Source organism: Embleya scabrispora DSM 41855, from assembly GCF_000372745.1.
Taxonomy (GTDB): Bacteria; Actinomycetota; Actinomycetes; order Streptomycetales; family Streptomycetaceae; genus Embleya; species Embleya scabrispora.
The window spans coordinates 115,124-172,794 of the sequence record NZ_KB889662.1; the positions used below are offsets into that span (position 1 = coordinate 115,124).

A 57,671-nucleotide genomic window follows, 5' to 3' on the forward strand; every position below is an offset into this window, starting at 1 on the left:
GGCCACCCCGCCCGGGAGTCGCCCGCCGAGGACCGCGCGCAGCAGACCCGCCATCAGCGTCCGCGGGTCGAGCGCGCGACCGACCATGTGCGCGGACCACGAGGCTCCCGAGGGCCCGTCGAAGGCACCGAACCGCCCGACCGCCTCACGCGCCAACCGGCGCAGGGCGATGTCGTCCTCACCGAGCAGGAGTTCCCGCAACCGATCGCGGAAGACCTCGGCGTCGGCGGCGTCCGCACTCGCCCCGCCCTCGGCCGCGCCGTCCGGCCGCTCGCCGGTCGCCGCTCCGACCGGGTCGGCGTCGGCCCGCGCCGCCGCGCCCACCGGGAACCACAGCTCGAACAGCGTGTCAAAGACCGCCCGGTGAGTGTGCCGCTTGCACAGCGACGCCGCGTAGGCGGCCCGCAGTGTCTCCCGGTCCGTGAGGTCGAGCACGGTCAACGCACGGGCCGCGTCCAGTCCTTCGGCGAGCGACACCGGCAATCCGCCGTGTCGCAGCGCCCGGACGAAGCCGACGTGGCGGTCGAGGAGGGACATCGGCGTCAGCCGCCGATACCGGGCAGGCCGAGTTCCTTCGCGGCCCGCGTGTGGTCGGAGGCGTGCTTGAGCACGACACCGAGCGTGCTCGCTATCGTTTCCTCGTCCAACTCCTCGGCCGCCAGCGCGATCAGCGTCCGGGCCCAGTCCAGGGTCTCGGCGATCGAGGGCGCCTTCTTGAGCTCCAGGGCCCGCAGCGACGCGACGGTGCGCACCACCTGCTCGGCGAGCTGCTCGCGGATTCCCGGTACCCGGGTGAGCACGATGTCCCGCTCACGCTCCGGCGTCGGATAGTCGATGTACAGGTACAGACAGCGCCGCTTCAGCGCCTCGCTCAGTTCGCGCGTCGCATTCGAGGTGAGCACCACGAACGGGCGCCGCGAGGCGGTGATCGTGCCCAACTCGGGGATGGTGACCTGGAAGTCGGAGAGCACCTCCAGCAGCAACCCCTCGACCTCGACATCCGCCTTGTCCGTCTCGTCGATCAGCAGCACGGTCGGCTCGTCGCGGCGGATCGCGGTGAGCAACGGCCGGGCCAACAGGAACTCCTCGGCGAAGATCCCGGCCCGCGCCTCGTCCCACCCGTCCACGCCCGCCTGGATGCGCAGCAGTTGCTTGCGGTAGTCCCACTCGTACAGCGCGCGCGACTCGTCCAGGCCCTCGTAGCACTGCAACCGGATCAGCTCGGCGGACGCGGCCGCCGCGACCGCCTTGGCCAGCTCGGTCTTGCCGACTCCCGCCGGGCCCTCGATCAACAGCGGCTTGCCCAGCGCGTCGGCCAGGAAGACGGCGGTCGCGATGCCGGGATCGGTCAGGTAGTCGACGGCTCCGAGCCGGGTGCGGGCGTCCTCGGGCGAGGCGAACATCGTCATGGTGGTGCACTCCTCGCGGGGCGATCTGCGGCGGGGCGGCGCGCCGGGTTGCCGCCGGCCGCCTCTCAAGCTAGCAAGAGGCGCGCGTGGCGTATGCAACGGCGTGGCTGCCCCGGCGCTGGTAAAACCCCGGCAAGATGAGGGGTTTCCACCCTCCGGCGACCGGCCTCGCGCTGCTAGCTTCCCGATCGTGGCGACCTTTGTGATGCATGGCACGCGAGTTCTCGCGGTGGGCATGAACGGAGAGGCGGTCAAGGCCCGAAACGGGACGATGATCGCCTATGACGGACGGATGTCCTTCAAACGACTGTCCGGCGGGGGTGAGGGGCTGCGCGGAATGGTGACCCGCCGGCTCACGGGTGAGGGCATGACCCTCATGGAGGTGAGCGGTGAGGGCACCTGCTGGTTCGCCGACCGGGCCACCGAGATCAATCTCGTCCAGCTGACCGGCGAGACGCTGCACGTGGAGTCGAGCAACCTGCTCGCCGTCGACCAGAGTCTGCGCACCGGCACCGAGTTCACCGGCCTGAGCGGCGCGACCAGCGGCCAGGGCCTGTTCACCACGACCGTATCGGGCCAGGGCACGGTCGCGGTCACCTCCGACGGGCCGGCCATCGTGCTGCGGGTGTCGCAGGGCGAGCCACTGTCGGTGGACCCGGGGGCGTATGTCGCGCACACCGGGCAGCTGCGCAAGGAGTTCGTCAAGGACGTCAATTGGCGCACCTTCATCGGCGAGGGGTCCGGCGAGAGCGTGCAGTTGCGCTTCCAGGGCGACGGGCTGGTCTACGTACAGCCCACCGAGCGGCAGACCATCGGGGGGCAGACGTGACGTTCGACCAGGTCAACTCCAAGATGATCGAGGCCACCGTACGACCGGGGCAGACGCTGTACTGCCTGCGCGGGGCGATGCTGGCCTACCGCGGCGAGGTGTCCTTCACCCCGACCACCACGGGGGCGCAGGGCGTCGGCGGGATGATCGGGCGGCGGCTGGCGGGCGAGTCGGTGCCGCTGATGAAGGCCGAGGGTGACGGCACGGTGATGTTCGGTCACGCGGGCCGACACGTGCACCTGATCCAGATCACCGGCGACACGCTGCACGTCGAGGCGGACCGGCTGCTCGTGTTCGAGGACTCGTTGCAGCAGGGCACCATGTTCATGGGCGCACAGGGCGGCGTCCGCGGGATGATCCGCGGCCAGGTGACCGGCCAGGGACTGTTCACCACGACGCTGACCGGCCACGGCTGGTGCGGGGTGCTCGCGCACGGCGGCGTGATCGAGCTGCCGGTCCAGCCGGGTCGCTCGATCCACGTCGACCCGCAGGCGTACGTGGCGCATCGGGGCCACATCGAAAACCGGATCGGCGCCAACGTGGGTTGGCGCGACGTGATCGGGCGCGGTTCCGGCGAGGCGTTCCAGCTGGAGCTGTCCGGCACCGGCACGGTCTACGTCCAGGCGAGCGAGGAGAAGCTGTGACCGCCCCCGGTTCCGGCCCTGCGGTGTTCGACGCGCGAACGCTGCCGCAGGACGACAACGTCAATCCGTACACCTTCTGTGTGGCCCTCGACGGCGAGTGGTTCGTGCAGAAGGGCAAGATGATCGCCTACTACGGGCGGATCAAGTTCGAGGCGCTGGGCGTGGGCGCGCTCGACCGGCTGGTCACCGCGAACTTCAACTCGCCGCTGTACATCCAGGACTGGATCGTCGCCCAGGGCAAGGGGCAGTTGCTGCTCGCCGACCGCGGCTTCGACGTCAACTCGTTCGACCTGGAGCAGGGCAACCTGACCATCCGGGCCGCCAATCTGCTCGCCTTCCAGCCCGGCCTGGACCTGAAGCAGTCGATCGTTCCCGGGTTCGTCACGCTGATCGGCACCGGCAAGTTCGTCGCCGCCTCCAACGGCGCGGTGCACTTCGTCGAGCCGCCGATCCGGGTGGACCCCGAGGCGCTGCTCGGCTGGGCGGACTGTCCGACGCCGTGCCACCACTTCGACACCAAGTACATGCGCGGCGCGCTGGGCATGGCGCGCCGGCTGACCGGCCTCGGCGGCGCGTCCGGCGAGGAGCACCAGTACGACTTCGTCGGGGCCGGCACGGTGCTGATGCAGTCCTCGGAGATCTCGATCGACCCGAACCTGATCCCGGCCCAGGCCGCGGCGGCCAACCAGCCGCCCGGTGGGCAGCAGGGCGTGCCGGGGATTCCCGGACTGCCGAACATCCCGGGTCGGTTGGGACGTCTGCTGCAATAGACCGGCGCGGCGGGAACCGGCGACAAGGTCGTGCCGTTGACGTGGGGAGGCCCTTCACCGGGGACGGTGAGGGGCCTCGCCAATGCTTCGGATGAGCGGGCGTGAGTCGCCGGGCGGGTCGGGCGCGGGACGCCGTGCCGGCCCGGCGGGGGTCGCGTCGAGCGCTGCGGCCGGGCGGGCGGCCCGGGCACACCGGGTCGCTCGGGTCGACGCGGTGGGCCTACCGGCTCACAACTGGTCGGCCAAGTCACTGTCCGCCGCCACCTCGCGCAGCAGTTGGACCAGCACGCCGACCCCCTCGTGCTCCTGGTCGGCTCGCCAGAACGCGGTCACCGCGACGTCCGGTGCTCCCGTCAGCGGCACCTGGACGACCCCGCGGACCGGGCGCTGCCGGGCCCATCCGCGCGGCGACAGCCCCACCCCTTGGCGGTCCACCACCCGCGCGATCACGTCGTCCACGCTGCCGTACGCCTCGACGATCTCGGTCGCGCCCGAGCGCCGCAGCGCCTCGGTGACGCGCGAGTACAGCCTGGGGTGCGGCTGGCGCGGCCACACCACGATCGGCTCGCCGCACCCGACCAGTTCGGGCAGGTTCACCGACAGCCGCCCGGCGAGCGCGTGCTCCTGCGGGAGCAGCGCGACGAACGCGAACGTACCGACCCGGGCGGACTCGAAGCCCGGGCCCAGATCCGGCAGCCAGCCCAGTCCCGCGTCCAGGACGCCCTCGCGCACATCGGCCACCTGACGGGCCGTCGGCTCGCTGGTCCACTGCACACGCAGCGCCGGGTGGCGGATGTGCAGCGCGGAGATCGCGGCCGACACGAGCGAGGGGCCCAGGCCCGAGGTATACCCCACGCGCACCTGTCCGGCGTCCCAGGTGGCCCGCCGACGCACCTCCGCGCACGCGTCGTCGAGCACCCGCAGCGACTCGTCGAGCCGACTGCGGAACACCTCGCCGAGCGGCGTGAGCGCCACCGGCAGCGAGGATCGGTCCACCAGCCGGGCCCCGAGCTGCTGCTCCAGGCGGCGCACCGCCTTGCTGACCATCGGTTGGGACAGATACAGCCGTGCTGCGGCGCGGCCGAAGTGCCGTTCCTCGGCGACGGCCAGGAAACATCTCAGGTCACGCAGTTCCATGGAAACCCACCTATGCCGTGTCGGCATAACGTTAGCAACAACAGGGGCTTGGCTGACGACCCGTCAGCGGGTTTCCTGGGTAGCGCAGGGTCCACGCGTCGCAAGCGGGGCCACCGCCGCCGGGCCCACGCAGACGCGACGAGTCGCGTCGAGTCGCAAAGAGTCGCAAAGAGTCGCAATAAGGAGCAGGCCATGACGCTCGAGATCCCGCGCATCATCTCCGTGGACGACCACGTGGTGGAGCCCCCGGACCTGTGGACCTCGCGACTGCCCGCCAAGTACAAGGACCGCGGCCCGCGCGTGGTGCGCGACAAGGCGAAGTTCAACTTCATCGGCGGCGTGTTCTCCTACGAGCGCGGCGTCGAGGACGGCGAGTGGTGCGACTGGTGGCTGTACGACGACCTGGTCTACCCGTTCCCCAAGCTCTCGGCCGCGGTCGGCTTCGACACGCTGGACGTGACGCCGGTCACCTTCGACGACATCCGGCCGGGTGCGTGGATCCAGTCCGAGCGGCTCAAGGACATGGACGCCAACCACGTCGACGCGTCGCTGTGCTTCCCGAACATCCTGCCGCGTTTCTGTGGCCAGGCGTTCTACGAGCGTGAGGACAAGGAACTCGCGCTGCTGTGCGTCCAGGCGTACAACGACTGGATGATCGACGAGTGGTGCGCGGGCGACGGCAAGGGCCGCCTGCTGCCGATGACGATCATCCCGCTGTGGGACGCGAACCTGGCCGCCGCGGAGGTGCGCCGGTGCGCGGCGAAGGGTTCGTTCGCGGTCGCCTTCTCGGAGAACCCGGTCCCGCTGGGCCTGCCGTCGGTGCACGACAAGGACCGCTTCTGGGACCCGTTCTTCCGGGCGTGCGAGGAGACGAACACGATCGTCTGCATGCACATCGGGTCGTCCTCGAAGATGCCGTCCACGTCGCCGGACGCGCCGTTCATCGTCTCCTCGGTGCTGACCTTCCAAAACGCCATGGGCTCGATGGTCGACTACATCTTCTCCGGCGTCTTCGACCGCTTCCCGAAGATGAAGATCGCCTACGCCGAGGGCCAGGTCGGCTGGATGCCGTACGTGATGGAGCGCGCGGACAAGCTGTGGGAGGAGCGCGACGACAACGCGTTCGGCTCGTCGCTGACCCAAAAGCCCAGCTCGTACATCCAGGACCGGATCTACGGCTGCATCTTCGACGACGAGATCGGCCTGCGCAACCGGGACGTGATCGGCATCGACCAGATCTGCTTCGAGGTCGACTACCCGCACGCGGACTCGACCTTCCCGAACACCCACAAGGTCGCCTTCGACATCGCCACGAAGGCGGGCCTGACCCAGGCCGAGTGCGACAAGCTCTTCCGCACCAACGCCATCAAGGCCTTCGGCCTGGAACGCTTCGGAATCACGAAGTAACCCGCCCCCGCCGGCCGCGCCCCCTCCCCCGGGCACGGCCGGCGGTGTCATGTCCCGGGCTACTTGCGGACGCCGCTCATGTCGGCGTTGCCGGCCGCCTTGGCGACCAGGTCGGGGATGACGTCGGTGAGTTCGGCGGGGGTCCAGCGGGCGCCCTTGTCGACCGTGGGGCCGTTGACCCAGCCCTCGGCGACGCTGATCGAGCTGCCGGTGACGGAGAAGACCCGGCCCGTGACGCCGGCGGAGGCGGGGCTGCCGAGCCAGACCACGAGCGGCGAGATGTGCTCGGGGGCGAGTTGTTCGGCGAGCTGCGCGGCGGCGGCCTCGTCGGCGAAGCCGGCCAGGTCCTCGGTCAGCCGGGTCAGGGCGGTGGGGGCGATCGCGTTGACCGTGACGCCGTAGCGGCCCAGTTCCTGCGCCGCGATGATGGTGAAGCCCGCGATGCCGGCCTTGGCCGCGCCGTAGTTGGTCTGGCCGATGTTGCCGAAGATGCCGGACGGCGAACTGGTGTTGATGATTCGGGCGTCCACCTGCTCGCCCGCCTTGGCCAGGCCGCGCCAGTACGCCGCCGCGTGGTGCGCGGGCGCGAAGGTGCCCTTGAGGTGGACCTTGATCACCGCGTCCCACTCGGCCTCGGACATGTTCGTCAACATCCGGTCGCGCAGGATGCCCGCGTTGTTGACCAGGACGTCGAGCCGGCCGTACGTCTCGATCGCCTGCGCGATCAGCGCCTCGGCGCCGGCGAAGTCGGAGATGTCGGAGGTGTTGGCCACCGCCTCGCCGCCCACCGCGACGATCTCCGCCACCACGGCCTGGGCCGGACCCGCCGACGCGCCGGTGCCGTCGCGCGCGCCGCCGAGGTCGTTCACCACGACCTTGGCCCCCTCGGCCGCGAACGCCAGTGCGTGCGCCCGGCCGATGCCGTTGCCCGCACCGGTCACGACGACGACGCGTCCCTCGCAGATCCCGCTCATGTGGCCCCTCCCAAGGCTTGTCGATCGCTTCCGACGACCGCTACGGAGGTCACAGTATGTTGAGACCGTTGTCGCGTACATCCTTTGTTCCACCACGCTGCGGAACGACGCGCGCACGGCGCGCGGGTCGCGAAGGGCCGTTGTCACGTGGGGACATACCGAGTCGGCGGTCGACAGCGGGTGGACAAGGGATCGGCCCCCGATCTCCTGGCGGATCGGGGGCCGATCGGGTCGGCCGGCGGCTACGCGCGGCCACGACCACGCGCGCGGTGGACATACCGCAACATCGCCCCGAGGCCGATGGCGAGCGCACCGCCACCGAGCGATATCGCGGCGTTGCCCGTCATGCCGCTGTGGGCCAGACGCGATCCGCCGGATCCGCCGATGCCTCCACCGTTGCCACCGCCCGCAGCACCACCCCGGCTGCCCGGGCCGCCGGCACCGCCGCCGTGCGGCTCGGTGTGCGTACCGAAGGACGCCGCCGATCGACTGGCGGCGGGCGAGGGCGAGTCGGACCGGTACGCCGAGTACGAGGCCGGATGCGAGCCGGACCGAGACACCTCGTACGAGGCCGAGCGCGAGATCGATTGCGAGGCCGAGCGCAAGGCCGGCGGGCCGGCGGAAGGACTCGCCGAAAGCGAAGCCGACGTGGGCCCGCCGCAATCCGGCAGGTCACCGTCGAACGGGTACCGGTGGAACCCGGACCCGGACGTCGACTCGTGGATCAGCGAACCGGCCGTGAAGAACCGCCCGTTCATCCCCGGAACGGACACGGTCGTGGTGCTCGCCGGATTGCCCACCAGCACACTGCCCTGGAACTGGGCGTTGCCCTTGATGGTCACCGACGCGGCCTCCGCGAAGTTCCACAGCAGGCGCTCGCGCAGCCCGGCGGGGATGTCCGCGCTGCCGATGAAGGCGCTGACCACCCGGGTCGGCCCGGTCAGGTTGACCAGCACGGTGGCGCCCGGGGGGATCCTGACGAACGAGATGCCCTGATCCGCGCCGCCCGCGGGATCGGCGATGTCGAAGTCGACGTTGAACACCTGGAGTTGGGACGTACCGTCGCCGGTGAACAGCGTCTCGAAGCCCACGTTCGTAGCGGTGCCGGTGGCCGCGCGCGGGCGGCCGTCCGGGAACGCGTAGCAACTCGACGAGTCGGTCGACCGGGGACGCAGACCGGCGTACGGAGCCGCGGCGGACCCGTCCTTGACCGGGGCGGGCGTCACGGTGTCGCCGGTAAGGGTGCCCGCGTAGCGCACCACGCCGTTGACGGTCCCCTCCTCGGCGCTCAGCGTCTGCCCGGTCGCGACCGTGAGGTTGCCGCCGACGGTGAGGAAGTCCGTGCCGTCGTCGGGGGGCACCCGGGTGCCGGCACCCACGATGCCCACGTTGTAGCTGCCGGACCCCGAGGTCTTGTTCATGTCGAAGTCGCCGAGGGCGACGAGCTTGCCCTCGGCCCCCGCAGAGGATCCGCGTACGGACCAGTCGTTGCCGACGAACATGTTGATGCCGTTGTCGCGACCTGCGATCGGGCCGTTGTTGGGTTCTTCATTCGTGGCCGGACAACGGCCGGGAATGCAGGGGCCGAGTCCGTCGGGCAGCGGCTCGGCGAAGCCCATGGCGGCGAAAACGCCGACGAGGATCACACCGCCGAGGGTGACGACTCCGGACAGCGCGAGGCCCGTCGCGCGGATCCGGGCGTTCGGTTTCCTGTGCATTCCCGAAGAATCAGACATAAATCTACAAATCATGACAAGGCACGCAGAGGATTCCCTCGAATGCCTCCGTCGACGCGGCATGTCGTGCGTCGTCAACCGAGATGCGTACGGTCCGAGTACGCCGCAGGTATGGGATGTGATCCACGGGCCCGAATCGGAAACCGGCTGCGGAACACGATCGTTGGCGAGGCGAGACGAGGCGGGGAGGGTTTCGCGGTCGGTCCGAACCGGGCCGGCGCGGGCCGGCCGGCGCAAGGCTCGTGCGTACGATCCGCGCGGGGCCGGCAGGGTGTCCGTAGCCGCCCTCGCGGCATATCCGAGATCTTGGTGAATGGGAGTCTTCTGTGATCGTCGGTCTGGTCACCGCTGTCGCGGCCTCCGCGTGTTACGGCGTGGGGTCGGTGCTGCAAGCGGTCGGGTCGCGGCGATCCGCGCGCGAGGAGGAGGCCAAACGGGCCGAGCAGGGCGGCGGCAGCGCTCAGGTGACCGGGTACGGCGGCCCGAGCCTGTCCTCCACCGCCAAGGCCGCGGTCACGTGGGAGTTCATCGTCGGCACCCTGCTCGACTTCGTCGGCTTCGCGCTCGGCGCGTTGGCGGCACGGCTGCTGCCGCTGTTCCTGTCGCAGACCATCATCAGCGCGAACCTGGTGATCACCGCCGTACTCGGGATCAAGCTGCTCAAGATCAAGCTGTATCGGGCCGACTGGACCTCGATCGGCGTGGTCTGCGGAGCGCTCGTCCTGCTGGGTGTCGCGGCCGGTCCCGAGGGCGACGGGCACAGTCCGCGCGCCACGCACTGGTGGGTGCTGATCGTCACGTTCGTGGTGATCGTCGGTGGCACCGTGCTGGTCCGCTTCCTGGGCGCCAACGGTGCGATCGTCGCGGGTCTGCTCTCCGGCCTCGGCTTCGGCGGACTCGGCATCGGCGTACGGATCCTGGACGGCGTCGACCCGTTCGACCTGGCCGAGCTGGCCGCCGACCCGGCGCTGTACGCGGTGCTGATCGGTGGCATCGGGGGGATGTACCTGCACACCATCGCGCTGCAGATCGGCTCGGTGAACGGCGCGACCGCGGCGCTCGTGGTCGGCGAGACGGTGGTGCCGGGTGCGGTGGGCGTGTTGTGGCTCGGCGACACCTCCCGGGACGGGCTGGCCTGGATGGCCGTCATGGGCTTCGTCCTCGCGGTGTCCGGCGCGGTGGCCGTCGCGTACTTCGGCAAGCACGAACCGCAGGAACCTTCCTCCGGATCGGATTCCGGCTCGGGCTCGGGCTCGGGCTCGGGCTCGGCATCGGAGGCCAATCCGGCTGCCGGCGCCGGGGCCGCCGCGCGGGGTTGATCGGCCGCCGGGCTCGGGTTCCTCGCGTGCGGCGCACGGCGCGTACGGCCCCGCGGCCCCGAGCCGCTCAGCACTCCCGCGCCGCCAGCTCCGCGCCCACCGCGCGCAGCGTGGTCAGCAGCGGCGACGGACCGTAGCCTCGACGGACCGCCGCCATCAGGTGCCGGCGCGGTGCGGGCGCCGCGATCGGGCGCAGCACCACGCCGGACGGCAGCGCCGGCTGGGCCAGCCGGGGAATGATCGTCACGCCCAGACCGGCCGCCACCAGCGCCAGTTGGGCGCCGAAGTCGGTCGACGTGTGCACCAGACGGGGCTGGAATCCGGCCTGATGACAGGCCGTCAGGAGCAGCCCGTGGCATGCCGTCCCCGGTGCGGTGATGATCCAGTCGGCGTCCGCGAGGTCGGTCGCCAGGGAGACCTCGGCCCGCTCGGCGAGCGGGTGGCCGACCGGCAGCGCGATCTCGAACGGCTCGTCCAACAGCGGGTGCAACTCGATCCGCGGATGGTCGGGCGCGGGCATGTCGGGGTGCGTCATCACGACCGCCACGTCCAACTCCCGGGCGGGCAGCAGCGGAAGCGCCTCCTCGGTCTCGTACTGGACCACCTCGAACCGCCACCCCGGATGGCTCACCTTGAGCCGGGCCAGCGCCGGCCCGACCAGGCCCGAGATGCCGGACGGGAATCCGGAGATCCGGGCCCGGCCGATCCGCCCGTCGCGCTGCGCCGCGAGGTCGGCACGGGCCTGCTCCAGGCGGGTCGCGATCGCGTCGGCATGGCCGAGCAGCACATGCGCCGCGGCGGTCAGCCGCACCCCGCGGCCGTGCTTCTCCAGCAACGCCGCGTCCGCCTCACGGGCGAGTACGGCGAGCTGTTGCGACACGGCGGACGGGGTCAGATGCAGCGACTGCGCGGCGGCGGCGACGGTGCCGTGCTGGTCGAGCGCGCGCAGGATGTTCAGTCGCTTGAGCTCCATGCAGGAAAACTACCGATTGAGGTCCGGAAAATGTAGATGGACCTGATGGATGGCCGAGCCACACACTTTCGCTCATGACCCGTACCGATTCCCTGTGTGCCGCGCTCGTCAGCGTGATCTGGGGAGTGAACTTCGTGGCGATCGACGCGAGCCTCGACGACTTCCCGCCCTTTCTGTTGGCCGCGCTGCGCTTCGCCCTCGTCGCGTTTCCGGCGGTGCTGTTCATCAAGCGGCCGCGGACGAGTTGGCGGCTGATCATCGGGGTCGGGCTCACCGTCAACGTGGGCCAGTTCGCGTTCTTGTTCAGCGCGATGCACGCGGGGATGCCGGCCGGGCTGTCCTCGGTGGTGATTCAGTGCCAGGCCATGTTCACCGTGCTGTTCGCGGTCCTGATGCTGCGCGAGATCCCGGGGCGTACCCGGCTGGTCTCGCTCGCGGTGGCCGCGGTCGGGATGGGCGTGATCGCGTTCGGCCGGGGGCAGGGCGCGTCCCTGTGGCCGTTCGTACCGGTGATCGGCGCGGGTGCGTCGTGGGGCTTCGGCAACATGCTCACCCGGAAGGCGGGCATCCCGGGCGGCGCGGGTCTGGTGGTGTGGTCCGCGCTCGTCGCGCCACTGCCGCTGCTGGCGCTGTCGCTGGCCGTCGAGGGGCCCGGGCAGGACCTGGACGCACTCACCTCGGCCTCGTGGAGCGGCGTGGGCGGCCTGGCCTTCACCGTCGTGCTGTCCTCCTGGCTCGGCTACGGCCTGTGGTTCGCCCTGCTCGGCCGTCGCTCCGCCTCCGCGGTCGCGCCGTACGGCCTGCTCGTCCCGATCGTCGGCATCCTCGCCGCATGGGCCGTCCTCGGCGAACGCCCGAGCTGGATCGAGGCATGCGGCGCCGCCATCGTCCTCACCGGCATCGCCCTGTCCGGCATACAACGCCGCGCACCTCCCCCGACGCCCCCGCTGCCGTCCCTCACCTCCCCGGAGGCATCCCTCCCGATCCCGACGGCCGGCCCGCGCCCATGACCCGTCACCGCCGGGTCGTGCTCGGGCTCCGCGCTCGTTCGCCGGGACGATCAGCGGCGCCGCAGTGACGGGTCGAGCAGTGCGGGTGGGGTGTCGTTCTTCTCGTGCGGGGCGAGGTCGGTGCCGGGGGCGACGATCGCGTCGATCGCGTCGAGGACGTCGGCGGAGAGAGTGGTGTCCGCGGCGGCGAGCTGCGAGTGCAGATGTTCCGGCGTGCGGGGGCCGATCAGTGCGCTGGTCACGCCGGGGTGCGCGGTCACGAAGCCGAGTGCGAGCCGGATCATCGTCAGGCCGGCCTCGTCGGCGACCTTGGCCAATTGCTCGACGGCGTCGAGCCTGGCCCGGTTGGCGGGGATGGTGGTGTCGAAGCGCTGCGGCATGAACGTCGAGCGGCTGGTGGTGATCTCCCGGCCCCGGCGGATCGCACCCGAGAGCCAGCCGGAGGCCAGCGGGCTCCACACCATCACTCCGAGCCCGTACTGCTCGGTCACCGGCAGGACGTGGGTTTCGATACCGCGCTGCAGGATCGAGTAGCTGGGCTGTTCGGTGACGTAGCGGCTCAGGTGGTGCTCGCGGGCGGCCCACTGGGCTTGCACGATGCGGTGGGCCGGAAAGGTCGAGGAGCCGAAGTGGCGGATCTTTCCCGCGCGCTGTAGGTCGGTCAACGCCGACAGGGTCTCCTCGTCGCTGGTGTTCGGATCCCACCGGTGAATCTGGTAGAGGTCGACGTGGTCGACGCCGAGCCGACGCAGGCTGTCCTCCAGCGCGGTGACCAGCCAGCGGCGCGAGCTGCCCCGGCGATTGCGCTCGTCACCCATGGGCATGGTCGCCTTCGTGGCCAGCACGAGGTCGTCGCGGCGACCCGCGATGGCCTTGCCGACCATTTCCTCCGACTCGCCGCCGCTGTAGACGTCGGCGGTGTCGATCAGGTTGATCCCCCCTTCCAGGGCGGCGTCGACGATGGCGGTGACCTCGTCCTGGGTGGTGCGCCCGATCTTTCCGAAGTTCATCGCGCCGAGCGCGAGAGTGCCGACCTGCACACCGGTGCGGCCCAAGGTGCGGTACTGCATATTCGTGTCTCCTCATCGCGGGTGGCGCGTGGTGCGTGGCATGGCTTGGTTACCGGTCCCCGCCCTGGCATCATAAACAAAGCGGAACCACGTTCCGGAACAATACGGAACAGGGTTCCGCTTTGGCAAGCGGCGGGCGGAAGGAGCGGTGTGGTGAACGAGGGCAACGAGGGCGCGGGGCAGGCGGTCCCGTCCAAACGCAAGGACGCCCGGCGCAACAAGGAGACCCTGCTCGATGCGGCCGCGGCGGTCTTCGTCAGGTCGGGCGTGGACGCGCCGGTACGCGACATCGCGGCCGAGGCCGGCGTCGGGCTGGGCACGATCTACCGGCACTTCCCGACGCGAGCGGACCTCATCATCGCCGTCTACCGGCACCAGGTCGACGCCTGCGCCGATGCCGGGCCGACCCTGCAGGCGGCCGGTTCTTCCCCGCACGCCGCACTGGGGCAGTGGATCGACCTCTTCGTCGATTTCCTGGTGACCAAACACGGACTCGCCGCCGTGCTGCAGGCGGACAACGCGGGCTTCGAGGCACTGCATGCCTACTTCCTCGACCGCCTCGTACCCGTCTGCGCCGAACTGCTCGAAGCCGCGGCCGGCGCCGGCGAGATCCGACCCGACCTCGATGCGTACGAACTCATGCGCGCCGTCGGCAACCTCTGCATCGGCGCCGACAGCGACCCCCGCTACGACGCACGCCGCGTGGTGGAAGTCCTCATCGCAGGGCTGCGCCGACCCCACCACTGACCTCGACCCCCTCGTCCTGTGCGTATCCATCGCCGGCGGGCGGTGGAATCGGTAGCGTTGAGGGGTGGTTTCCGGTGGACCCGAGCGTGGTGTCGTGGGGCTGGAGCGGGCCCTGCAGGGTGTCGTGGAGAACGGGACCGGGGCGGCCGATGTCGTCGGTGCCGCGGCCGCGCGGTTGTTGAAGGTGGTGCCGGCCGACATCTGGTGCGCCGTGCTGCTGGATCCCTCGACGCTGCTCGACACCGGTGGCGTGCACGAGTCGGGGTTTCCGGAGCACGTCATGCCGAGGTTGTTCGAGATCGAGCATGTGGAACAGGACGGGGTCGACAACCTTCGGGCATTGACCCGACGTACGGCGCCGGTGAGTTCGCTGAAGGCGTCCACCGCCGGCGCGATCGAGTCCAGCACGTACTACCGGGACATCCTGCAACCGCTGGGCATGGCCGACGAGTTGCGCATCCTGCTGCGCGAACGCGGGCGTACCTGGGGCCTGGTGGTGCTGTGCCGGTCCACCGACAGTGCGCCGTTCGGCGGCCGGGACCTGGCCACCGCACGGGCGTTCGCGGCGCCCACCACGCGCGCGGTGCGCCGTTCACTCGTGGTCACCGGTACCGACGAGGGATCGGCGCCGGACGGGTCCGGCTTCGTCGTGCTCGACGCCGGCCGGCGCGTGGTCGAGTGCAGTCCCAGCGCCGAGCGGCTGATGGCCCGGCTCGAGGAGGGCGGTGCGGCCGGCCGGCCGAAGTCCTGCCCGTACGCCGTGCACGCGGTGGCTTCGGCGGCGCACGCCGGGCAGGCGGGCGGCACCGCCCGGTCCCAGGTCCGCACCCGCGACGGGCACTGGTTGGCGCTGCACGCCTGGCGGTTGCTCACCGCGCCGGAGCCGCTGACCATGGTCGCGATCGGCCCGGCGGAGCCCGGCATGCTGATCGCGCTGGTACTGGCGGCGTACGGACTCAGCGACCGGCAGCGGCGGATCGCCCAACTCGTCCTGCACGGCCGGTCCAGCGACGAGGTGCTCGCCGAGTTGCACATCACCCGGAACACGCTGAACGACCACCTGGAAAAGATCTTCGACAAGGTCGGCGTACGCAGCCGCCGCGAACTGACCGCCGCGGTGTTCTCCCGCCACTACCTGCCCCGCCTGGGCCTCGGTCCACTCGCCCTGGACGGCCGACTGACCGCCCCGCCGCCCGCCGCTTGAGCACCCCACACCTGTGGGGTATTCGCGGCCGGCGACGCGGGGTTAATGTCCGAGTCGTGGGGCGCGCCGACGGGTGACCGGCGCGCACGGGGAACCGGACACATGCCGAGGCTCGGGGGGAACCGACATGGCACGACGAGGACGGCAATCGATGGCCGCGGCCGCGCTCTCGGTCGGATTGGTTCTCGGCGGGTGTTCGTCGGGTTCGTCCGGGACGCCCGACGCGTCCCGGACGAACGCGAGCACCGAACGCGGCGACACCGGCTCGACCGCGACCGGTGCGAGCAGCCCGACCCCGTCGGGCAGCGGCACGCCATCGGCCGAACGCACCGGCGACGCCCACACGTCGAGTTCGCCCGCGCCGGCCCGAACCACCTCCGCGCCGCGCCCGACCACCACCACCGGCGGCGGCACCTCCGGGCAGGGCGGCCCGAATCGCGGGACGTACACCGTCACCATCTCCGGGCAGGTCGGATCGAACACCTTCCGGCGCACCGGCACCGTGCGGGTACGCGACACCGTCGCCCGGGTGGGCACCACCAACGGCGTCAACGCGGTCGACGTCTGCCTGATCTCCGGCTCGCCCGCCGCTCGGCCCGAGGTCGGCGCGATCTGGCTGGGCAGCAACTCCGCGTGCAACCCCGGCGCGAACGCGGCGAATATGGACATGGGCTACGTGACCGTGGCCGGCTCGAAGGTGACCTTCCAACCGGACCAGCGCATGTCCGCCACTTCGGCCAACCACTTCACCGCCAACGCGGGCCTGACCGCCTGCCCGTACGTCCCGGTCTCCGGCGAGCTGACGGTGAGCGTCGGCAGCACGGGCAGCCTGTCCGGTTCGGTCCGGATCACCGGCTACGGCGGAGCCATGTGCGGCCAGGTCCCCTATCAGGCGACGATCACCGGCGGTTCCGCATAACGAGTGCCCGCATCGCGGCCGTCACCGGGCAGGCCCAGTGGTACGGCTCCGCGACCGGTACGCAGCCCCGAGCCCGGAAAGCGGTCCCGGGCCGGTGCCGCCTCGCTCGTGCCTGCCGTCGCGCCGGCGGAACGTGCGACGACCCCGCGGCCGGTCGTCCCGGCGCGGGGTCGTCACGCGTGCGCGGCGGGCCTCGACGCCCGCCCGCCCACCGCTACTTGCGCTTGTTGATCTCCGCCTCCAGCTGCGGCATCACCTTGAACAGGTCGCCGACCACGCCGTAGTCGACCAGGTCGAAGATCGGCGCGTCCTCGTCCTTGTTGATCGCGACGATGGTCTTCGAGGTCTGCATGCCCGCGCGGTGCTGGATCGCGCCGGAGATGCCCACCGCGATGTAGAGCTGCGGCGAGACCTGGGTGCCGGTCTGGCCGACCTGGTGGCTGTGCGGGTACCAACCGGCGTCGACCGCCGCGCGGGAGGCGCCCACGGCCGCGCCGAGCGCGTCCGCGACCGACTCGATCACGTGGAAGTTCTCCGCGCCGTTGACGCCGCGGCCACCCGAGACCACGATGTCGGCCTCGGTCAGCTCGGGGCGGTCGGACTTCTCGCGCGGGGCGCGCGAGACGACCCTGGTGCCGGTGGCCAGAGCGGTGAAGTCCACCGTCACGGCCTCCACGGCGGGGGTGGCCGGGGACTCCTCCGGAGTGGCGGCGTTGGGCTTGACCGTGATGATCGGGGTGCCCTTGGTGACGTGCGCCTTGACCTGGTAGGTCGCGGCGAACACCGACTGCTCGGTGACGGGGCCGTCGGCGCCGGCCTCGATGTCCACCGCGTCGGTGATCAGGCCAGACTCCAGGCGCACCGCGACGCGCGCCGCGATCTCGCGGCCCTCGGCGGAGGAGGCGACCAGGATCGCGCCCGGCTCGCTGCTCCCGGCGATTTGGGTCAGCGCGTCGACGGCCGGGGCGACGAGGTAGTCGTCGACCTCGGGGGCGTCCACGACGTAGACCTTCTGCGCGCCGTACTTGCCCAGCGTCTCGGTGGCGCCCTCGGCGCCCTTGCCCAGGAAGACCGCGGACGGCTCACCGAGGCGGCGGGCCAGGGTCAGCAGCTCCAGGGTCGGCTTGCGGACCGCGCCGTCGGCGTGGTCGACGAGAACGAGAATCTCGGCCATGTGGGGTTCTCTCCTTGTCCGGTCAGCCCGGATTTCTCCGGCCGGGTTGCGATGCCCGGTCGCCCCGAGGAGCGACCGCAAACGTGTCGAAACAGTCCGGTGCTGCCGACCGACTCAGATGAACTTCTTGGCGGCGAGGAACCCGGCCAGCTGCACGCCGCCCTCGCCCTCGTCCTCGACGACCTCGCCCTTGGCGCGCGGCGGGCGCTTGGTCGCGGTGTCCACGATCGACCATGCCGCGGACAGGCCGACCTGGTCCGACTCGATGCCCAGGTCGTCCAGGTCCAGCGCTTCCACGTTCTTCTTCTTGGCCGCCATGATGCCCTTGAAGGACGGGTAGCGGGCCTCGCCGGTGCGGTCGGTGACCGACACGACGGCGGGCAGTGCGGCCTCGATCAGCTCGGTGGCCACGTCGCCCTCGCGACGGCCCTTGACGGTGCCGCCGCCCTTGACGGTGGTGCCTTCGACCGTGACCTCGTCCAGGTAGGTGACCTGCGGGACGCCCAGACGCTCGGCCAGCATGGCCGGTACGACGCCCATCGAGGCGTCGGTGGAGGCCATGCCGCAGATGACCAGATCGAAGCCGGCGCGCTCGATGGCCTTGGCCAGGATCAGCGAGGTACCCAGCGCGTCGGTGCCCGCGATGTCGTCGTCGTTGACGTGGATGGCGTTGTCGCCGCCCATCGCCAGCGCCTTGCGCAGCGCGTCCTTCGCGTCGTCCGGACCGACCGTCAGGTACGTGATCTCGGCCTCGACGCCGGACTCCACGATCTTGAGCGCCTGCTCGATCGCGTACTCGTCCAGCTCCGACAGCAGGGAGTCGACCGACTCGCGATCGGTGGTGCCATCGTCGTTGAAGCCCCGGTCCCCGGTCGCGTCGGGTACGTACTTCACGCAGACAACGATTTTCACAACAGTTCTCCTGTGGTCGTCCGGTCACCCAGGTGCCGGTCCGAGGGTGTCATGCCCGTCGACGGGGGCGGCGACAGGCCCACGGTTCCGGCCCCGAGATCCATCAATCTCCGCGCCACGATGCCACGCCCGCGCGAGGGCGCACGCGTGACACAGGGCACATTCAGTTCTGACGGTCCGTCAACTTCTGCTTCGAGAGTACGCGGTCCCGGTAAAGCCGCTGACCACCGACCCGGCCTCGATCCCTCGACACCTCGCGAAGCACCTCCCGGAGCGCCCTTCGGACGGCTATGTTACCGGAGAGTAATAGGAGCCTAGTGCCGGCCGCTCACACTTGTCACCGGTGCGGGGACCGAACGAGAGCAAGGTCACCGGGGCGCCCAGCTCGGCGGCGACGAATTCCGGCCACTGCGCCGGCGCGGGCGCAGCCCGCAGTACCGGCCGCGCGGCGAACATGTGCCCGGTCAGCCGCTCGGCACGCGCGAGGTCGGGCACCGGGCCCACCGAAGGTTCCACGCCCTCGTACGACCCGGCCACGGCCACGCCCGCGCGCCCGAGGACATCCGCGTGGGTGAGCGCCAAGCCGTGCACTCCCCCGCACACCGCGACCGCGTACCGATGCGCCGGCACGTCGAAGTGGCCGACCCGGAAGGCGCCCTGCCACCGCCCGGTCCCGTTGTGCGGGTCCGGCAGCGCGGCGGTCAGCGCCGCGTCCTCGGTGGGCAGCGGCCCCGCGCCGTGCCGCGTCGTGTAGGTGCGCAGCACGCCGAGCCGGTACAGCGCCTCGCCCGCCTCGGCGGCCAGTGTCTCGGCGTTCGCGAAGGTCGTGGTCGACCACGTCGTGTACGGATGGAACCCGTGCCACTCGTCCAGCAGCACACCCTGCGCGCCCTCGAAGACCACCGGGCCGCCGCGCAGCAGCTCGCGCGCGTACGCGCGATCCACCATCCGCACCGCCCGCCCGAAGCCCAGGAAGGCCGCCACGCACGCCGACACGTCCGGACCCAGGGGTGTCCCGAATTCGGCGCTCAGCGCGTCCCGTACGGCCGTCAACCGGCGGCGCAGCAGCCCCGGCGAGGCGCAGTCCCCCACCCGCGGCGCGTCCTGCGGGTGGGCCAGCGCGAACGCCGCCGTCTCGCCCACCCCCATCCCGCACGACCCGTGCCGGTGCGCCCCGCGCGCCAGCTCCCGGGCCCGGTTGGCCGCCGCGTGGTACGGCGTGGTCAACAGCGCCTCCCGGTCCGCGGTCAGCAGCGCGAGCGGCTCGGGCACGCCGAGCGCGCGCAGGTGCTCGGCCTCGGCGGCCAGCGCGAGCGGGTCCACCAGCATGAACCGGGACAGATGGGTGCGGGTGCCCGGGGTGAAGGTGCCGGAGCCGAACTGGGCGAACGTGTGGTGCCGGCCGTCGTCGGTGACCACGTTGTGCGCGGCCTGCGCACCGCCGTTGAAGCGCACCACGGCGTGCACCGGCTGCCCCTCCTCGCGCGCTCGCGCGCACAACCGGTCCACCGTGGTGCCCTTGCCCGCGTCGCCGAACCCCAGGTCGACGACCGCGATATGACGTGGTGTCACAGACGCGGGGTGCCCGCGTCGCCGGTGCCGTCCAGCCCGGGCAGCGAGCCGGAGACGGCCACCCCGCCGCCGGTGCGGGCGTAGGAGGCCAGCGCCTTGGAGACGTTGGCGACCTGCGCCGTGGCGCCCACCTCGCGCAGGTGCTCCAAGCCCTCGTCCAGGTCGATCGCGTCCTCGGCGAGGCCGATGGTCAGCGCGATCGTCTCGCAGACGCCGTCCGGGTCGTCGAGTTCGATCACGTTCTGCCGCAGCAGGCCCTTCCACTCGCCGAGCACCTCGGCGTCGCCCACGTAGGACGAACCGGCCGGGAGGATGTAGTAGACCTCGTACACGCGCTGCAATTCGGCCAGGATCCGCTCGATCGGTATGTCCTCGGCGAGGTCGTCGCCGATGAATTCCTTCACCTCGGCGCGGCGCACCTTGCGGTAGGGCATCTCGTCGCCGATCACGAACAGGTAGCCGCGCTTGCCGCGCTTGTCGTGGCAGTCGATCGAGGTGTGCCGGGCCATGAAGTACAGGGCCAGTTCGTACGATTCGCGCTTTTGCCCGCCGCCGCCGCCCTCCAGAAGGATGTTGCCGAGCTGGTCGTCCATCCGGTTGTCCGACTCGAACTGACCGATCTGCAACGGAACCCGATCGCAGGTCGCGTCGCCGATCGCGCCGAACATGATCTGCGGGTCCTGCACGTAGCCCTTGCGCAGCAGCAGGCCGAACAGCTCGGGCAGCTTGGTCTGCAGGGTCTGCGGAACCCGCAACATCGAACCGGTCACGTCGAAGAGCACCGAGATGGCCAGCGACGTGGGGTGCTCGTCGCTGTCCCGGCTCTCGCGCGTGCCCGCCTGCCCCGGGTCCAGGTCGTCGTGCGCCTTCCAGGCGCTGTGCGGCGTGCTCCGCTTGGTGACGTGGTCGTAGTGGAACGCACTGCGGCCGGCGGCCGCGTTGTAGCTCTGTGCCGCGTCGTAGACGTTGGTGGACCAGTTGCCACTGCCCATGGTGCTCACTCCCCGATCAAGGCGTTGGGATCTGTACGCGGGGTCGGCCGTGCGGGCCGACCCGGCGCTATACGGAATCGACCGGCTTGGCGCCGGTGCGGGCGGTGCCGGCGCCGGCTGCCGGGCCCTTGGACTCGCGGCGCGTGGGCATCGCGAACGGCCGGAAGCGGCGCGGGCCGTAGAGCTTGCCGAGCAGTTCGTCCAGTTCGCCGAGCAGCTTCCACGCGTCGTGCGGGCGACGGGCGGGAGCGGGCAGCGAGCAGCCTCGGGCGAAGCGCAGCAGCGGCTTGGGCGCGTCCGCGGCGAGCAGGCCGGTCATGCACCGGGTCGCCATGTACACGTCGGCGGCGGTCTCCGGCGGCTGCTTGCCGGGGATCTCCGGCGGATACAGGTCCGCGTGCCGATCGATCATCGCGGGCACGTGCTCGACCGCCTTGGCGCGCAGGATCGCCTCCGGCCGGTCGGCGTCGCCCGGGCCGTCGAGCAGCACCGAGTAGCACCAGTCGACCAGGACCAGTCCGTGCTCGCGCGGGTGGATCAGCACGTGGTCGGGGGTGATCGCGCCGTGCACGACGCCGGCCCGGTGCGCGTATCCGATCGCGACCAGCAGGCGGCGCCACATCCAGGCCACGTCGCGCGCGTCCAGGCCGTCCGGGTACGCCTCGCGCACCTCGGTCAACGAGCGGAAGCCACGCACCCGTTCGAGTACGTTGGCGCGCCGCTCGACGCCGCTCTTGGCGTCCCGGTGCCGGAAGGTCTCGATCAGCCGGGGCACGTAGTTCGCGTACTGGGGGTCACCCTCGCGGGCGATCCGCTCCAGCGCGGTGGCCTCGCGCTCCATCAGGTCGTTGTCGCTCACCGATCGCGGCAGCTTGAGCAACGCCCGTGCCTCGCCGTCGTCCTCGGCCCGGTAGCCGACCTTGTACAGCGTGGCGATGTCGCCGCTCGCGCGCTCCTCGCCGACCGAGTAGACCCGGCGCTTGGTGGTGATCACCACCTGACGACCGGTCACGCCGGTGATGTCCTGCTGATAGCGGTTCCACAGCTCGCCCAGGTCGGTGAACGCGCGGGCGGCCTCGGCTCGTCGATCGGTGGGCGCGGTGTCCGGGTGGAGCAGGCGGGCGAGTTGGCGGTAGGTGCGGTTGCCGGCTCGCAGGCATGCCTCCGGTGTGCCGTCGTAGGGCCCGAAGACGCCCTGCGGATCCGGCGCGCCGCTCAGCAGGTCGAGCGCGGCCGCGAAGGTCGTGGGGGTGGTCGAGGTGGTGCCGGGCGTCCTTGTCATCGGGAGTCCTCCTCCGGGGACGGGCGCAGCAGCGCCGGGTGCAGCAGACGTGCGGGGCCCGCGCGGTACAGCCGGGCGCGGCGACCGCCGCGAGCCCCGCCGCGCGCGGTGGTGGCGCCGGTGTCCTCGACGAAGCCGGGCACCGACAGCACCTTGCGATGGAAGTTGCCGGCGTGCATGGGCTGTCCCCACACCGCCTGGTAGACCTCGCGCAGTTCGGTGATGGTGAACTCCTCACCCGCGAACGCGGTGGCCAGTGGTGAGTATTCGAGCTTGGCGCGGGCGCGCTCCAGGCCGTCGGCGAGGATGCGCGCGTGGTCGAAGGCCAGCGTGTTCGGATCGACCTCGGCGACCGGCACCCACGACGCGTGTGCGGCGTCGCCGCCGGCGGTCGGGTCGGGCAGGTCCGGCGCGAAGGCCAGGTGCGCGACCGAGACCACGCGCATCCTCGGATCGCGCCCGGGCGCGCCGTAGGTGCCCAGTTGTTCGAGGTGGACCCGGTCGAGCCGGGCACCGGCGGCGAGCCCGGTCTCCTCGGCCAGTTCGCGCTCGGCGGCCTCGCCGAGGTCCTCCTCGTGCCGGGTGCCGTCCGCCCCGTCCACCGGCCGCACGAAGCCGCCGGGCAGCGCGAGTCGGCCCGCGAAGGGCATCTCGCCGCGCCGCACGAGCAGCACGTGCAGTGCCTTGGGCGGATCCTCGCCGGTGCCGTCCGGGTCGGTGTCCGCCCGGCCGGCGCCGCCGAGTCGGCGAATCGTCAGCGCGACGATGTCGACGGTCACCGCGATCGGGTCCCAGGCTCTGGGATCGTAGGACGCGAGCCAGTCGCGTTCGGTGGTGGCGGTGTCGGCCATGTCGCACTTCCCTCCGATGTGCCTACTGCGATGCACGTCCGACGCGGCCCCGGCGGTTCACGTTCCCGACACCGACTCGACGGTTGTTCTCCGAATGAGATGTTCTTAGGTTGAGAACAACATACACCGCGACCCGAACACCGGCGAGGGGGTTATCCCTCGAAGAGTCGCCTCCCTCTGGTAGGCATGGGCGATCCATTCGCCGCCCGCGTGCGGGCCACCGGCGGCGGCCCCGAACACCCGAGCAGATGCGGAGAAGGTGGCATGTCCGATATGACCGGTCCCGACATGAACGCCGTCGTGGGCGAGCAGGACCTACTGCTCGTCACGCTCGACGCGCTGCGCTACGACGTGGCCGTCGAACTCGCCGCGGCCGGCCGGCTGCCCAACCTCTCCCGGGTCCTGCCCGAGGGCGGCTGGCAGCGCCGGTACACCCCGGCCAGCCTCGCCTTCGCCGCGCACACCGCGTTCCTGGCGGGCTACCTGCCCACCCCGGCGGAGCCCGGCCCGCATCCGCGCCTGTTCGCCGCCCGGCTCGGCGACACCGAGTCCACGAACGCGCACACGTGGCTGTTCGACACCCCGGACCTGCCCAGCGCGCTGACCAAGGCCGGCTACCACACCGCCTGCATCGGCGGCGTCGGCTGCTTCGACAAGCAGGGCGCGCACGACTCGGTGCTGCCCGGCATGTTCGCCGAGAGCCACTGGGACCCCGAACTCGGCGTCACCTCACCGATCTCGTTCGAAGCCCAGGTCGCCCGCGCCGAACTGGTGGTCGGCGGCCTCGACCCGGATCGCCGGCTCTTCCTGCTCGTCGACGTCGCCGCCATCGCCCAACCGAACTGGTTCCACACCCCCGGCGCCACCGCCGCCGACGGCGACAACCGCGACACCCACGCCGCCGCGCTGGAGTACGTGGACCGGCACATCGGCCGGCTGTTTCGCGCGATGAGCTGCCGCAGGCCCTGCTTCGCGATCGTCACCGGCGACCACGGCACCGCCTACGACGAGCGCGCGGAGGCCGGCCGCGAGGTGGTGTGGACCGTCCCCTACGCACACTTCACGATGAGCCCCGGCGAGTGGTGAGCGCCGGTCGGCGAAGGCGCCTTGGACCCGCTCGTGGATCAAGTTGGCGAACCGAACGCGGATCCGGTAAGTTTTCGCCGCGCAGGCCCCAATAGCTCAGTCGGTAGAGCGTCTCCATGGTAAGGAGAAGGTCTACGGTTCGATTCCGTATTGGGGCTCCAGGCAAGCGAGAGGCCCCCCGGTCCGCCGGGGGGCCTCTCGTGTTTCGCCGGTCCATCCCGGGGTGGACCGGGGTGAACGGGACCGGATCTTTCGCCGACCTTTCACCGGCGCGCGGCGCCGAACGGCGCCGACCGGCACGGCTCAGCCGAACCGGGCCGTCAATCGGGCGTCCAGCCCGGCGAGATGGTCCCGCCCGTACGGCCCGTTCTCCAACCCCGCCAGCAGCGCGGGCGGCAGGTCCTGGGCGTACTCCGCCGAGCAACTCGCCGCCGCCAGCGCGATGGTGGCCACCGTGTCCACGTCGCCGGTGTACGCCACGCACGCCTGCAACAACGCGGCCGTGCCGGTGTGTGCGGCCAGCGCGGTGATCGCCGCGCGGGTGCTGTCCATACCCGGCGAGCCGACCTTGCCGCGCCACGGCCGCGCCCACACGGCCGGGTCCGTCGAGGCCGGCAACGTCGCCGCCAGCCACGTCGGCAACTCGGCGACCGGGCCCAGGTCGTACCGGCAGTAGTGCACCGCCAGCGCCGCCGCGGTCGCCGAGGTCATCCCGCCGAGTGTGCGGTGGGTGATCCGGGCCTGCAGCGCGGCCGTGCGGCGCACGTCGGCGAGATCCGGCAGCAGGCCCAGCACACCGGCGCGCATCGCCGCGCCGCTCTTGTCGCTTTCCGGCCGCAACACCTCCAGCAGCTCCGTGCCGTCGGCGACTTCCTCCAAAACACCCCGAAATCCCCGCGCGTATCCGGCGCGCGCGTCGCGCTTGTACGCCCGCACGAAAAGGTCCGCGAGCGCCGGTATCCCGTGATCGTCGCCGAGCAACCATTCGGCGACCGCGATACTCATCTGCGTGTCGTCGGTGTATCGGCCGGGCAGCACGTCACGATGACGAGGATGCTGCACATAACCGGCGAGTGTGTTGCCTCGCACGACGAACGGTCGATCCGCGTATTCGAACCCGGCTCCGTACGCGTCTCCGACCGCGAGTTCCACCAACATCGGGACCACACCCTCCACTGCGGCGGTCCGCCGTCCATCCGTGGCGACGGCGCCCCACCTCGCCGACTCGAGCCGGTAGAGCGTACCGTTGCCCGGGGGCGGCAACCTGATGGTCCGTCAGTCGTCGCGTGGGGAGCCCTGCGTGCGCCGGAGTGCGAGGGCGTACGCCACAATTCGGTACGGACCCGCGCGCACCACCTGTCCCTCTCCGGAGTGATGCTCCTCGCGCCGCGTCCAACTGCAAGACGTTTCCGCGCCGCGGCGGATACCGTCAACGATGATCACGCGATCGTCGGGACATACCGGAGGTACCAACCGGCTCGTCCGAACGGGTGATAACGGGTGATGTGGCTCGTTCACACGGCCGCTGGGGATTGTGGCCGGCTCGTCCGAGCGGCGACCGCACCGACATTGCACGGTGACGGATCGCCCCCGAGGAGGAAAGGTGGGGCGGTGGATCGACCATCGTGGGCGCCGGGCACAGCGTGCGTGCAGACGTGCCGGGGGACCGGCACGTGCGCCCGGACCACCGTGGGGAGCGCAGGGTGAACGGCGGTACGGACGACGCGCGGGCCGACGGGGCCGGAGCGTCGCTGAGCCGATTCGCCCGCGACTGGGCCCGCACCATCGAGGGCACCAGCTTCGTCCCGTTGAGCGGTGCCGAGATCGAGCAATACCTGCGCGAGCAGGCCCTGCGCCTGGCGCAGGCGCTGCGCACCGAGCCGTTCGACCCGGCCGGCGCGCGCGAGGTGGGCGCGTCCCTCGTCGGCGAACACTTCACCGGCAGCGGCACGCTGGAGCGCACACTGGGCCTGGTCGGCCCGTGGTGGCCCATCCTGCGCCGCGAGGCGGTCGGCCGCGGCCGGGACCCCGACGCGTACCTGGAGCGGATCGCCGGGCTGATGGGCGCCCTCGCGGCGGGTTACGCGGAGGCGCTGCGCCGGCGAACCCTGGACGAGCAGGAAGCCATCCACGCCGCCGTCCTGGTCGCGCGGGACAGCGCCGAGCACGCATTGCACACGAGTGAAGCGCGCTTTCGGGCGGTTTTCGACCAGGCCGCGATCGGCATCGGGATCGGCGACGTCGACGGCAACGTGATCGACGTCAACCAGGCGATGACCACGATGTTCGCGGCCAGCGTCGAGGAGATGTGCAAGCGGCAGGTCCGCGACTTCATGCACGACGGCGACACCGACCACATGTGGAAGCTCTACGACGAGTTGATCACCGGCGAACGCGACCACTTCGCCCTGGAGAAGCAGTTCGAGAAGGCCGACGGCGAGACGCTGTGGACCCATCTGTCGTTGTCCCTGGTCCGCGACTCCAAGGGCAACCCCGAGTACCAGGTCTGCATGCTGGAGGACGTCACCGACCGGCATCGCCTGCACACCCGGCTGCGCCACCAGGCGATGCACGACCAGCTCACCGGACTGCCCAACCGCGCGCTGTTCGTCGAGCGACTGACCGCGGCCTTCGAGCACCCGGGCCCCGGTGATCGGGTCGGCCTGTGCTACCTGGACCTGGACGGGTTCAAGGTGGTCAACGACAGCCTCGGGCACGACGTGGGCGACCAGTTGCTGGTCGCGGTCGCCCGACGGCTGAGCCGGTACGCGGGCCAGGCCGGGCACCTGATGGCGCGGATGGGCGGCGACGAGTTCGTCATCCTGGTCGAGCACTCCACCGGCACCGGGCAGGTGGTGGCGCTGGCCGACGGCGTGTTCGCCGCGCTGCGCGAACCGTTCCGGATCCGCGGCCACGACCTGACCGTCACCGCGAGCATCGGCATCGTCGAACGGCCGGTGGCCGGCACCAGCCCGGCGGACACGCTGCGCGCCGCCGACATAACGCTCTACTGGGCCAAGTCCGACGGGCGCGGGCGCTGGACGGTGTTCGACACCGACCGCAACGACCGCGAGGTGGCCCGCTACACGCTGTCCGCGGAGATGCCCGCCGCGCTGCACCACGGCGAGTTCTACGTCGACTACCAGCCGCTCGTCTCCCTGGCCGACGGCGGCGTGCTCGGCGTCGAGGCGCTGGTGCGCTGGCGCCATCCGCGCAACGGCCTGGTCGGCCCGGACCGCTTCATCGGGCTGGCCGAGGAGACCGGGCTGATCGTGCCGCTGGGCATGCACGTGCTGGAGCAGGCCTGCCGCGAGGCGCGCCGCTGGCAGGACCTGGAACCGGACGGCGCGCCCTTCATCAGCGTCAACCTCGCCGAACGCCAGTGCCGTGAACCGGGCCTGGTACGCCAGGTGGAGCGGGTGCTGGCCGAGACGGGCCTGGATCCGGGTCGGCTGCAATTCGAGCTGACCGAGAGCCAGATCATGTCCACCGACGGTGGCCCGCTGGAGCGACTACGCGAACTGGCCGCGATGGGCATCCGGATCGCGATCGACGACTTCGGCACCGGCTACTCGAACCTGGCCTATCTGCGCCGACTTCCGGTCTGCGAGCTGAAGATCGCCGGCTCCTTCGTCGAGGGGCTGCGCCAACCCGGCGACTCCGATCCGGTGGACGGCCGGATCGTGGCCTCGCTGGTCGAACTGGCGCACGCGATCGGCCTGACGGTGACCGCCGAGGGCATCGAAACGGCGGTCCAGGCCGAGCGGTTGCGGGCGATCGGCTGTGACGCCGGGCAGGGCTGGTACTTCTCCCGGCCCGGGCCGCCGGATCGCATCGAGGGCATGTTGGCGGGGGTCAAGGAGCGCAGTTGACCGTGGGGGCACGCCGGCCCGGGCCGGCGGCCTCGACCGGCGCGGCCTCGACCGGCGGCGCGGGTGGCCGGGTGGGTCGGCGGGCCGCCTTCGGGCGGGTGGCCCCGGCGGTGCGCCGACTCGGGCGAACGGCGCGGGCGGGCCGACGCGGGCGGCGCCGTCATACCCGTAGTACTTCGGAGCCACCCGGCGGATGAGCCCTGCGGCGGGATGTCGGTGGGCCGCGTCGGAACGTAGCCTCGGTGTCGAGGCGCGGCCGGATGCCGGCCCGCTCGAACGGCGGAGGTACGGCGTGCCTAGGGTTGATCTTGTGCGAAAGGGGGGCGGGAGCCGGTTCGGAAGGGCGGTGCGTGCAATCACACGCACGCTCCGCGAGGACCTGTGGACGGCGGCGCCCGACCCGCTCCCGCGCAGCTGGCGCGACTGGCAGCCGGCATTCGCAATGCTGTTGGTGCTCTTCGCGGTCCTGCTCGGGGTAACCAACATCAACCAGAACATCTGGCAATACGGCCTGGGCCACGGGGCCGGCCTGGTGCTCGGCGCCATACCGTCCGTGGCGGTCGTGGCCGCGATGTTCCGACCGTTGCCGGCCTGGTGGGCGGCGACCCTGGCGATGGTCGTCGTCGCGCTGGTGGCGAACCCGCACAGCCCGCAGCTGTACCCGTGGACCGGGGCCGGTATCGCGTTGCATGCCGCCGCGCTGTTCCTGCTGGCACTGCGGGTGCGCCCGCGCATCGCCGCCGAGGCGCTGGCGATCAGCGTGCTGGCGGGGCTGATCTGCATCGCGCTCCGCTCGCCCGTGCACAACCCGGACCTGTATCAGGCCGTGGTGGCCCTCACCATCGCCGCCGTGGTCGGCGCCTCGCTGCGCGGGCGGCGGGAGGCCCGGACCGAGTTGGTGGTCCAGGCCGAACTCACCGCCGAGGAACGGGCCCGGCGCACGCTGCTCGAGGAACGCACCCGGATCGCCCGCGAATTGCACGACGTGGTCGCCCACCACATGTCGGTAATCTCGATCCAGGCCCAGGTCGCACCGCACCTGGTGGACAACCCCTCCGAGGCGCTCCAGGAGAACCTGATCGGCATCCGGGCGAACGCGGTCGACGCGCTCGCCGAACTGCGCCGGGTGCTGGGCGTGCTGCGCTCCGAGGACGACCTGTCCGAGGCCATGCGGCACGCCCCGCAGCCCACCCTGGACCGGCTGGACGAGTTGGTCGACAACGTGCGCGGCGCGGGTCTGGAGGTCGACACCCGGATCACCGGCGAGCGGCGGGCACTGCCGCCCGGGGTCGAGCTGTCCGCGTTCCGGATCGTGCAGGAGGCGCTCAGCAACGTGTTGCGGCACGCACCGGGAGCGGCGATTCGGGTGGAACTGGGCTACCAGGCGACCGGCCTGGCCATTCGGATCGCCAACACCGCGGCCGAGACGGCCGACGCGCCCACCCGGCCGACCCCGCCGGGCGGCGGGCACGGGGTACTCGGGATGCGCGAGCGGGTCGCCATGCTGGGTGGCGAGTTCGCCGGCGGGCCGATTCCCGGCGGCGGGTACGAGGTAGTGGCCAGGCTTCCATTGGGGAACGATTCGTGACCATCCGGGTGTTGATCGCCGACGACCAGGTGATGGTCCGGCAGGGCTTCACCGTCTTGCTGAACGCGGAGCCGGACATCGAGGTGGTCGGGCAGGCCGTGGACGGCCTCGACGCGGTCGAGCAGGTGGCCGAACTCGCGCCCGACGTGGTGCTGATGGACATCCGGATGCCGCGGCTCGGCGGCATCGAGGCCACCGGACGGATCACCGGCCCCGCCGACGCCGTGGCCAAGGTGCTCGTGCTGACCACGTTCGACCTGGACGAATACGTGTACGAGGCGCTGCGCGCGGGCGCGTCCGGCTTCCTGCTCAAGGACGCCTCGGCCGAGGAACTCGCCCACGCGGTACGGGTGGTGGCGGCCGGCGACGCATTGCTCGCGCCGAACCTGACCAAGCGCCTGATCGGCGAGTTCTCCCGCTTGGCCGGCGCCCCGCGGGCCCCGCTCAAGGACCGCGTCGGCGACCTCACCGAACGCGAGACCGAAGTCCTGTCCCTGATCGCCCAGGGCCTGTCCAACGCGGAGATCGCCGCCCGCCTGGTGGTGGCCGAGCAGACGGTGAAGACCCACGTCGGCCGCATCCTGGTCAAACTGGGCCTGCGCGACCGGACCCAGGCCGCGGTGTACGCCTACGAAACCGGGTTGGTGCGACCGGCGGGCTACTGAGGGAGCCTTCGGCGCCGGGCCGCGGCGCTCGGGTGGGGTGGCGCGCGAATGGGCGGGGCGCGCCGCGAGTTCGGTGGGCGTGGGGGCCTGGGCCGCCCTGGTCCTCGATGCCGTGCGTCGGGCGTCGCCGCCGACTGCGCGGCTCAGGTGGCGCGGTCGCGCACTCGGTCCGGGACGACCGTTCGGCGCTTGAATCGGGCCCTGCCGCCGGACGCGCACGGCCCGACGGATGCGCACCGCCCGGCGGGCACGGGGTCGGCGTCGGGTGTGTGGGGCGCGATGTGCGTTGTCGGTCGGGGTGGTTAGCGTGTGCGGCGGTGGGGTTGAGCCACCGTCAATTCGACTATCCCGATGGAGGTTCGCCGTGTTTCGTCAGGGCGACATCCTGTTGCAGCCGATCGGTGAGCGGACCGTGCCGACCGGCGTCAAAACGTTGCCGACCAAGCCCCGGGACGCGCGCGGCCGACTGGTGTTGGCGCTCGGGGAGGCCACCGGGCACGCCCACGCGGTCGTCGGCGAGGGCACGCTCTACCTGGCCCCGGAACCGATGCTGATCGGCCACCTGCACCTGGACGAGGCCACTCGCATCGTGCACGAGGAGCACGCCACGATCGACCTCCCGAAGGGTTGGTACCGCGTGGTCCGCCAACGCGAGTACATCCCGGGCGCGGTCCGCATGGTGGCCGACTAGTGCCGTTCGCCGACGACGTCCGCGCCGCCGCGACGCCCGTTGCGGCACGGCGTGGCGCGCCCGGCTACGGCCCCGCCCGAAGTGGGCGCCGGCACGCGGCGGACGCCGTCGACCCGGAGCCGGTCCCACGAACCGCCGCCCCGGGCGGGTTCGTCACCGAGCCGCTCGGGCGGACCGCCGCCGACGCGCCGGTGCGTGCGTCGTCCCGGCGTGCGGCCCCGGCGGGCAACGCGCGAACCCGCCGGATGCGGCCCGGCCGGACCGAACTCCGAACCACACGAGGCCGACGCCATCGGTAGTGGATCGCTCCCGCCGAAACCGCAGGACCGGTGAGGCACAGGACACACGGCACGCGGCACGGCGACCGGTCGCCGCATCGGCCGGCGGAGTGCAGCGGCGCCGCGCCTACCGCGCCGGACGCGCCCACCGCTCGCCGCTCGCCGGAGCGAACCGGCGAGAACCGGCGAGAACCGGCATCGAGTCGGCGGCGCGGGTGGCCGAGTGAAGCCGGTCGGGGCGCTGCCGGTAAAAACATGGGCGTCCGCTCTCGGCGCACCCAGCGGATCCGGTGGGCGCGACCATCCCAAGCCGACCAAGACGCAACCGCAAGCCACGGGAGACACGATGGCCACGCCGCCCCGCAAGTTGCCCGGGATCGCGCTGCCGCGCAAGGCAGTCGTCCCGAGCCCGCCGGCCCCGCCCGCTCCGCCGGCCAACCCGGCCGCCGCGTCCTGGGCCGCGCACCGTAACCGCGAAGCGCAGGCGGCCCGTGCGGCCGAGTCGGCGGCGCCCCCCGCTCCCCCGCGTGCCGAGACGCCCGCCGACGCGGCGAGCCAGGACGCCCACCAGGCGGCGCGGGCCGCCAACCGGGCAAGGCGTACCCCGCACCACGCCCCGGCCCCCGCGGCCGACCGGCCCGAGCCGGCAGGCCACGACACGTCGACCCCCACCACCCACCGCCCCGGGCCGACTCCTCACACCCCGGCCACCAACGAGCGAGCGCGGCCGACGCCGCACCACGCCCCCGTGTTGGGTCTCGCGGACCGGCTCGCGCTGGCCGAGGCCACCACGGACTGGGCACACGTCGCCGCCGCCACCGGGCCCGCCGATCGGCCCGCCGCCGAGGAGGCCATCCGGGCCGTGTATCGGGCCGCGGGATTGCCCGAGCCGGAGCGCGTGGTCTGGTACGACTCGCCGCTCGCGGCGGCGGTGGCCGCGGCCGTGGCGGCGGGCAGTTGCAAGCCCGCCGATCTGGCCGCCACACGGCTGTCGGTGAAGGTTCCCGGCCGCCCGGGCCGACCCGTGCAGGAACGGCTCTGGAGTGGCCCCTGGACGACCGCCAAGGCCGAGGCCACCGCGGCGCTGGGCACGGCCGGCTGGGACCTCGCCTGGGCCGAGGGCGCCGATCGGCTGTGGGAGCCCACCCGGCAGCTCACCGAGCGGATCCGCGAGGCCGTGCACTCGGGCGTCGGCGCGTGGGACCCCTCCGTGCGCACCCCTGCCTCCCGAAGCCGCTGGGACGTCGCCGACAAGGTCCGCGCGACCACGCACAGCGCCCTGGGCGGCCAGCACGACGCGGCCTGGCTCGCGGTCTTCGACGGGCTCAAGGAGCGCTTCCCGGAATTCGACTTCCCGGTCCTGGCCGAACTGGGCGAGGTGGCCCGGCACGTCGGCTGGTGGTGGCCGTACGAGCGGGTCGTGCTGGTCAGCGAGCGGCCCACCACGATGCACCGCGACGACCAGTCGCGGCTGCACAACGGCGACGGCCCCGCGCTGACCTACGCCGACGGCTTCGCGCTGCACGCGTGGCGCGGCATGCCCGTCCCGGCCGACTTCGTCGGCGGCCTCGGCCCCGGCGGCAGCCGACTGACCGTGCGCGCGATCCACAACGAGGGCAACACCGAACTGCGCCGGGTGATGCTGGAGATCTACGGCTACGACCGCTACCTGCGCGAGGTCGGCGCCCAGCCGCTGGACCGGGACGAGACCGGCGTGTTGTGGGAGATCGAACTCGACGACGACGAACCGATCGTGATGGTCGAGGTGCTCAACTCCACCCCCGAACCGGACGGCACCACCCGCACCTACTGGCTGCGCGTACCGCCGGACACCGAAACCGCCCGCGAGGGCGTCGCCTGGACCTTCGGCCTGAGCCCGGAGGACTACCACCCACTGCACGAGACCTGACGCGCGCTCGCCGGGCCTGCCGCCCTGCTCACCGGCGCGGCGCCGGCGGCCGAGGCGTGCCGGGTGGTGGCGCCCTACCATCGCTGCGCCGGTACGAAATCCCGGCGGGGGCTGCGCCGTTCCGGGCTCAGCCCGCCAGCGCGGCCATGCGCAGGTCGACCACCAAGTCATCGACGGCCTCGCGGTCGGGGTGGCCGGGCAACACCGAGTCGATCGCGTCGAGGGCCGCCTTCTCCCGTTCGAAGCGCAGCGTGAACGCCTCGGGGTCCTCGACGGCCAGTCGGCCCACGGCGAACAGGTCCTCGCGGTGGGCGCTCACGTCCAGGAGCAATTCGCCTGTGCGCAGCAGCTGTTGCGCCTGAAGCAGCAGCCGCAGGCAGTGCCTGCCGTGCTTGGCGGTGCGCTTGGCCGTGTCGGCGGAGAACCCCTCCTTGCCCGCCTGATGCCGGCCCGACAGCCGCTTGGCCTGCTGGACGGCGTAGCCGCCGTACGCGGCCCGCACGTACTCCGTGGACAGGAACGCATCGCGCAGTGCCCGGATTCGGCGTCCGGCCTCGGTCTCGACCCGGTACTCGGGGAGCCAGAGCAGCTCGGTGATCGTCGGGTTGCACTTGAGCGCCAGGCCGCAGTACTTGCCCAGTTCGTGCATCGTCACATCGGGCTTCGTGGTCACCCGGGAGCCGCTCGTCACCTTGGCGCCGTCCAGCCCGAGGACCTGGCGCGAGTCGGCGATGTACACCCCGAGCAGGTCCTCGTCCGACTCCGCCGTGGCCAGCCCGTAGGCGGTCGAGCCGACCAAACCCATCAGCAATGTGCGCATCTCGCCGCTCCCCGCTTCCCCGTGATCCTGCCGCCGATCCCGCAGTATCCGACATCCCGCGCCCGATGCGAATCCTGTTTTCCGTCCGGCGGGGCCGTCGGGTCGTCGGGCTCGGGCCCGGGCGACGACCCGGACCGGCGCCGGCTGCGTCGAGTGGCTCGGGTCACTTCCGACTCACTTGATACATACCCCTGGGGGGTATAACTTTCCGATGTGGCCGCCACCAAGGCCACCGAGCGGCCCGCCCGGGCCGCTCGGGCACACCGCTCGATGCTCGGGAGATCGCCATGACCGTCCACGCCCACCACGCCGCCGCCCCCACCACCCCCGAGGGACTCCAGGTCTCGCGTGACGGCTACACACTGGTCCCGGTCGCCGCGCCGGCCGGTACGTTCGCGTTCCGTATCGACGGTCCCGACGGAGCCCCGGTGCGCGAATACCTACCGCAGCACGACAAGGACCTGCACCTGATCGTGGTCCGTCGCGACCTGAGCGGCTTCCGGCACGTGCACCCGGTGCTCGGCGAGGACGGCGTCTGGACCCAGGAGCTCACCCTCGACCGGGCCGGCACGTACCGGGTCTTCACCGACTTCGCCCCGGCCGCGACCGGCATCCCGCTCACCCTCGCCGTGGACGTGCACGTGGCCGGCGACTTCCGCCCGGTGCCGCTGCCCGTGCCCGCCCCGACCGCCGAGGTGGACGGCTACACGGTGACCCTGGCCGGTGAGCCGGCTGCCGGGCAGGGGGCGCACATCACCCTCTCGGTGGCCCGGGGCGGCCGGCCCGTCACCGACCTGGAGCCCTACCTCGCCGCGTTCGGCCACCTCGTGGTGCTGCGCGAGGGCGACCTCGCCTACCTGCACGTGCACCCGGGCGGCGCGCCCGGCGACGGGGTGACCCCGGCCGGCCCCGAGATCGCCTTCCACACCGAGCTGCCCAGCGTCGGCACCTACCGGTTCTTCCTCGACTTCAAGCACGGCGGGGTGGTGCGGACCGCCGAGTTCACCGTCGAGGCCGACAAGCCCGGGGCGCCCGGCGGGCACGGGCACGGGCAGCCCGAGGCCACCGACCCGCACGCGGAGCACCACGGTCACCACGGGCACCACCACGGCTGACCCGTACGGCGACAAACGGTGACACCGACGCGACACCGACGCGGCCCCGGCATCCCGGCCCCGCGTCGGTGTCGTGTTTTCCCGAAAAGCGGGGTACCGGAGCGATGCCCGACGCTCACCCCGCCCAGCCCGGAGGACCCACATGGCCGACGACGAAGGACCGCGACAAGCTCCCGCCCTCACCCGATCGGGCCACTTCGCTCGCGCCGAGGCCCCTTCGCGCCGTCGATCGTCGTACCGCGTCGACCCTTCCGCAGCCAAGTGACCGGCCGTTAACATCCGGAAGTTGCCTTCGACACACGTCGACATGCGTCGACATGCTTCGTCAGGCGAGGAGGCGAGCTCGTGCCCGTTCTTCGTTCCCGGCTCGATCCCCGGTCGGACACCTACCGGGAAAACCGCACGACGCAGCTCGCCGCGCTCGCGGCGCTGCGCGAACAGCTCGACCTGGCCCGCGCCGGCGGCGGCGAGCGCTATGTCGAACGGCACCTGGCGCGGGGCCGGTTGACCGCGCGTCAGCGCATCGAGCTGCTGCTCGACCAGGACGCGCCCTTCCTCGAACTGTCCTCGCTCGCCGCGTGGGGCACCGAGTTCACCGTCGGCGCGGGCCTGGTCACCGGCATCGGCCCGGTCTGTGGCGTGGAGTGCGTGGTGATCGCCAACGACCCCACAGTGCGCGGCGGTTCACTCAATCCGTACGCGCTGCGCAAGAATCTGCGCGCACTGGAGATCGCCCGCCGCAACCGGCTGCCGGTGATCAGCCTGGTCGAGTCCGGCGGCGCCGATCTGCCCACCCAGGCCGAGCTGTTCGTACCCGGCGGCCGCGTCTTTCACGACCTGACCGAGCTGTCCGCGCTGGGCATCCCCACCATCGCGCTGGTGTTCGGCAACTCCACGGCGGGCGGCGCGTACATCCCCGGCCTGTGCGACCACTCGGTGCTCGTGGCGGGGCAGGCCAAGGTGTTCCTGGGCGGTCCGCCGCTGGTGCGGATGGCCACCGGCGAGGAGGCCGACGACGAGGAACTGGGCGGCGCCGCGATGCACGCGCGGGTGTCCGGTCTGGCCGACCACTACGCCGTGGACGAGTACGACTGCCTGCGGATCGGGCGGCGGATCGTGGCCGAGCTGAACTGGCGCAAGCACGGTCCCGGGCCGACCCACCCGGCGGACGAACCGCTGTACGACATCGACGAGGTGCTCGGCCTGGTCTCGGCCGACCTGCGCGTCCCCTTCGATCCGCGCGAGGTGCTGGCCCGGGTGGTGGACGGTTCGCGGTTCGGCGAGTACAAGCCCGGCTACGGGACCAGCCTGGTCACCGGGTGGGCCTCGGTGCACGGCTTCCCGGTCGGGGTCTTGGCCAACGCGCGCGGCGTGCTGTTCGGCGAGGAGTCGAGGAAGGCCGCCGAGTTCATCCAGTTGGCGAACCGCTCGGACACCCCGCTGCTGTTCCTGCAGAACACCACCGGCTACATGGTGGGCACCGCGTACGAGCAGGGCGGCATCGTCAAGGACGGTGCCAAGATGATCAACGCGGTGACCAACTCGACCGTGCCGCACCTGACCCTGAACATCGGCGCGTCGTTCGGCGCGGGCAACTACGGCATGTCCGGCCGCGCGTTCGACCCGCGGCTGCTGTTCGCCTGGCCGACCGCCAAGCTCGCGGTGATGGGCGCCGCACAACTGGCCGGCGTGTTGTCCATCGTCGGCCGACAGGCCGCCGCGGCGCGCGGGATCGCCTTCGACGAGGAGGTGGACGAACTGCGTCGCAGCGCGATCGAGGCGCAGATCGAGCGCGAGTCGCACGCGTTCTTCGTCACCGCGCGGCTGTACGACGACGGCGTGATCGACCCCCGCGACACCCGCACCGTGCTCGGCATCGCACTGTCCGCGGCCCACTCGGCGCCGGTCGCGGGCACCACCGGATACGGGGTCTTTCGCATGTGACGCCGCGGAGCACCGCGGGCAACCCGTCCGCCCGGGGACCCGAGCCCAACAGCACCGCGCGCAACCCGACCGCCAAGAGGCTGGACCCGACCCGAACCGACGCGCAAGCGCCGCGCACCGACCCCAAAACCCGCACACCGAGGGGATCGTATGCCGCTCATCCGCAGGCTGTTGATCGCCAACCGCGGCGAAATCGCGGTGCGGATCGCCCGCACCGCGCACGCGATGGGCATCGACACCGTGGCCGTGTACGCCGATCCGGACACCGACTCGCCCCACGTCGCGGCGGCCGATCAGGCGGTGCGGCTGCCCGGCGACGCCGCCGCGGACACCTACCTGCGCGCCGACCTGCTGATCGAGGCGGCCCGCGCCACCGGCGCCGACGCGGTGCATCCGGGCTATGGATTCCTGTCCGAGAACGCCGATTTCGCCCGGCGCGTCGAGGCCGCCGGGCTCGTCTTCGTGGGGCCCGCGCCGGAGACCGTCGCCGCGATGGGCGACAAGCTCGCGGCGAAGGAACTGCTCGGTGCCGCCGGCGTGCCGGTGCTGCCCGGCGGGATCGTCCGCGAGGACGGCGACGCGCACGAACTCGCCGCCCGGATCGGCTTCCCGCTCCTGGTCAAGGCCGCCTTCGGCGGAGGCGGCCGAGGCATGCGCGCGGTGCGCGAACAGGCCGCTCTGCACGAGGCGGTGGCCGCCGCCCGACGCGAGGCGGGCGCCGCGTTCGGCGACGACACCATATTCCTGGAGCGCCTGGTGGAGCGCCCCCGACACGTCGAGGTGCAGATCTTCGGGGACACCCACGGGAATGTGCTCGCACTCTTCGAGCGGGACTGCTCGATCCAGCGCCGGCACCAGAAGCTGATCGAGGAGAGCCCGTCGCCGGCCGTCGATCCGGCGCTGCGCGCCCGGTTGTGCGCGGCGGCGGTGGCCGCCGGTCGGGCGATCGGCTATGTCGGGGCGGGCACCGTGGAGTTCGTGCTCGACCGGGCCGGCGCGTTCCACCTCCTGGAGGTCAACACCCGGCTCCAGGTCGAGCACCCGGTCACCGAACTCACCACCGGCCTGGACCTGGTCCGGCTGCAACTCCTGGTTGCCCAGGGCCATTCGCTGCCCGCCGAACCGGTTGCCGCGGGCCACGCGATCGAGGCCCGGTTGTACGCGGAGGACCCGATTCGCGGCTACGCGCCCTCGGTCGGCACGCTGCACCGCTTCGACATCGCCGAGCGGGACGGCATCCGGGTGGACGCCGGGGTGAGCGACGGCAGCCGGATCGGCCCGCACTACGACGCGCTGCTAGCCAAGGTGATCGCGTACGCGCCGACCCGCGACGAGGCGTGCCGCAGGCTCGCCCACGCGCTCTCCCGGGCCCGGCTGCACGGCGTCCGCACCAACCGCGACCTGCTCGTGGGCATCCTGCGCTCGCCCGAGTTCATCGCCGGCGACGCGGACACCGGCTTCCTGGACCGGCATTCCGCGGCCGAGCTGTGCGCCGGCGACCCGGCGGCGCCGGCGATCCACGCCGCCGCCGCGGCGCTCGCCGGGCAGGCCGAACGGCGCGCGACGACCCGTGTTCTGGGCGGCATCCCGAGCGGCTGGCGCAACGTCCGCAGCGCCGACCAGCAGGTGACCTACGCACACGACACCGACAGCCGCACGGTCGTGTCCTATCGCCTGCCCGATCATGTCGCGATCGATGGAAAGCCGCTGCCCGGCCTGGTCGTGCACGCCGCACACGCGGATCGGGTGGACCTGACCGCGGACGGTGTGCGGCGCACCGTCTCGGTACACCGGGTCGGCGACACGATCCACCTGGACAGCCCACTGGGCGCGAGCGAACTGACCGAGCTGCCCCGTCTGCCGGAACCGGCCGCATCCGCGGCCGAACCCGCCGGTTCGCTGCTGGCCGCGATGCCCGGCACGGTGGTCCGGGTCGCGGTCGCCGAGGGCCAACGCGTCGCGGCCGGACAGCTCGTGTTGGCCGTGGAGGCGATGAAGATGGAACACGAGGTGACCGCACCGCACTGTGGCATCGTTCGCCGGCTGCCGGTGGGCCCCGGCGAATCGGTGGACGCCGGCGCGGTGTTGGCGATCGTGACCGCCGACGCGGAGGCGGCCGGATGAGCGCGACGACCAACGACTCCCCGCCGGCCGACCGTCGCCCGGTCCGGATCGCGAACTGCTCCGGCTTCTACGGCGATCGCCGGGCCGCCGCGCGCGAGATGGTCGAGGGCGGCCCGATCGACGTGCTCACCGGCGACTATCTGGCCGAACTGACCATGTCCATCCTGTGGAAGGCCCGGGCCAAGGACCCCGACGCCGGCTACGCGCGCACCTTCGTGACCCAGCTGGAACAGGTCATGGGCACGTGCCTGGACCGCGGCATCCGGATCGTCTCCAACGCCGGTGGCCTCAACCCGGCGGGCCTGGCCGAGCGGCTGCGGGCGAGCGCGGAACGCCTGGGTCTGGCCCCGCGGATCGCCTACGTGACCGGTGACGACGTGCTGGACCGGATCGACGCCGGGCCGCGCGCGGTGACCGCCAACGCCTACCTCGGCGGCTGGGGCATCGCCGAGGCGCTCGCCGAGGGCGCGGACATCGTGGTCTGCCCACGGGTGACCGACGCCTCCCTGGTGGTCGGGCCCGCCGCCTGGTGGCACGGCTGGCGACGCACCGATTACGACCGGCTCGCCGGTGCGATCGTCGCGGGCCACGTGATCGAGTGCGGCCCCCAGGCCACCGGCGGCAACTACCCGTTCGGCGACCTTCCGCGCCTGCACCGCCCGGGCCGCACCACCGACTTCGCACTGGACACCCGCCGCCCCGGCTTCCCGATCGCGGAGGTGGCCGCCGACGGCTCGTCGGTGATCACCAAACACCGGGGTACCGGCGGCCTGGTGTCGATCGGTACGGTGACCGCGCAACTCCTGTACGAGATCGACGGACCCGCCTACGCCAACCCGGACGCGGTGGCCCGGTTCGACACCATCACGCTCGGCCCGGCGGGTCCCGACCGGGTACGGATCCGCGGGGTGCGCGGGCTGCCACCGCCGCCCACCCTCAAGGTCGCCGTCAACGAACTCGGCGGCTACCGCAACACCATGACGATGGTGCTGACCGGCCTGGATATCGAGGCCAAGGCCGCACACGCCGAACGCATGCTCTTCGACACGCTCGGCGGCCGGGATCGGTTCGCCGAGGTCGACGTGCGGCTGCTGCGCTACGACCGACCCGACGCGCCGACCAACGAACAGGCCACCGCGCACCTGCGGGTCACCGTCAAGGACCTCGATGCCGGCAAGGTCGGCCGGGCCTTCTCCGGCGCGGTCGTCGAACTCGCGCTGGCCGGATACCCGGGCTTTCACACCACCACCCCGCCCACCGCCGAGACCGCCTACAGCGTCTTTCGCGCGGCATGGATCCCGGCGACCGAGGTCGAGCACACCGTGGTGCTGCCCGACGGCACGTCCCGCCCGATCGCGCCGCCCGAGCACACCGCGCCGCTGCCCGACGCGACCTCCCCGCCCGAACCACCCGATCACCCCATGGGGCCGACCCGCCGGGTTCCGCTCGGGCTGGTCTGCGGCGCCCGCTCCGGCGACAAGGGGGGCGACGCCAACCTGGGCGTGTGGGCCCGCGACGACGCCGGATTCCGTTGGCTGCGCGGGCATTTGACGGTGCATCGGCTGCGCGAACTGTTCCCGGAGGCGGCCGGGTTGCCGATCGAGCGCCACGTACTGGCGAATCTGCGCGCGGTCAACTTCGTGATCGTCGGCCTGCTCGGCGAGGGCGTCGCGGCCTCCACCCGCCCGGACCCGCAGGCGAAGGGCCTGGCCGAGTACATCCGATCGCGGCACACCGACATCCCCACGACGCTGTTGGACGAGTGAGCCATGCACTTCGAGGAGAGCGACGAACACCGGGCCCTGCGCGCGGCGGTGGGCGCGATCACCGACGGATTCGGCCCCGGCTACTTCGCCGAGCACAGCCGCGAGCGCCGACCCACCACCGAGCTGTGGCAGGCCCTGGGCAGGCACGGCTACATCGGGGTCAATCTGCCCGAGGAATACGGCGGCGGAGGCGGCGGCCTGGTCGAGCTGGCGATCGTCTGCGAGGAGGTCGCCGCGCACGGTTGCCCGCTGCTGTTGCTCCTGGTCTCCGGCGCGATCGCGGGCGAGGTGCTCACCCGGTTCGGCACCGCCGAGCAGAAGAGCACCTGGCTGCCGCGCCTGGCGGCGGGCCGGGGCAAGATCGTGTTCGCGATCACCGAGCCGGAAGCCGGTTCCAACACCCACCGCCTGGCCACCACGGCGACCCGGGACGGCGACGGCTGGTTGTTGCGCGGCACCAAGCAGTTCATCTCCGGAGTCGACGAGGCCGACGCGATCCTGGTGGTCGCCAAGACCGGCACCGATCCCGACTCCGGCCGCGGCCGGCTCTCGCTGTTCCTGGTCGACGCCGCCGACCCGCGCCTGACCGCGACCCCGCTGGCGATCGAAGGCTCCGCGCCTGAACGGCAGTTCACGCTGTTCTTCGACGACGTACCGGTATCCGCCGAGCAGTTGATCGGCACCGAGGGCGACGGACTGCGCCAGGTCTTCCACGGTCTCAATCCGGAACGGGTGACCGGTGCCGCGCTGGGCGTGGGCATCGCCCGGTACGCGCTCGCCCGAGCCGCCGACTACGCCCGTACCCGCGAGGTGTGGGGTCGCCCGATCGGCACGCACCAGGCGATCGCCCACCCGCTCGCCGAAGCCGCGATCGAGGTCGAGCTGGCCGCGCTGATGACCGCCCGGGCGGCCTGGCTGCACGACGCGGGCGAGGCGATGGCCAAGGCCGCCGGCGAGGCCGCCAACATGGCCAAGTACGCCGCCGCCGAGGCCGCCATCCACGCGGTGGACGCCGCCATCCAGACCCATGGCGGCAACGGCATGAGCCGCGACTACGGTCTGGTGCCCCTGTGGGGCATGGCCAGGACGTTGCGGATCGCACCGGTGAGCCGGGAGATGATCCTCAATCATGTGGCGCAGCACACACTCGGGTTGCCGCGTTCGTACTGAATGCCCCTGCGCGCGTACTCGTCGCCCCGGGGACCGCGGAGGACTCGGCGCGCTCGCGTGCGACTTGTGAATGACCCGGTTCGGGACTCGGGATCGACGCGGCAGGATGCGGCCGGGCACAAAATAGACGGGCAGGCTGCTCCGCTCCCGGCGCGACCGTGCGGGGTGTTCGCCGGGACCGGCGCCATCGGTCGGGCTCGGCGAAGAAGGCAGTGGGAGCGTGGATCAAATGCTGGCGGGGCGTCCCTTCTGGGACGTGGACATCACGAGCATGTGGTTCGTCATAGGCATGGCGGTCGCCACGGCCGGCACCGCCTTCGCCACCATCTGGTTCTGGAACCGCCCCACGCTCCAGCGCACCCGCCGGATCTGCACGCTGCTGTTCACCCAACTCATGGTCACCTTCACCATCCTGGCCGCGGTCAACGCGCAGATGTACTTCTACTCGACCCTGTCCGACCTGATGCACATCGCCGACGGGCCGCCGGTGCCGGACGTGCCGGTGTCCACCGTCAAGGTCAAGCACCTCGACCCCAGGCCGGCCGTCCCGTTCTCCGACGACAACGGCAACGGGCTGCCGTTCATGGTCACCAAGCCCCCACTGACCGACCAGCCCAGGACCCGGCATCCTCGCCGGCCCGGCGCGGACCCCAAACACGGCGTGCTGGTCAACACCACCATCCAGGGCACCCGCACCGGCTACAAGCTCGACACCTTCGTCTACCTGCCCGCCGCCTACTTCACCCCGGACAACGCCCGCACCCGCTTCCCGGTCATCCAGCTCACCTCCGGCTTCCCCGGCACCCCCGACACGTGGCTGCGCCGGATGAAGGTGCACCAGATGCTTTCCGGGCTGATGGAATCGGGCCGGATGCCGCCGGCGATCGTGGTGATCGCGGCGCAGAACCCCGTCGCGGGCCGAGACAGCGAGTGTGTGGACGCTCCCGGCGGCGCACGCGCCGACACCTACCTCGGCCAGGACGTGCCGGACGCCATAGCGGCCAACTTCCGCACCGCTCCCGCGCCGGCGGGATGGGGCCTGCTGGGCTACTCCACCGGCGGCTTCTGCTCGGTGAACCTGGCCCTGCGCCACCCCGACCGCTACACCGCGGCGGCCAGCCTCTCCGGCTACTTCAAGGCGATCACCGACATGACCACCGGCGACCTGTACCGCGGCGACGACACGCTGCGCCGGGCCAACAGCCCGCTGCACACGATCGACGACGCGCGTAGGCCGCCGGTGCGGATGTACCTGTTCGCGGCCAAGGGCGAGGGCAAGACGGCCCGGGAGGCACGCGAGTTCGCCCGCAAGCTGCGGCCGACGGACACCGTGAAGGTGCAGATAGAGCCGTCCGGCGGGCACAACTTCGGCACCTGGGCCAGGGGCCTGCCGGCCGCGTTCGAGTGGCTGGGACGCGAACTGGCGTCGGCACCGGGCGGCGAGGTGCGCGGGCCGGCCTTCGCGGGCGGGCGACCGCTGCACTGAACACGTGCTCGGCGGCGGACGGGTGCGCCGGCTCGGGCAGGGCCGATCTCTTCAGTAGGGCCGAGTACGGTGCGAGACTTCTGCGGCGCCATCCGAACGGAAGCTCAGGGAGCCCGCGCCCGGTTCGGGAGCGGAACACCGTCGCACCGAGACGAGGATCGCCCATGCATCCCGGTGTCATCGCCGCCGCGCACCCCGACCACCCCGCCGTGATCATGGCCGGCACCGGCCGGGTCGTCGGCTACGCCGAGCTGGACGCGGAATCCAACCGCTTCGCGCACCTGCTGTACGACGCCGGGCTGCGCCCCGGGGACCATCTCGCCATCGCGCTGGAGAATCATCCGCTCTACCTGGCGCTCACCTGGGCCGCACAGCGTTCCGGTCTGATCTACACGCCGGTCGGCGTACGACTGCACCCCGACGAGCTGGCCTACGTCGTGAACAACTGCGGTGCCCGCGTGTTCGTCTCCTCCGCCGCGTTGGCCGACCTCGCGGGCGCCATCCGCGAGCGGGCGCCCCAGGTGGAGCGGTGGCTGATGCTGGACGGCGCGATCCCCGGATTCGAGCCGTACGAGATCGCGGTCCGCACCTGTCCGAGCACGCCGATCGCCACCGAGTTCGAGGGCGCGGACATGCTCTACTCGTCCGGCACCACCGGTCGCCCCAAGGGCGTACTGCCCAACCGTGAGGACCACCCGCTGGGCAGCGGACCGGCCCTGACGCTGTTCCACCTGATCGGCGCGCTCTACGGGATGGACACCTCGGGCAAGGGCGGCGACGTCTACCTGTGTCCCGCGCCGCTCTACCACGCGGCGCCGCTGCGCTACTGCATGCAGTTCCTGCGCGCCGGGCACACCGTGGTCGTGCTGGAACGATTCGACCCGGAGGCCGCGTTGGCCGCCATCGAACGCCATCGGGTGACGCACAGCCAGTGGGTGCCGACGATGTTCGTCCGGATGCTCAAGCTGCCGGCCGAGGTGCGCGAGCGCTACGAACTGTCGTCGCTGCGCTACGCGTTGCACGCCGCCGCGCCGTGTCCGCCCGAGGTCAAGGAACGCATGCTGGAGTGGTGGGGACCGGTGCTGTACGAGTACTACGCCGGCACCGAGGGCAACGGCTACGTCGGCTGCACCCCCGAGGAATGGCTCGCGCACCGGGGCACGGTGGGGCGGGCGATCCTGGGCACACCGCACATCTGCGACGGCGAGGGCCGCGAACTGCCGGTGGGCGAGGACGGCATCGTCTACTTCGCCGACGGGCCGCAGTTCTCCTATCACGGCGACCCGGACAAAACCGAGGCCGGCCGCGACCCGGCGGGCCGGGGGTGGACCACACTCGGCGACATCGGGCACCTGGACGCGGACGGCTACCTGTATCTGACGGACCGCCAATCGCACACGATCATCAGCGGTGGGGTGAACATCTACCCGCAGGAGGTGGAGAACCTGCTCGCACTGCATCCGGCGATCGCCGACGTCGCGGTGTTCGGCGTCCCGGACGCGGAACTGGGCGAACAGGTCAAGGCGGTCGTGCAGCCGGCCGAAGGCAGCGCGGCGGGACCGGAGTTGGCTCACGAACTGATCGCCTATTGCCGGGCGCGGATCGCCCACTACAAGTGCCCGCGATCGGTGGACTTCCGCGCCGAGTTGCCGCGGCACCCGACCGGAAAGCTGTACAAGCGGCTGCTGATCGACGAGTACCGGACGGCGCCGGGCTCGGCCTGAACGCCGCGGGCAGCGCCGGGAATTGCCTTGACGCACGGCGTGATCGCCTTGGTACGGTCCGCGCGTGTTCACCCTTGCCGAACCTCCGGTCTTCACCCGCCTGCGGGATGCCCACTCCGTATTGATCGCCGGGGCGGGTGGCGGATTCGACGTGTTCTCCGGACTGCCGCTGGGCCTCGCGCTGGCCGAACAGGGCAAGCGGGTGCACTACGCGAACCTGTCGTTCGTGACGGTGGATCGGTTGCCGTCGCCGAGTCGGCTGTTGCCGGGACTGGCCGCGGTACGACCGGACACGCCCGGCAACGACGACTACTTCCCGGAGCGCACGCTGGCGACCTGGCTCGGGCGCAACGGCTTCACGGACACCGTGTACGCGTTCGGGAAGACCGGGGTCGTGCCGCTGCGGGCCGCCTATCGGCGGTTGGTCAAGGACCTGGACGTGGACGCGATCGTGCTCGTGGACGGCGGCACCGACATCCTGATGCGCGGCGACGAGGCGTCGTTGGGCACTCCGGAGGAGGACATGACCAGCCTCGCCGCGGTGGCCGGCGTGCGGGTGCCGACCCGACTGGTCGCCTCGCTCGGCTTCGGCATCGACGCCTACCACGGCATCTGCCACGCACAGGTGCTGGAGAACCTGGCGGCACTCACCCGGGAGGGGCACTACCTCGGCGCGTTGTCGATTCCGCGCGAATCGCGGGAGGGAGCGCTGTTTCTGGACGCGGTGGCGTACGCGAACGAGCGCACCCCGCTGCGGCCGAGCATCGTGCAGGGCTCGGTCGCCTCGGCCCTGCATGGTCGGTTCGGCGACGCGCACTTCACCGAACGCACGGGCAACAGCGAGCTGTTCATCAATCCTTTGATGAGCATGTACTTCACCGTCGACCTGGTCGGCCTGGCCGAGCGCTCGTTGTACCTGTCGCGGTTGGAGGGCAGCGAGAGCATCTGGGACGTCGCGCGCCGAATCGCGGACTTCCGGGACGAGTTGCCGTTCACCCGACCGCGACAGGCGATTCCGCATTGAGGGTGGGTCGGGGGCGATGCCGGCGCAGGCGGCCGTCGGTACGGCTCGGGCGGCACGCAAGCGTGCTGTCGAGGTCACCCTGGTCAACCCCGCCACACTCCCGATCACGGTGGTCACGGTCGAGCCGGACGCGGACGGCCGGGTCGTGGGGCTTCGGATGGTCGCCAACCCCGACAAGCTCGGTCCCGTCGCCGGAGGTGTGCGGCACTCGCTCTGACCGACCGTCACGCACTTCGGGAGCCCCCGTCCCGAACTCCCGGAACCGCCGTCCCGAACTCCGGAAGCCATGCGTGATGGCATCCGAAAGCCTTCCCCACAACCTCCGTCCCGCGAATTCCTCCGGGCGCGTCGACCACGAATGGGCAACGAGCGGAGAGCGCTCGACATCTCGGCTGCCCATGTCGTTCGAACACCTGTAGGTTGTGCGCTTCCGGCGGACAGATACGCCAACGCTCCGTATCCCTGGGGGGATCCCGCACGTCATGACCATGCCGTTCCAGAACGAAACACAGCTGATCATCCGCCAGAACTTCCGACCGATCGTGAACCAGTACGTGGTGCACCTGGTCGGTCCGGACGGGCAACACGGACCGGTGATCGCGTTCGCGCAGCAAAAGCGCGGCAAGCTCAAGGAAGAGGTCATCCTCTACACGGATGACACCAAGACCACCGAACTCGCCCGGTTCAAGGCGCGCCAGATCCTCGACGTGCGGGCACAGCACGACGTGACCGGCGTCGAGGGCAGCAACCTCGGCATGTTCTCGAAGGACTTCAAGAAGTCCCTCCTGCGCTCCACCTGGAACCTCGAACGCCCGGACGCGGCCAAGGCGGTGGGCCAGGAACGCAGCCTGTTCGGCGCGATCCTGCGCCGCGTGTGGGGCTTCATACCCGTGGTCGGTGCCTGGCTGCCGGCCCCGACCTACCACTTCGACTTCGTCGACGAGGGCGGCAACGCGGTGCTGACCGTCGAGCGGCAGATGAAGCTGCGCGACCAGTACCTGGTGAAGCTGCCCGACCCGACGATGGACCGCCGGCTGGCGATCTGCGTCGCGGTCGCGATGGACGCCATCCAGAACCGCTGACCGTTCAGGCAGGGTCGGACGGTCGCGCACGCGCCCCGTGACGTGCGCGACCGGCGACGATGTCTCAGTCCTCGTCCGGCACCAGCACCGGGGTGTCCCGCTTGAGGATCTCGCCCCGGAAGAACGCCGGACTGACGACCCGACGAACCTCCATCAGTACCGCGCCGAGCACCAACAGGCCGACGCCGATGATGAACACGCTGCCCACCCCGGCCACCCGGTTGCCGTCGCCGTAGTTCGGGTCGGCCACGTCCACCAGCGTCTTTATGAAGATCGCGCCCAGCATCAGCCCGCCGAGCGCCGGCATGACGCCCTTGACCATCAGGTCGTCGAAGCTGCGCGAGAGGTCCTTGCGGAAGTACCACACACAGGAGAACGCGGTCAGCGAGTAGTAGAAGCAGATCATCAGGCCGAGTGCGTAGATCGTGTCGGTGAGCACGTTCTCCGACAGGATCGTCATGATCGTGTAGAACGCACCCGTCGCGACCCCGGCCGAGATGGTCGCGAAGCCCGGTGTCTTGAACGTGGGATGCACACGCGAGAACACCTTGGGCACCGCCTCGTACGCGCTCATCGACAGCAGCGTGCGGGCGACCGGGATGAAGGTGGTCTGGAGGCTGGCGACCGAGCTGGCGAGCACCGCGACGAACATCAGGATGCCCAGGCCCGAACCCATCACCGGGTCGGCCAGCTTCGCGAAGATGTTGTCGTCCTCGTCGTTGTTCAGGCCCAGTCCGGTGGTTCCGACACCCGCGTACATCAGCGTGGCGACGCCGGTCATCAGGTAGGCCACCACGATGAACAGCACCGAGATGATCGCGGCCCGACCCGGGACCTTGGGGCCGCCGGCGGTCTCCTCGTTGATGCTCAGGGCCGTGTCCCAGCCCCAGTACATGAAGATCGACAACGACAGACCCGCGGTCAGCGCGGTGAAGCCGCCGTCGATGCCGAACGGGTTGAACCAGTCCCACGAGAACGAGATCGACGTGGGCACGTCGCCGGCCGTGGCCTTGCCGATCGCCATCACGATGAACAGTGCGAGCACCGTGAGTTGCAGTGCGACGAGCACGTACTGGACCCGCTTGGTCACCGTCATGCCGCGATAGCTGATCGCGGTGGCGATCGCGATGAAGACCAGACACGTGGGCACGTGCACCAGCTTGTTGTCGTCCAGGTCCTTGACCCAGTCGCTGTTGAACGCCTCGCCGAGCGCGAGGTAGAAGAACGACGTGCCGATGCCGGCCAGGTTGGACAACACGATGACGGTTGCCATCACCAGGCCCCAGCCGCACATCCAGCCCACGCGCGGGCCGAACGCCTTGACCGTCCAGGTGAACGAGGTGCCCGCGTCCGGCACCGCCTTGCTGAGCTCGCGGTACGCGAAGGCGACGAGCAACATCGGGACGAAGCCGACCAGGAAGATCGCCGGGGCGTGGGTGCCGACCTTGTTGACCGTGGGCCCGAGGGCGCCGGTGAGGGTGTACACCGGCGCCACGGTGGAGATGGCGACGACCACGCTGCCCAGCAGGCCGATGGAATTTCGGTTCAGCCCCTTGTCCTTGAGATCGGACTCCGGGAGGTAGTGCGACTCTCCTACCCGGTGGTGCCTCTCGCCCCTCTGGCGCACGTGCTCATTTCTCACAAGCGAACAGACTAAGTCAGGATGAAACGACTTTTGACCAAGGGGGTCACGAACGATCCGGTGAGTCGCCCATGTCACTCGTTGAGGCATTTCCGAAGGGCCGCGCGGGGGGCCGAGGGGTCGCATCGGCGAGCATCCCGGACAGCAGTTCGATGACCCCGAGTCGGATCTCGGCCCGCGACGGCGGCGTCGCCCAGCCCGCACCGGCGATCGCGTCGAACATCACGCCTTCGCACCACGCGACCAGGAAACGGCCGTGCCGCTCGGGCGCGCGCGAGCCGAGGACGGCGAGCATGCCCACCGCCGCACCTCGGAACACCGCGCCCGCCTCGTCGTACACCGTGCGCAGCTCGGGCCGGCGGGTCGCCTCCAGAGCCAGTTCATAGCGGGCGATCTTCTGGTCCCGCCCGTCCCGGATCGCGGCGTCCACGATCGCCGCGACCAGGTCGGCGATGCCCATCAGGTCGTCCGGCAACGCGGCGGGCGACTCGCCGTCGGCCAACGCCGGCGCGAACTCCCCCGCCTCCAGGACGGTCATCCGCGCGAGCGCCACCTCCAGGAGCGCGGCGCGCGTGCGCGCGTAGTACGAGGTGGATCCGGGCGGCAGACCCGCGCCCTCGTCGACGGCGCGATGGGTCAGGCCGCGCATGCCGCGCTCGACGAGCAGACGAATCGCGGTGTCGCCGATCAGGACGAGGCGGTCGGGGCGGTCGGGGTTGGTGCGCTTCGCGGTGGTCACGCGGGCCAGCCTGCCATGTCGCTACGCCTGTAGAGATCCGTTCACTACATCCGTAGAGACGAGCCCACCGCGGCCGTGGAAATCGACCACTACAGCCGTAGAGAAAACTGCCACTACAGCTGTAGAGTCCACATCACGTCCTCTACACCTGTAGTGAACGTCGGAAGTACCGACACAGGGGGAACCATGTCCGTCACCAAGCCCGAAGCGATCGTCGTCGGCGCCGGCCCCGGCGGGCTCACCGCCGCGACCGCCCTGCACCGCAAGGGCTGGTCGGTGGTGGTCCTGGAACGCGCCGCCACCCTGGAGCCGATCGGCGCGGCCATCGCCGTCGCGCCGAACGGGCTGCGCGCGCTCGACGCCATCGGCGCGGGCGAGCCGCTCCGCGAGTTGGCCGCGATCCAGGGCACCGCGACGCTGCGTCGGCCGGACGGGCGGGTGCTCGCGCCCACCAGCGGCGAGGCGTTCGTCGAGCGCTTCGGCGAACCGATGGTGTTGGCGCCTCGGGCCGAACTGATGCGAGTGCTGCTCGCGGGCCTGCCGGCGAACGCGCTGCGCACCGGGACGACGGTGTCGAGCGTGTTGCCCGGCGGACCGGACCACCGCGCGTCGGTGATCACCACGACCGGCGAGACCCTGACCGCGGACCTCGTGGTCGGCGCCGACGGAATCCGCTCGCCGATCCGACACGCGCTCTTCCCCGAGCACCCCGGCCCGCGCTACGCCGGATTCACCACGTGGCGCGCGATCGTGCCGAAGACCGAGATGGTGCCGGGCGAGACGTGGGGCCGCGGCCTGGTCTTCGGCGCGATGCCGCTGGCCGACGGCCGGGTGTACTGGTACGCGACCGCGAACCGCCCGGCCGGTGTCACGCACGGCGACGAGCGGGCCGAACTGCTGCGCCTGTACCGGGACTTCCACGCACCGATCGGCCGGCTGATCGAGGCCGCGACACCGGAGCAGATCCTGCACCTGGATGTGCACGAGATGGCCGATCCGCTGCCCGCGCACCACCGGGGACGGGTCGTGCTGATCGGCGACGCGGCGCACGCGATGACCCCCAACCTGGGCCAGGGCGGCAATCAGGCGCTGGAGGACGCGATCGAACTCGCCGACGTGCTCACGGGCGTGGCCGCCGACAAAGTGGCCCAGGCGCTGCCCGCGTACACCGCGCGGCGGCTGGCGCACACCTCGGCGGTCGTGCGGAAGTCGCGCCGGCTGGGGGCGATGGCGCAATGGGAGGGGCGGTACGCCGTGGCGGCCCGGGACGGGTTCCTGCGGGCAGCCGGGCGGTTGGCGCCGGACGCGGCCCTGCGGCCGTTGGACTCGATTCTGCGGTGGCGTCCGCCGGTGGATTCGGCGTGAGCCTTCGATGCGCCGCGCGGGTTCCGCCCGCACGGGATGCGTCGTACATTCCGTACCGGCCGGTATGTGGGTGACGGAGGGAAAACGCGGTGTCGATCGATCCGCAGCTCGTGGAGTTGCTGAGTTTCACGCCGGAGAATCTGTTCGTGGGCGACGTGGCCACCGCGCGGGCGACCGTCGATGCCGGGATCGGGCTCCTTCCGGTGATGACCGAGTTGGCCCGGGTGCACGATCGCACCATCCCGGGCGCCGTCGACGCGCTGCCCGCCCGGGTGTACCGGCCCTCGGAAGGGCCAGATCTGCCGGTGACCGTGTTCTTCCACGGCGGCGGGTTCGTGATCGGCGGGCTGGACAGTCACGATGCCCTGGCCCGGCGGATCGCCCGACACGCCGAGTGTGTGGTGATCTCGGTGGACTATCGACTCGCCCCGGAACACCCGTTCCCGGCCGCGGTCGAGGACGCGCTCGCCGCGTACCGGTGGGTGCTCGACAACGCCGCCGAGCTCGGTGCCGACCCGAGCCGGATCGCGCTGGCCGGCGACAGCGCGGGCGCCACGCTGTCCGCGACCACGTGCCTGCTGGCCCGGGAACACGGGCTCCCACAACCGGCGTTGCAGATGTTGTGGTATCCGGCGACCGGCGTCGAGGGCACCGCGTCGCGGATCGAGAACGCGAACGCGCCGCTGCTCACCGCCGCCTCGATCGCGTGGTTCATGGAGCACTACCTCGGCGGACGCGGGCTCGACGAACTGGGCCCGTACGCCTCGATCGGCACCATCGCGGACCTGTCCGGCCTGGCGCCGGCGCACGTGGTCCTGGCCGGTCACGATCCGCTGCGCGACGAGGGCGCGGACTTCGCCGAACGGCTGCGCGCGGCGGGCGGCACGGTCGAGTGCGAGCTGTTCGACGACATGGTGCACGGCTTCATGAGCTTCGTGGACCTGGTGCCGCGCTGCGCGGAATGCGCCTCGGGTTCCTTCGCCGCGCTGCACAAGGCGCTGCACCCGTAGGGGTGGCCGGCGCGCGGCGTCAGCGCGACGGCAGGATCAGCAGCTCGTCGGTGCCGGGACGGCGCAGCACGTCCACGGGATGGCCGTACAACTCGGACAACACCGGCGCGGTGCACACCTGTTCCGGCGGGCCGCAGGCGACCAGTCGGCCGTGGGCGAGCAGGGCGATCCGGTCCGCGTAGGCGGCGGCCAGGTTGAGGTCGTGCAGCACGATCACCACCGCGTCGCCTTGGCGGGCCCGGTCCCGGGCCAGCCGCAGCACGTCCTCGGTGTGCTTGAGGTCCAGGGCGGCGGTGGGCTCGTCGAGGAAGAGTACGGGCGCGCCCTGCGCGAGCACCCGGGCGAGTGAGACCCGGGCCCGCTCGCCGCCGGACAGCGACGGGTAGACCCGGTCGGCCAGGTGCGCCACGTCCGTCTCGGCCAAGGCGCGGGCCACGATCGTGTCCTCGGACTCCTCGCTCGGCAATCCCGCGTGCGGCGCGCGGCCCATCCGCACCACCTCGTCCACGGTGAACGGGAAGGACAGCGTGACGCTCTGCGGCAACACCGCGCGGCGAAGCGCCAGTTCGCGCTGCGAGTAGTCGGAGGAGGGCCGATCGGCGATCCGCACGGTGCCGTGATGCGGCGTCAGGTCGCCGGTGAGCAGGCCGAGCAGGGTGGACTTGCCCGCGCCGTTGGGGCCGAGCACCGCGACGATCTCGCCGTGGCGCACGGTCAACGAGACACCGTCGACCAGGTTGCGGCCGGCGATGGCGTAGGTGACGTGCTCGGCCTCGACGCCGATCGTGCCCACTTCGGGCACTGTCGCGGGCGCCGCCGTGCGGTTTCGGGCGAGCAGCCTCATCAGGCCCAACCTCCCTGCCGGGAACGGGTCCTGCGCAGCAACCACAGGAAGAACGGGGCACCGATCAGCGCGGTGAGCACGCCGAGCGGGACCTCCTTGGGCATCGCGACGGTGCGCGCCGCGAGATCGGCGCCGACGGTGACCAGCGCGCCGAGCACGGCGCTCGCGGGCAGCAGCAGCCGGTGTCGCGGGCCGGCGATCAGTCGGATGATGTGCGGGACGACCAGACCGACGAAGGTGATCACGCCGGCCGCGGCGACGGCCGCGCCGACCAGGGTGGCGCTGAGCACGACCACCACGATACGTACCCGTTCGGTGTCCACGCCCAGGTGTCGGGCGCCGCGTTCGCCGAGCGCCATGATGTCCAGCGCGCGGGCGTACCGGGGCAGGACCAGCAGGCCGATGAGCGCGAACGGTGCGAGCGCGCCGATGATCTTCCAGCTCGCCCCACCGACGCTGCCCAGGTTCCAGAAGGTGATGCTGCGCAGTTCGGCGTCGTCGGCGACGAAGGTGAACAGCCCGATCGCGGCGCCGGCCAGCGCGTTGATCGCGATGCCGGTCAGGACCAGGGTGACCACTTCGGTGCGGCCGTCGGAGCGGGAGAGCAGGTAGACGAAGAGCGTGGTGATCAGGCCGCCGGCGAAGGCGAACGCGGTCACCGTCCAGGAGCCGAAGGTGGACACGCCCAGCACGATCGCGCCGACCGCGCCGAGCGCCGCGCCGGAGGACACCCCGATCACGCCGGGCTCGGCGAGCGGGTTGCCGAACACGCCCTGCATCGCGGCCCCGGCGCAGCCCAGGCACGCGCCGACCATGATGCCGAGCACGATGCGCGGGAAGCGGATGTTCCACAACACGGCCTCGTTGGCGTCCGACACATGGCCGACGTCCAGGCCGAGATGGCGCAGCACGGAGGAGAGCACCTGATCGGAGGGGATGTCGAAGGCACCCATACCGGCCGAGACGATGCTCGTGGCCAGGAGCAGCAGCACCAGGGTCGGCATCAGCCAACGGCCGTGTCGACGCGGCGCCGCTGCCACCGGGATCGTCGTCGCCGGGGCTGTCGCCACGGGCGTAGTCGCCACCGGGGTCGTCGTCTTGCCGAGTTCGACCACCGGAGGTGGTGAACCCGGTTCGTCGGTCGGTTCTTGACGCTCCGTCACCGTTGCCACGGTCTCCCCCGCGCCTTCCCGTCGTTCGTCCTCGCTCGCCGAACGGGCCGCGACAGCCCGTCCGGCGTTCGAAGCCGGCGGGTCGCGGCGGCCCGGCCGACCCTAGCCATGCAACAGATCGACGAGCTTGTTCAGCGCGACGCCCGCGGTCGGACCGCCGCCACCCAGCTCCAGGTCGTCCATCGCGACGACCTTGCGGTTTTGACCGGCAGGCGTCTGAGCGACACCCGGCAGCTTGAGCACACCGTCGACGCCGCCGACCGACTCCAGGCCCTTTTGGAAGACGAGGATGACGTCGGGCTTGGCCGAGACCATCGCCTCGGGGGTCAGCGCGGCGGACATCTCGACGCCCAGTTCGGTGCCGGTGTCGATGCCGCCGGCGGCGGTGATCATGCTGTCCGGGCCCAGGCCCTTGCCGCCGATCTGGTACAGGTTGGCCTGCCCGCGGATGTAGAGGAACGCCACGCGCGGCTTGGTGGCGGCCTGCGCGCCCTTGGCCTTGGCGCCGGCGATCTCGCCGGCGGTCCGGTCGGCGAGCGTCTTGCCCTTGTCCGGCACGCCCAGCGCGGTGGCGATGGTGGTGATCCGGGTGATCGCGTCCTCGGGCTTGCTGCTGTCCGGGATCAGCACGATCGGTACGCCGGCCGCCTTGAGCTGGTCGATCGCGGTGCGCGGGCCGACCGAGGCGCTGCCGATGGCGACCGTGGGCCGCTGGGCGAGGATGCCCTCGGGATTGAGGCCGCGCGAGTTGCCGAAGGTCGGCTTGCCCTTGCTCTCCGGCAGGACCGCGCCCGAGGTGTCCACGCCGACGACGTTCGAGGCCAGGCCCAGTGCGTACACGGTCTGTGCGATGTCGCCGCCGAGCGGGACGATCCGGCTCGCGTCCTTGACCGTGACCTTGCCCATCGTGGTGTCCACGGTGGCGGGCAGCGCCGAACCGGCCGGGGCCTTGTCGGCCTTGCCGTCGGACTTCTTGTCGTCGTCGCCGCACGCCGTGGCGAACGCGGTGACGGCGAGGACGGCCGCGGCCACCTTCAAGCTTGTTCGACGCAGACGCATCCGGCGGCCTTTCGAGCTGTGGAGTGAGCGGACGAGGAGGTTCCGCTCTTAGGCAAGCCTTGCCTTGTCCCACTCCGCAACCTAGAGGTGAGGCTTGCCTAACTTCAAGCCCGCGCCGGGTGGACCACGTCACACGTGGACGGCGGCCCGCTCCCCCGACGAATGCGGGCACAGCACCACCGCGCCGGGGCCTTGGGCCCGTTCCCCGTGTCGGTCGATCCGGTCAGCGCTCGCGCCAGGCCCGGCTGTGCCGGCGAATCTCGGCCGCGGAGAAGTTCTCGTGGTCCTCGCCCCAGGCGGTGACGCCGTCGAAGGTCCATTCGGTGAGGCCGTTGACGGTGAACAGATTCGGGTTCAGGAAGAAGCCGAGTCGGTTGTGCATACGCCCCTCGGCGTGCAGTTCGCGGCCGAGTTCGTCGATCCCCTCCAGCACGATCCGGGTGGCCCAGCCGGTGGCGTCGTCGCGTTCGACCACCTCGCGGCGCCCCTTGGCCAGCTTGGCCCAGATGCCGTCGCGGAGCAGGTAGCCGTGGATGGACACGCAGCCCGAGCCGAAGTCCATGGTGATGCTGTGGAAGGCGTCCCGCTCGGAGGCGGTCGCGTAGCTGTATCCGCCCCGCTTGGCCGGCGACTGCATCAGGCCCTGACCGAACTGCGAGCGCGGCCCCCACGAGCGGTCCCGGAAGCCGTACGAGTCGACCGTGATCTCCTCGCCGCGCAGCACGACCGTGCCGGTGTACCGCCCGGGCTGGTCCACGTGCTTGTCGCCGAGGTGGTGCGGCGGCAGCACCCCGGTGAAGGTCAGGTCGACGTGGATCTCGTCGCCGCCGTCCGGGTCGTCGTAGCCGACCTCGTACACCGCCTGCGGCTGCACGCAGCGCACCCGGAAGCCGTTCGGCAGCCGCAGGTCGGTCAGGTCCTGGTCGGGAATCGGCAGATGCCAGAAGTTCTTGGCGTAGACCGCCTCGTGCGGGTGCTGCCCGCTGTCGTCCCAGAAGTACGCGCCACCCGCCGCGACCTTCTGGTTCGCCCGGAAGAACGGATACAGCTGCCCGGACAGCCGCCTTTGCGGGACCGTGAAGGTGAACCAGGAGGTCTCCGACCAGTACGGGTCGTCGCTGGTCGGCGGGTGGAACCGGTCGTCGGGGTGGTGCTCGACATGCTCAGTGGTCATGGCCAACGGGTACTACGGGTACTTGGCCGAGTCAATGATTATTGCGGTCCGTCCCGGCCGGCGGTCGTTCCGCGAGGCTGACATCCACAGTGAGCGGGCCGTCCGCGGGCACCAGGTCGACGCGGGAGATGTGTCCGGCCGCACGCAGGTCCGTCTCGATCAGGGCCACCCGGACCAGTTCGGCCGGGTCGCCGGTGATCGTGACGCCCGCCACCGCGGCGCGCATCGACACCTGCGCGGCCGACTTGGCCTTGCGCACGCCGGCGATCAACTCGGACGCGAGAGCCGGCAGCGCCCGGTCGGCCTCCGGCGCCTGCGGCGCGGGCCATTGCGCCCGGTGCACCGAGCCCTCCTGCCACCACGACCACACCTCCTCGGTGGCGAACGGCAACACCGGCGCCAGCAGTCGCAGCAGTACGGACAGCGCACTCGCGAGCGCGGCCCGGGCCGACTCGGCGCCCGCCGCGGCGCCGGCCTCGCCGTAGGCGCGGGCCTTGACCAGTTCGACGTAGTCGTCGCAGAAGTACCAGAAGAACCGCTCGGTCCGATCCAGCGCCCGCGCGTAGTCGTAGTCCTCGAACGCCTCGGTCGCCGCGCGGGCCACCTCCGCCACCTCGGCGAGCAGGGCCAGGTCGAGCGGTTCGCGCACCGCGTCGGGTGCCTCGGCCGCGCCGGTCGAGAGCACGAACCGGCCGACGTTGAGCAGCTTGATCGCCAACCGGCGGCCGACCTTCATCTGACCGACGTCGAACGCGGTGTCCACGCCCGGCCGGCCGCTCGCCGCCCAGTAGCGCACCGCGTCCGAGCCGTGCTGCGCGAGCAGGTCGACCGGAGTGACCACGTTGCCCTTGGACTTGGACATCTTCTTGCGGTCCGGGTCCAGGATCCAGCCGGAGATCGCCGCGTGCGCGAACGGCAGGCTGTGGTTCTCCGCGTCCGCACGCACCACGGCGGAGAACAACCAGGTGCGGATGATCTCGTGTGCCTGTGGGCGCAGGTCCATCGGGAAGACCCGGGCGAAAAGGTCGTCGTCGCGACACCAGCCACCCGCGATCTGCGGCGTGAGTGAGGAGGTCGCCCATGTGTCCATCACGTCCGCGTCGCCGACGAACCCGCCGGGTTCGCCGCGCTGTTCCGCCCGGTAGCCGGGCGGCACGTCGGTGTACGGATCGATCGGCAGATCCGCCTCGGCCGGGCGCAACAGTGCGTCGTGGCGCGGGAGTCCGGCCTCGTCCAACGGATACCACAGCGGCACCGGGACCCCGAAGAAGCGCTGCCGGCTGATCAGCCAGTCGCCGTTGAGGCCCTCGACCCAATTGTCGTAGCGGACCTTCATGTGCGCGGGATGCCAGGCCAACTCGGCGCCCCGGTCCAGCAGTCGGGTCCGAAGC

General features: G+C 71.4%; 49 protein-coding genes and 1 tRNA gene (2 of these 50 running past the window's edge). 28 read left to right on the plus strand and 22 right to left on the minus strand.

The annotated features are described in order from the left end of the window. Positions 1–537: the 5' portion of a vWA domain-containing protein gene (locus A3IC_RS0116915; protein ID WP_020551235.1), read on the minus strand. 867 nt of this gene lie to the left of the window's left edge; 537 of the gene's 1,404 nt are visible here — the first part of the coding sequence; the start codon lies at positions 535–537; its stop codon lies off the left edge, out of view. A 5-nt stretch (positions 538–542) separates the two neighbouring features. Then, a complete protein-coding gene (locus tag A3IC_RS0116920) occupies positions 543–1,403 on the minus strand; it encodes an AAA family ATPase (RefSeq protein WP_106668916.1) in 861 nt (286 codons plus the stop codon). A 211-nt stretch (positions 1,404–1,614) separates the two neighbouring features. Between A3IC_RS0116920 and A3IC_RS0116925 the strand changes: the two genes are divergently transcribed. From A3IC_RS0116925 to A3IC_RS0116935, 3 genes are read left to right on the plus strand one after another with little or no spacing between them, the layout of a single operon-like run. Beyond that, on the plus strand, positions 1,615–2,238 hold the full coding sequence (locus tag A3IC_RS0116925; RefSeq protein ID WP_020551237.1) for an AIM24 family protein: 624 nt from the start codon (positions 1,615–1,617) through the stop codon (positions 2,236–2,238). A 23-nt stretch (positions 2,239–2,261) separates the two neighbouring features. After that, positions 2,262–2,882 (plus strand): AIM24 family protein, encoded by a 621-nt coding sequence (locus tag A3IC_RS0116930; RefSeq protein ID WP_205354073.1) that lies wholly within the window; start codon positions 2,262–2,264, stop codon positions 2,880–2,882. Then, positions 2,879–3,652 carry an AIM24 family protein gene (locus tag A3IC_RS0116935; RefSeq protein WP_020551239.1) on the plus strand — a complete coding sequence of 258 codons (774 nt, stop codon included), beginning with the start codon at positions 2,879–2,881 and terminating at the stop codon, positions 3,650–3,652. The genes A3IC_RS0116930 and A3IC_RS0116935 overlap by 4 nt, the downstream gene beginning before the upstream one ends. Before the next feature lie 228 nt (positions 3,653–3,880). Here A3IC_RS0116935 and A3IC_RS54910 read toward each other — a convergent pair whose 3' ends face one another. After that, the gene (locus A3IC_RS54910; protein WP_020551240.1) at positions 3,881–4,789 is read right to left on the minus strand and encodes a LysR family transcriptional regulator; all 909 of its coding nucleotides are present in this window, start codon (positions 4,787–4,789) and stop codon (positions 3,881–3,883) included. A 192-nt stretch (positions 4,790–4,981) separates the two neighbouring features. Between A3IC_RS54910 and A3IC_RS0116945 the strand changes: the two genes are divergently transcribed. Beyond that, positions 4,982–6,196, plus strand: a complete 1,215-nt coding sequence (locus A3IC_RS0116945; RefSeq protein ID WP_020551241.1) for an amidohydrolase family protein — start codon at positions 4,982–4,984, stop codon at positions 6,194–6,196. 59 nt (positions 6,197–6,255) lie between these two features. On the opposite strand, the gene A3IC_RS0116950 is transcribed toward A3IC_RS0116945, so the two are convergent. Together A3IC_RS0116950 and A3IC_RS0116955 are read right to left on the minus strand one after the other, a co-directional pair. Beyond that, positions 6,256–7,170, minus strand: coding sequence for an SDR family oxidoreductase (locus tag A3IC_RS0116950; protein WP_020551242.1), 915 nt, complete (start codon positions 7,168–7,170; stop codon positions 6,256–6,258). A gap of 242 nt (positions 7,171–7,412) precedes the next feature. After that, the gene (locus tag A3IC_RS0116955; protein ID WP_245599324.1) at positions 7,413–8,984 is read right to left on the minus strand and encodes a choice-of-anchor A family protein; all 1,572 of its coding nucleotides are present in this window, start codon (positions 8,982–8,984) and stop codon (positions 7,413–7,415) included. Positions 8,985–9,232: 248 nt separating this feature from the next. Here A3IC_RS0116955 and A3IC_RS0116960 point away from each other — a divergent pair, with 248 nt between their 5' ends. Then, positions 9,233–10,225: a hypothetical protein gene (locus A3IC_RS0116960; RefSeq protein ID WP_020551243.1), complete on the plus strand. Its 993-nt coding sequence runs from the start codon at positions 9,233–9,235 to the stop codon at positions 10,223–10,225. Positions 10,226–10,292: 67 nt separating this feature from the next. Here A3IC_RS0116960 and A3IC_RS0116965 read toward each other — a convergent pair whose 3' ends face one another. Further along, the gene (locus A3IC_RS0116965; protein WP_020551244.1) at positions 10,293–11,198 is read right to left on the minus strand and encodes a LysR family transcriptional regulator; all 906 of its coding nucleotides are present in this window, start codon (positions 11,196–11,198) and stop codon (positions 10,293–10,295) included. Between the two features lie 74 nt (positions 11,199–11,272). On the opposite strand from A3IC_RS0116965, the gene A3IC_RS54915 reads away from it, so the two are divergent. Further along, a complete protein-coding gene (locus tag A3IC_RS54915) occupies positions 11,273–12,208 on the plus strand; it encodes an EamA family transporter (protein ID WP_020551245.1) in 936 nt (311 codons plus the stop codon). Positions 12,209–12,258: 50 nt separating this feature from the next. Here A3IC_RS54915 and A3IC_RS0116975 read toward each other — a convergent pair whose 3' ends face one another. Beyond that, a complete protein-coding gene (locus A3IC_RS0116975; RefSeq protein WP_020551246.1) occupies positions 12,259–13,278 on the minus strand; it encodes an aldo/keto reductase in 1,020 nt (339 codons plus the stop codon). A 150-nt stretch (positions 13,279–13,428) separates the two neighbouring features. On the opposite strand from A3IC_RS0116975, the gene A3IC_RS0116980 reads away from it, so the two are divergent. The 3 genes from A3IC_RS0116980 to A3IC_RS0116990 all read left to right on the plus strand — a co-directional run bounded on the left by A3IC_RS0116980 (position 13,429) and on the right by A3IC_RS0116990 (position 16,148). Then, on the plus strand, positions 13,429–14,025 hold the full coding sequence (locus A3IC_RS0116980; RefSeq protein ID WP_020551247.1) for a TetR/AcrR family transcriptional regulator: 597 nt from the start codon (positions 13,429–13,431) through the stop codon (positions 14,023–14,025). Between the two features lie 64 nt (positions 14,026–14,089). Further along, a complete protein-coding gene (locus A3IC_RS54920; protein ID WP_158695977.1) occupies positions 14,090–15,229 on the plus strand; it encodes a helix-turn-helix transcriptional regulator in 1,140 nt (379 codons plus the stop codon). A 127-nt stretch (positions 15,230–15,356) separates the two neighbouring features. Then, entirely contained in the window at positions 15,357–16,148 is a 792-nt protein-coding gene (locus A3IC_RS0116990; RefSeq protein WP_158695978.1) for a hypothetical protein, read from the plus strand. A gap of 214 nt (positions 16,149–16,362) precedes the next feature. Here the strand turns inward: A3IC_RS0116990 and A3IC_RS0116995 are convergent, their stop codons facing one another. The 6 genes from A3IC_RS0116995 to A3IC_RS0117020 all read right to left on the minus strand — a co-directional run bounded on the left by A3IC_RS0116995 (position 16,363) and on the right by A3IC_RS0117020 (position 22,931). After that, positions 16,363–17,322, minus strand: a complete 960-nt coding sequence (locus tag A3IC_RS0116995) for an electron transfer flavoprotein subunit alpha/FixB family protein (RefSeq protein ID WP_020551250.1) — start codon at positions 17,320–17,322, stop codon at positions 16,363–16,365. A gap of 114 nt (positions 17,323–17,436) precedes the next feature. Then, on the minus strand, positions 17,437–18,216 hold the full coding sequence (locus A3IC_RS0117000) for an electron transfer flavoprotein subunit beta/FixA family protein (RefSeq protein ID WP_020551251.1): 780 nt from the start codon (positions 18,214–18,216) through the stop codon (positions 17,437–17,439). A 306-nt stretch (positions 18,217–18,522) separates the two neighbouring features. Continuing rightward, a complete protein-coding gene (locus tag A3IC_RS0117005; protein WP_020551252.1) occupies positions 18,523–19,806 on the minus strand; it encodes an adenylosuccinate synthetase in 1,284 nt (427 codons plus the stop codon). Beyond that, the gene (locus A3IC_RS0117010; protein WP_020551253.1) at positions 19,803–20,798 is read right to left on the minus strand and encodes a hypothetical protein; all 996 of its coding nucleotides are present in this window, start codon (positions 20,796–20,798) and stop codon (positions 19,803–19,805) included. Before A3IC_RS0117010 ends, A3IC_RS0117005 begins: the two co-directional genes overlap by 4 nt. A 67-nt stretch (positions 20,799–20,865) precedes the next feature. Beyond that, positions 20,866–22,080, minus strand: coding sequence for a lipopolysaccharide kinase InaA family protein (locus A3IC_RS0117015; protein WP_020551254.1), 1,215 nt, complete (start codon positions 22,078–22,080; stop codon positions 20,866–20,868). Beyond that, positions 22,077–22,931 carry an NUDIX hydrolase gene (locus A3IC_RS0117020; protein ID WP_020551255.1) on the minus strand — a complete coding sequence of 285 codons (855 nt, stop codon included), beginning with the start codon at positions 22,929–22,931 and terminating at the stop codon, positions 22,077–22,079. Before A3IC_RS0117020 ends, A3IC_RS0117015 begins: the two co-directional genes overlap by 4 nt. Before the next feature lie 288 nt (positions 22,932–23,219). Between A3IC_RS0117020 and A3IC_RS0117025 the strand changes: the two genes are divergently transcribed. Both A3IC_RS0117025 and A3IC_RS0117030 read left to right on the plus strand, forming a co-directional pair. Next, positions 23,220–24,017 carry an STM4013/SEN3800 family hydrolase gene (locus A3IC_RS0117025; protein ID WP_169400932.1) on the plus strand — a complete coding sequence of 266 codons (798 nt, stop codon included), beginning with the start codon at positions 23,220–23,222 and terminating at the stop codon, positions 24,015–24,017. Between the two features lie 85 nt (positions 24,018–24,102). After that, a tRNA-Thr gene (locus tag A3IC_RS0117030) sits at positions 24,103–24,178 on the plus strand. Positions 24,179–24,320: 142 nt separating this feature from the next. Here the strand turns inward: A3IC_RS0117030 and A3IC_RS0117035 are convergent. Next, the gene (locus A3IC_RS0117035; protein ID WP_026218363.1) at positions 24,321–25,175 is read right to left on the minus strand and encodes an ADP-ribosylglycohydrolase family protein; all 855 of its coding nucleotides are present in this window, start codon (positions 25,173–25,175) and stop codon (positions 24,321–24,323) included. 545 nt (positions 25,176–25,720) lie between these two features. Here A3IC_RS0117035 and A3IC_RS0117040 point away from each other — a divergent pair. The 5 genes from A3IC_RS0117040 (at position 25,721) to A3IC_RS0117070 (ending at position 33,020) form a co-directional block, all read left to right on the plus strand. After that, on the plus strand, positions 25,721–27,889 hold the full coding sequence (locus A3IC_RS0117040) for a putative bifunctional diguanylate cyclase/phosphodiesterase (protein WP_191864128.1): 2,169 nt from the start codon (positions 25,721–25,723) through the stop codon (positions 27,887–27,889). Positions 27,890–28,235: 346 nt separating this feature from the next. Beyond that, a complete protein-coding gene (locus A3IC_RS54925) occupies positions 28,236–29,477 on the plus strand; it encodes a sensor histidine kinase (protein WP_020551259.1) in 1,242 nt (413 codons plus the stop codon). After that, entirely contained in the window at positions 29,474–30,142 is a 669-nt protein-coding gene (locus A3IC_RS0117050) for a response regulator (RefSeq protein ID WP_020551260.1), read from the plus strand. Before A3IC_RS54925 ends, A3IC_RS0117050 begins: the two co-directional genes overlap by 4 nt. A 364-nt stretch (positions 30,143–30,506) precedes the next feature. After that, positions 30,507–30,833 carry a hypothetical protein gene (locus A3IC_RS0117055; protein ID WP_020551261.1) on the plus strand — a complete coding sequence of 109 codons (327 nt, stop codon included), beginning with the start codon at positions 30,507–30,509 and terminating at the stop codon, positions 30,831–30,833. A 1,053-nt stretch (positions 30,834–31,886) separates the two neighbouring features. Then, on the plus strand, positions 31,887–33,020 hold the full coding sequence (locus tag A3IC_RS0117070) for a DUF6745 domain-containing protein (protein WP_026218364.1): 1,134 nt from the start codon (positions 31,887–31,889) through the stop codon (positions 33,018–33,020). Positions 33,021–33,147: 127 nt separating this feature from the next. Here the strand turns inward: A3IC_RS0117070 and A3IC_RS0117075 are convergent, their stop codons facing one another. Further along, positions 33,148–33,840 carry a nucleotidyltransferase domain-containing protein gene (locus A3IC_RS0117075; RefSeq protein ID WP_020551265.1) on the minus strand — a complete coding sequence of 231 codons (693 nt, stop codon included), beginning with the start codon at positions 33,838–33,840 and terminating at the stop codon, positions 33,148–33,150. Positions 33,841–34,127: 287 nt separating this feature from the next. Between A3IC_RS0117075 and A3IC_RS0117080 the strand changes: the two genes are divergently transcribed. The 10 genes from A3IC_RS0117080 (at position 34,128) to A3IC_RS0117125 (ending at position 47,275) form a co-directional block, all read left to right on the plus strand. Beyond that, positions 34,128–34,955 (plus strand): hypothetical protein, encoded by an 828-nt coding sequence (locus A3IC_RS0117080; protein WP_020551266.1) that lies wholly within the window; start codon positions 34,128–34,130, stop codon positions 34,953–34,955. Positions 34,956–35,300: 345 nt separating this feature from the next. Next, the gene (locus tag A3IC_RS0117085) at positions 35,301–36,899 is read left to right on the plus strand and encodes an acyl-CoA carboxylase subunit beta (protein ID WP_020551267.1); all 1,599 of its coding nucleotides are present in this window, start codon (positions 35,301–35,303) and stop codon (positions 36,897–36,899) included. A gap of 150 nt (positions 36,900–37,049) precedes the next feature. Beyond that, positions 37,050–39,023 carry an acetyl/propionyl/methylcrotonyl-CoA carboxylase subunit alpha gene (locus A3IC_RS0117090; RefSeq protein ID WP_020551268.1) on the plus strand — a complete coding sequence of 658 codons (1,974 nt, stop codon included), beginning with the start codon at positions 37,050–37,052 and terminating at the stop codon, positions 39,021–39,023. Then, a complete protein-coding gene (locus A3IC_RS0117095; RefSeq protein WP_020551269.1) occupies positions 39,020–40,789 on the plus strand; it encodes an acyclic terpene utilization AtuA family protein in 1,770 nt (589 codons plus the stop codon). Before A3IC_RS0117090 ends, A3IC_RS0117095 begins: the two co-directional genes overlap by 4 nt. A 3-nt stretch (positions 40,790–40,792) precedes the next feature. Further along, positions 40,793–41,959 carry an acyl-CoA dehydrogenase family protein gene (locus tag A3IC_RS0117100; RefSeq protein ID WP_020551270.1) on the plus strand — a complete coding sequence of 389 codons (1,167 nt, stop codon included), beginning with the start codon at positions 40,793–40,795 and terminating at the stop codon, positions 41,957–41,959. 229 nt (positions 41,960–42,188) lie between these two features. Beyond that, complete coding sequence (locus A3IC_RS0117105) at positions 42,189–43,445, plus strand: alpha/beta hydrolase (protein ID WP_020551271.1); 1,257 nt, start codon at positions 42,189–42,191, stop codon at positions 43,443–43,445. A 164-nt stretch (positions 43,446–43,609) separates the two neighbouring features. Then, complete coding sequence (locus tag A3IC_RS0117110) at positions 43,610–45,169, plus strand: AMP-binding protein (RefSeq protein ID WP_020551272.1); 1,560 nt, start codon at positions 43,610–43,612, stop codon at positions 45,167–45,169. A gap of 64 nt (positions 45,170–45,233) precedes the next feature. Next, positions 45,234–46,193 carry a DUF1152 domain-containing protein gene (locus A3IC_RS0117115; protein WP_020551273.1) on the plus strand — a complete coding sequence of 320 codons (960 nt, stop codon included), beginning with the start codon at positions 45,234–45,236 and terminating at the stop codon, positions 46,191–46,193. Positions 46,194–46,209: 16 nt separating this feature from the next. Continuing rightward, positions 46,210–46,410 (plus strand): hypothetical protein, encoded by a 201-nt coding sequence (locus tag A3IC_RS0117120; RefSeq protein ID WP_020551274.1) that lies wholly within the window; start codon positions 46,210–46,212, stop codon positions 46,408–46,410. A gap of 265 nt (positions 46,411–46,675) precedes the next feature. Next, positions 46,676–47,275 (plus strand): LURP-one-related family protein, encoded by a 600-nt coding sequence (locus A3IC_RS0117125; RefSeq protein ID WP_020551275.1) that lies wholly within the window; start codon positions 46,676–46,678, stop codon positions 47,273–47,275. A gap of 64 nt (positions 47,276–47,339) precedes the next feature. Here the strand turns inward: A3IC_RS0117125 and A3IC_RS0117130 are convergent, their stop codons facing one another. Together A3IC_RS0117130 and A3IC_RS54930 are read right to left on the minus strand one after the other, a co-directional pair. Continuing rightward, positions 47,340–48,902: an APC family permease gene (locus A3IC_RS0117130; protein ID WP_020551276.1), complete on the minus strand. Its 1,563-nt coding sequence runs from the start codon at positions 48,900–48,902 to the stop codon at positions 47,340–47,342. A 61-nt stretch (positions 48,903–48,963) separates the two neighbouring features. After that, positions 48,964–49,656 carry a TetR/AcrR family transcriptional regulator gene (locus tag A3IC_RS54930; RefSeq protein WP_020551277.1) on the minus strand — a complete coding sequence of 231 codons (693 nt, stop codon included), beginning with the start codon at positions 49,654–49,656 and terminating at the stop codon, positions 48,964–48,966. Between the two features lie 186 nt (positions 49,657–49,842). Here A3IC_RS54930 and A3IC_RS0117140 point away from each other — a divergent pair, with 186 nt between their 5' ends. Then, complete coding sequence (locus A3IC_RS0117140) at positions 49,843–51,021, plus strand: FAD-dependent monooxygenase (RefSeq protein WP_020551278.1); 1,179 nt, start codon at positions 49,843–49,845, stop codon at positions 51,019–51,021. 89 nt (positions 51,022–51,110) lie between these two features. Then, positions 51,111–52,031 (plus strand): alpha/beta hydrolase, encoded by a 921-nt coding sequence (locus A3IC_RS54935; protein WP_020551279.1) that lies wholly within the window; start codon positions 51,111–51,113, stop codon positions 52,029–52,031. A gap of 19 nt (positions 52,032–52,050) precedes the next feature. Here the strand turns inward: A3IC_RS54935 and A3IC_RS0117150 are convergent, their stop codons facing one another. From A3IC_RS0117150 to valS, 5 genes are all read right to left on the minus strand, one after another. Beyond that, positions 52,051–52,875 carry a heme ABC transporter ATP-binding protein gene (locus tag A3IC_RS0117150; RefSeq protein WP_079026494.1) on the minus strand — a complete coding sequence of 275 codons (825 nt, stop codon included), beginning with the start codon at positions 52,873–52,875 and terminating at the stop codon, positions 52,051–52,053. Then, a complete protein-coding gene (locus A3IC_RS0117155) occupies positions 52,875–53,990 on the minus strand; it encodes a FecCD family ABC transporter permease (RefSeq protein WP_020551281.1) in 1,116 nt (371 codons plus the stop codon). The genes A3IC_RS0117150 and A3IC_RS0117155 overlap by 1 nt, the downstream gene beginning before the upstream one ends. Before the next feature lie 159 nt (positions 53,991–54,149). Continuing rightward, positions 54,150–55,079, minus strand: coding sequence for a heme/hemin ABC transporter substrate-binding protein (locus tag A3IC_RS54940; RefSeq protein WP_158695980.1), 930 nt, complete (start codon positions 55,077–55,079; stop codon positions 54,150–54,152). Between the two features lie 250 nt (positions 55,080–55,329). After that, positions 55,330–56,280, minus strand: a complete 951-nt coding sequence (locus A3IC_RS0117165) for a DUF7065 domain-containing protein (RefSeq protein WP_020551283.1) — start codon at positions 56,278–56,280, stop codon at positions 55,330–55,332. A gap of 31 nt (positions 56,281–56,311) precedes the next feature. After that, a protein-coding gene (gene valS / locus A3IC_RS0117170; RefSeq protein WP_020551284.1) for a valine--tRNA ligase crosses the window boundary here: on the minus strand, positions 56,312–57,671 show its 3' portion. The gene runs 1,193 nt beyond the window's last position; only the last 1,360 of its 2,553 coding nucleotides appear in the window; the start codon falls outside the window, past its right edge; it ends in the stop codon at positions 56,312–56,314.

Bases quoted from the DNA above. Each gene is read 5' to 3' on its own strand.
- A3IC_RS0116965 (WP_020551244.1), bottom strand. From the start codon at position 11,198: ATGGAGCTCAAGCGACTGAACATCCTGCGCGCGCTCGACCAGCACGGC.
- A3IC_RS0116950 (WP_020551242.1), bottom strand. From the start codon at position 7,170: ATGAGCGGGATCTGCGAGGGACGCGTCGTCGTCGTGACCGGTGCGGGC.
- A3IC_RS0117075 (WP_020551265.1), bottom strand. From the start codon at position 33,840: ATGCGCACATTGCTGATGGGTTTGGTCGGCTCGACCGCCTACGGGCTG.
- A3IC_RS0116975 (WP_020551246.1), bottom strand. From the start codon at position 13,278: ATGCAGTACCGCACCTTGGGCCGCACCGGTGTGCAGGTCGGCACTCTC.
- A3IC_RS0116925 (WP_020551237.1), top strand. From the start codon at position 1,615: ATGCATGGCACGCGAGTTCTCGCGGTGGGCATGAACGGAGAGGCGGTC.
- A3IC_RS0117120 (WP_020551274.1), top strand. From the start codon at position 46,210: ATGCCGGCGCAGGCGGCCGTCGGTACGGCTCGGGCGGCACGCAAGCGT.
- A3IC_RS0116945 (WP_020551241.1), top strand. From the start codon at position 4,982: ATGACGCTCGAGATCCCGCGCATCATCTCCGTGGACGACCACGTGGTG.
- A3IC_RS0117165 (WP_020551283.1), bottom strand. From the start codon at position 56,280: ATGACCACTGAGCATGTCGAGCACCACCCCGACGACCGGTTCCACCCG.
- A3IC_RS0117015 (WP_020551254.1), bottom strand. From the start codon at position 22,080: ATGACAAGGACGCCCGGCACCACCTCGACCACCCCCACGACCTTCGCG.
- A3IC_RS0116930 (WP_205354073.1), top strand. From the start codon at position 2,262: ATGATCGAGGCCACCGTACGACCGGGGCAGACGCTGTACTGCCTGCGC.
- A3IC_RS0117020 (WP_020551255.1), bottom strand. From the start codon at position 22,931: ATGGCCGACACCGCCACCACCGAACGCGACTGGCTCGCGTCCTACGAT.
- A3IC_RS0117080 (WP_020551266.1), top strand. From the start codon at position 34,128: ATGACCGTCCACGCCCACCACGCCGCCGCCCCCACCACCCCCGAGGGA.
- A3IC_RS0117035 (WP_026218363.1), bottom strand. From the start codon at position 25,175: ATGTTGGTGGAACTCGCGGTCGGAGACGCGTACGGAGCCGGGTTCGAA.
- A3IC_RS0117110 (WP_020551272.1), top strand. From the start codon at position 43,610: ATGCATCCCGGTGTCATCGCCGCCGCGCACCCCGACCACCCCGCCGTG.
- A3IC_RS54915 (WP_020551245.1), top strand. From the start codon at position 11,273: ATGACCCGTACCGATTCCCTGTGTGCCGCGCTCGTCAGCGTGATCTGG.
- A3IC_RS0117090 (WP_020551268.1), top strand. From the start codon at position 37,050: ATGCCGCTCATCCGCAGGCTGTTGATCGCCAACCGCGGCGAAATCGCG.
- A3IC_RS0116920 (WP_106668916.1), bottom strand. From the start codon at position 1,403: ATGTTCGCCTCGCCCGAGGACGCCCGCACCCGGCTCGGAGCCGTCGAC.
- A3IC_RS0117140 (WP_020551278.1), top strand. From the start codon at position 49,843: ATGTCCGTCACCAAGCCCGAAGCGATCGTCGTCGGCGCCGGCCCCGGC.
- A3IC_RS0116990 (WP_158695978.1), top strand. From the start codon at position 15,357: ATGGCACGACGAGGACGGCAATCGATGGCCGCGGCCGCGCTCTCGGTC.
- A3IC_RS0116995 (WP_020551250.1), bottom strand. From the start codon at position 17,322: ATGGCCGAGATTCTCGTTCTCGTCGACCACGCCGACGGCGCGGTCCGC.
- A3IC_RS0117150 (WP_079026494.1), bottom strand. From the start codon at position 52,875: ATGAGGCTGCTCGCCCGAAACCGCACGGCGGCGCCCGCGACAGTGCCC.
- A3IC_RS0117105 (WP_020551271.1), top strand. From the start codon at position 42,189: ATGCTGGCGGGGCGTCCCTTCTGGGACGTGGACATCACGAGCATGTGG.
- A3IC_RS0117125 (WP_020551275.1), top strand. From the start codon at position 46,676: ATGACCATGCCGTTCCAGAACGAAACACAGCTGATCATCCGCCAGAAC.
- A3IC_RS0117095 (WP_020551269.1), top strand. From the start codon at position 39,020: ATGAGCGCGACGACCAACGACTCCCCGCCGGCCGACCGTCGCCCGGTC.
- A3IC_RS0117025 (WP_169400932.1), top strand. From the start codon at position 23,220: ATGAACGCCGTCGTGGGCGAGCAGGACCTACTGCTCGTCACGCTCGAC.
- A3IC_RS0117010 (WP_020551253.1), bottom strand. From the start codon at position 20,798: ATGGGCAGTGGCAACTGGTCCACCAACGTCTACGACGCGGCACAGAGC.
- A3IC_RS0117100 (WP_020551270.1), top strand. From the start codon at position 40,793: ATGCACTTCGAGGAGAGCGACGAACACCGGGCCCTGCGCGCGGCGGTG.
- A3IC_RS54910 (WP_020551240.1), bottom strand. From the start codon at position 4,789: ATGGAACTGCGTGACCTGAGATGTTTCCTGGCCGTCGCCGAGGAACGG.